The 53,489-nt window shown below is 66.7% G+C and carries 48 protein-coding genes, 1 pseudogene and 1 riboswitch; of the genes and pseudogenes, 21 read left to right on the top strand and 28 right to left on the bottom strand.

What is annotated here, in order from left to right; translation table 11 throughout:
• Positions 1-922: collagen-like triple helix repeat-containing protein (locus FOZ70_RS20260; RefSeq protein WP_258025678.1), on the top strand; the 922-nt coding region annotated here is incomplete at its 5' end.
• 120 nt (positions 923-1,042) lie between these two features.
• On the opposite strand, the gene FOZ70_RS20255 is transcribed toward FOZ70_RS20260, so the two are convergent.
• Positions 1,043-1,504, bottom strand: coding sequence for an Lrp/AsnC family transcriptional regulator (locus FOZ70_RS20255; RefSeq protein ID WP_027791696.1), 462 nt, complete (start codon positions 1,502-1,504; stop codon positions 1,043-1,045).
• A gap of 116 nt (positions 1,505-1,620) precedes the next feature.
• Here FOZ70_RS20255 and FOZ70_RS20250 point away from each other — a divergent pair, with 116 nt between their 5' ends.
• Positions 1,621-2,253 carry a LysE family transporter gene (locus FOZ70_RS20250; protein ID WP_219706585.1) on the top strand — a complete coding sequence of 211 codons (633 nt, stop codon included), beginning with the start codon at positions 1,621-1,623 and terminating at the stop codon, positions 2,251-2,253.
• Here FOZ70_RS20250 and FOZ70_RS20245 read toward each other — a convergent pair.
• The 7 genes from FOZ70_RS20245 to FOZ70_RS20215 all read right to left on the bottom strand — a co-directional run bounded on the left by FOZ70_RS20245 (position 2,250) and on the right by FOZ70_RS20215 (position 10,151).
• The gene (locus FOZ70_RS20245; protein ID WP_048025135.1) at positions 2,250-2,675 is read right to left on the bottom strand and encodes a DUF6331 family protein; all 426 of its coding nucleotides are present in this window, start codon (positions 2,673-2,675) and stop codon (positions 2,250-2,252) included. The genes FOZ70_RS20250 and FOZ70_RS20245 overlap by 4 nt on opposite strands.
• 19 nt (positions 2,676-2,694) lie before the next feature.
• Positions 2,695-3,690, bottom strand: coding sequence for an alpha/beta hydrolase (locus tag FOZ70_RS20240; RefSeq protein WP_219706584.1), 996 nt, complete (start codon positions 3,688-3,690; stop codon positions 2,695-2,697).
• Between the two features lie 22 nt (positions 3,691-3,712).
• Complete coding sequence (locus tag FOZ70_RS20235) at positions 3,713-4,285, bottom strand: TetR-like C-terminal domain-containing protein (protein ID WP_219706583.1); 573 nt, start codon at positions 4,283-4,285, stop codon at positions 3,713-3,715.
• Between the two features lie 402 nt (positions 4,286-4,687).
• Positions 4,688-5,533, bottom strand: a complete 846-nt coding sequence (locus FOZ70_RS20230) for a GNAT family N-acetyltransferase (RefSeq protein ID WP_219706582.1) — start codon at positions 5,531-5,533, stop codon at positions 4,688-4,690.
• 204 nt (positions 5,534-5,737) lie between these two features.
• A complete protein-coding gene (locus FOZ70_RS20225; protein WP_219706581.1) occupies positions 5,738-6,307 on the bottom strand; it encodes a YdeI/OmpD-associated family protein in 570 nt (189 codons plus the stop codon).
• Between the two features lie 235 nt (positions 6,308-6,542).
• Positions 6,543-8,471: a TonB-dependent receptor gene (locus tag FOZ70_RS20220; protein ID WP_059707721.1), complete on the bottom strand. Its 1,929-nt coding sequence runs from the start codon at positions 8,469-8,471 to the stop codon at positions 6,543-6,545.
• Between the two features lie 338 nt (positions 8,472-8,809).
• Positions 8,810-9,003: riboswitch (cobalamin riboswitch) on the bottom strand.
• An 89-nt stretch (positions 9,004-9,092) separates the two neighbouring features.
• A complete protein-coding gene (locus FOZ70_RS20215) occupies positions 9,093-10,151 on the bottom strand; it encodes an AraC family transcriptional regulator ligand-binding domain-containing protein (RefSeq protein ID WP_059707444.1) in 1,059 nt (352 codons plus the stop codon).
• A 167-nt stretch (positions 10,152-10,318) separates the two neighbouring features.
• On the opposite strand from FOZ70_RS20215, the gene FOZ70_RS20210 reads away from it, so the two are divergent.
• Genes FOZ70_RS20210 through FOZ70_RS20190 form a run of 5 tightly spaced genes read left to right on the top strand, consistent with a single transcriptional unit; the run spans position 10,319 to position 14,095 of the window.
• A complete protein-coding gene (locus FOZ70_RS20210; protein ID WP_059707446.1) occupies positions 10,319-10,663 on the top strand; it encodes a hypothetical protein in 345 nt (114 codons plus the stop codon).
• On the top strand, positions 10,653-11,321 hold the full coding sequence (locus FOZ70_RS20205) for a Dabb family protein (protein ID WP_059707449.1): 669 nt from the start codon (positions 10,653-10,655) through the stop codon (positions 11,319-11,321). Before FOZ70_RS20210 ends, FOZ70_RS20205 begins: the two co-directional genes overlap by 11 nt.
• Before the next feature lie 44 nt (positions 11,322-11,365).
• Positions 11,366-12,358, top strand: a complete 993-nt coding sequence (locus FOZ70_RS20200) for an NADP-dependent oxidoreductase (protein WP_059707451.1) — start codon at positions 11,366-11,368, stop codon at positions 12,356-12,358.
• A gap of 31 nt (positions 12,359-12,389) precedes the next feature.
• Entirely contained in the window at positions 12,390-13,274 is an 885-nt protein-coding gene (locus tag FOZ70_RS20195) for an SDR family NAD(P)-dependent oxidoreductase (protein WP_059707453.1), read from the top strand.
• Entirely contained in the window at positions 13,271-14,095 is an 825-nt protein-coding gene (locus FOZ70_RS20190) for an SDR family NAD(P)-dependent oxidoreductase (RefSeq protein WP_048025154.1), read from the top strand. The genes FOZ70_RS20195 and FOZ70_RS20190 overlap by 4 nt, the downstream gene beginning before the upstream one ends.
• A 33-nt stretch (positions 14,096-14,128) precedes the next feature.
• Here FOZ70_RS20190 and FOZ70_RS20185 read toward each other — a convergent pair whose 3' ends face one another.
• The 6 genes from FOZ70_RS20185 to FOZ70_RS20160 all read right to left on the bottom strand — a co-directional run bounded on the left by FOZ70_RS20185 (position 14,129) and on the right by FOZ70_RS20160 (position 19,072).
• A complete protein-coding gene (locus FOZ70_RS20185) occupies positions 14,129-14,377 on the bottom strand; it encodes a hypothetical protein (RefSeq protein WP_059707455.1) in 249 nt (82 codons plus the stop codon).
• A 163-nt stretch (positions 14,378-14,540) separates the two neighbouring features.
• Entirely contained in the window at positions 14,541-15,515 is a 975-nt protein-coding gene (locus FOZ70_RS20180; protein WP_059484867.1) for a threo-3-hydroxy-L-aspartate ammonia-lyase, read from the bottom strand.
• Positions 15,516-15,581: 66 nt separating this feature from the next.
• Positions 15,582-16,220 (bottom strand): PAS domain-containing protein, encoded by a 639-nt coding sequence (locus tag FOZ70_RS20175; RefSeq protein ID WP_021162168.1) that lies wholly within the window; start codon positions 16,218-16,220, stop codon positions 15,582-15,584.
• A gap of 69 nt (positions 16,221-16,289) precedes the next feature.
• Positions 16,290-16,793 carry a YbaK/prolyl-tRNA synthetase associated domain-containing protein gene (locus tag FOZ70_RS20170; protein WP_175891920.1) on the bottom strand — a complete coding sequence of 168 codons (504 nt, stop codon included), beginning with the start codon at positions 16,791-16,793 and terminating at the stop codon, positions 16,290-16,292.
• A gap of 315 nt (positions 16,794-17,108) precedes the next feature.
• Positions 17,109-18,470, bottom strand: a complete 1,362-nt coding sequence (locus FOZ70_RS20165) for an FAD-binding oxidoreductase (protein ID WP_059484868.1) — start codon at positions 18,468-18,470, stop codon at positions 17,109-17,111.
• A gap of 86 nt (positions 18,471-18,556) precedes the next feature.
• Complete coding sequence (locus FOZ70_RS20160) at positions 18,557-19,072, bottom strand: hypothetical protein (RefSeq protein ID WP_059814040.1); 516 nt, start codon at positions 19,070-19,072, stop codon at positions 18,557-18,559.
• A gap of 299 nt (positions 19,073-19,371) precedes the next feature.
• Here FOZ70_RS20160 and FOZ70_RS20155 point away from each other — a divergent pair, with 299 nt between their 5' ends.
• The 4 genes from FOZ70_RS20155 (at position 19,372) to FOZ70_RS20140 (ending at position 22,739) form a co-directional block, all read left to right on the top strand.
• Positions 19,372-19,650 carry a hypothetical protein gene (locus FOZ70_RS20155; protein WP_219706580.1) on the top strand — a complete coding sequence of 93 codons (279 nt, stop codon included), beginning with the start codon at positions 19,372-19,374 and terminating at the stop codon, positions 19,648-19,650.
• Positions 19,651-19,740: 90 nt separating this feature from the next.
• Positions 19,741-20,487 carry a TetR/AcrR family transcriptional regulator gene (locus FOZ70_RS20150; RefSeq protein ID WP_124922721.1) on the top strand — a complete coding sequence of 249 codons (747 nt, stop codon included), beginning with the start codon at positions 19,741-19,743 and terminating at the stop codon, positions 20,485-20,487.
• Position 20,488: 1 nt separating this feature from the next.
• A complete protein-coding gene (locus FOZ70_RS20145) occupies positions 20,489-21,598 on the top strand; it encodes a hypothetical protein (protein ID WP_219706579.1) in 1,110 nt (369 codons plus the stop codon).
• 175 nt (positions 21,599-21,773) lie between these two features.
• A complete protein-coding gene (locus tag FOZ70_RS20140; RefSeq protein WP_258025677.1) occupies positions 21,774-22,739 on the top strand; it encodes an alpha/beta hydrolase in 966 nt (321 codons plus the stop codon).
• Positions 22,740-22,829: 90 nt separating this feature from the next.
• On the opposite strand, the gene FOZ70_RS20135 is transcribed toward FOZ70_RS20140, so the two are convergent.
• The 4 genes from FOZ70_RS20135 to FOZ70_RS20120 form a co-directional block, all read right to left on the bottom strand.
• Complete coding sequence (locus FOZ70_RS20135; RefSeq protein WP_162175301.1) at positions 22,830-24,221, bottom strand: trypsin-like serine protease; 1,392 nt, start codon at positions 24,219-24,221, stop codon at positions 22,830-22,832.
• Positions 24,218-25,618: a hypothetical protein gene (locus tag FOZ70_RS20130; protein WP_219706578.1), complete on the bottom strand. Its 1,401-nt coding sequence runs from the start codon at positions 25,616-25,618 to the stop codon at positions 24,218-24,220. Before FOZ70_RS20130 ends, FOZ70_RS20135 begins: the two co-directional genes overlap by 4 nt.
• Positions 25,619-26,113: 495 nt before the next feature.
• Positions 26,114-26,830 (bottom strand): EthD domain-containing protein, encoded by a 717-nt coding sequence (locus FOZ70_RS20125; RefSeq protein WP_193093907.1) that lies wholly within the window; start codon positions 26,828-26,830, stop codon positions 26,114-26,116.
• A 51-nt stretch (positions 26,831-26,881) separates the two neighbouring features.
• Positions 26,882-27,394 carry a nuclear transport factor 2 family protein gene (locus tag FOZ70_RS20120; protein WP_193093906.1) on the bottom strand — a complete coding sequence of 171 codons (513 nt, stop codon included), beginning with the start codon at positions 27,392-27,394 and terminating at the stop codon, positions 26,882-26,884.
• Between the two features lie 212 nt (positions 27,395-27,606).
• Between FOZ70_RS20120 and FOZ70_RS20115 the strand changes: the two genes are divergently transcribed.
• The 5 genes from FOZ70_RS20115 to FOZ70_RS20095 all read left to right on the top strand — a co-directional run bounded on the left by FOZ70_RS20115 (position 27,607) and on the right by FOZ70_RS20095 (position 33,072).
• A complete protein-coding gene (locus FOZ70_RS20115) occupies positions 27,607-28,107 on the top strand; it encodes a nuclear transport factor 2 family protein (protein ID WP_111997366.1) in 501 nt (166 codons plus the stop codon).
• Between the two features lie 50 nt (positions 28,108-28,157).
• Entirely contained in the window at positions 28,158-29,024 is an 867-nt protein-coding gene (locus FOZ70_RS20110; protein WP_111997367.1) for an SDR family NAD(P)-dependent oxidoreductase, read from the top strand.
• A 9-nt stretch (positions 29,025-29,033) separates the two neighbouring features.
• Positions 29,034-29,789, top strand: a complete 756-nt coding sequence (locus FOZ70_RS20105) for an SDR family oxidoreductase (RefSeq protein ID WP_059650614.1) — start codon at positions 29,034-29,036, stop codon at positions 29,787-29,789.
• Between the two features lie 115 nt (positions 29,790-29,904).
• The gene (locus tag FOZ70_RS20100) at positions 29,905-30,681 is read left to right on the top strand and encodes a glucose 1-dehydrogenase (RefSeq protein ID WP_048025179.1); all 777 of its coding nucleotides are present in this window, start codon (positions 29,905-29,907) and stop codon (positions 30,679-30,681) included.
• Positions 30,682-31,206: 525 nt separating this feature from the next.
• On the top strand, positions 31,207-33,072 hold the full coding sequence (locus FOZ70_RS20095) for a phosphoenolpyruvate carboxykinase (GTP) (RefSeq protein WP_021162150.1): 1,866 nt from the start codon (positions 31,207-31,209) through the stop codon (positions 33,070-33,072).
• Positions 33,073-33,169: 97 nt separating this feature from the next.
• Here FOZ70_RS20095 and FOZ70_RS20090 read toward each other — a convergent pair whose 3' ends face one another.
• The 5 genes from FOZ70_RS20090 to FOZ70_RS20070 are packed head-to-tail and all read right to left on the bottom strand — an operon-like array spanning position 33,170 to position 37,087.
• Positions 33,170-34,078, bottom strand: a complete 909-nt coding sequence (locus tag FOZ70_RS20090; RefSeq protein WP_219706577.1) for an NAD-dependent epimerase/dehydratase family protein — start codon at positions 34,076-34,078, stop codon at positions 33,170-33,172.
• A 58-nt stretch (positions 34,079-34,136) separates the two neighbouring features.
• Complete coding sequence (locus tag FOZ70_RS20085; RefSeq protein WP_346656406.1) at positions 34,137-35,057, bottom strand: SDR family NAD(P)-dependent oxidoreductase; 921 nt, start codon at positions 35,055-35,057, stop codon at positions 34,137-34,139.
• The gene (locus FOZ70_RS20080; protein ID WP_219706575.1) at positions 35,011-35,769 is read right to left on the bottom strand and encodes an SDR family oxidoreductase; all 759 of its coding nucleotides are present in this window, start codon (positions 35,767-35,769) and stop codon (positions 35,011-35,013) included. Before FOZ70_RS20080 ends, FOZ70_RS20085 begins: the two co-directional genes overlap by 47 nt.
• Before the next feature lie 40 nt (positions 35,770-35,809).
• Entirely contained in the window at positions 35,810-36,667 is an 858-nt protein-coding gene (locus FOZ70_RS20075) for an SDR family oxidoreductase (protein ID WP_219706574.1), read from the bottom strand.
• 3 nt (positions 36,668-36,670) lie between these two features.
• The gene (locus tag FOZ70_RS20070) at positions 36,671-37,087 is read right to left on the bottom strand and encodes a nuclear transport factor 2 family protein (protein ID WP_059552194.1); all 417 of its coding nucleotides are present in this window, start codon (positions 37,085-37,087) and stop codon (positions 36,671-36,673) included.
• A 460-nt stretch (positions 37,088-37,547) separates the two neighbouring features.
• On the opposite strand from FOZ70_RS20070, the gene FOZ70_RS20065 reads away from it, so the two are divergent.
• Positions 37,548-37,757, top strand: a complete 210-nt coding sequence (locus tag FOZ70_RS20065) for a hypothetical protein (protein ID WP_027791660.1) — start codon at positions 37,548-37,550, stop codon at positions 37,755-37,757.
• Positions 37,758-38,057: 300 nt separating this feature from the next.
• Complete coding sequence (locus tag FOZ70_RS20060; RefSeq protein WP_059622920.1) at positions 38,058-39,554, top strand: FAD-dependent oxidoreductase; 1,497 nt, start codon at positions 38,058-38,060, stop codon at positions 39,552-39,554.
• 145 nt (positions 39,555-39,699) lie between these two features.
• Here the strand turns inward: FOZ70_RS20060 and FOZ70_RS20055 are convergent, their stop codons facing one another.
• Positions 39,700-41,358, bottom strand: a complete 1,659-nt coding sequence (locus tag FOZ70_RS20055) for an acid phosphatase (protein ID WP_059588828.1) — start codon at positions 41,356-41,358, stop codon at positions 39,700-39,702.
• 472 nt (positions 41,359-41,830) lie between these two features.
• Here FOZ70_RS20055 and ftsH point away from each other — a divergent pair, with 472 nt between their 5' ends.
• Together ftsH and FOZ70_RS20045 are read left to right on the top strand one after the other, a co-directional pair.
• Positions 41,831-43,813: an ATP-dependent zinc metalloprotease FtsH gene (gene ftsH, locus FOZ70_RS20050; protein ID WP_059588827.1), complete on the top strand. Its 1,983-nt coding sequence runs from the start codon at positions 41,831-41,833 to the stop codon at positions 43,811-43,813.
• Positions 43,814-43,896: 83 nt separating this feature from the next.
• A complete protein-coding gene (locus FOZ70_RS20045) occupies positions 43,897-44,364 on the top strand; it encodes an OsmC family protein (RefSeq protein WP_048024606.1) in 468 nt (155 codons plus the stop codon).
• A 7-nt stretch (positions 44,365-44,371) separates the two neighbouring features.
• Here the strand turns inward: FOZ70_RS20045 and otsA are convergent, their stop codons facing one another.
• From otsA to FOZ70_RS20030, 3 genes are all read right to left on the bottom strand, one after another.
• A complete protein-coding gene (gene otsA, locus FOZ70_RS20040; RefSeq protein ID WP_021162139.1) occupies positions 44,372-45,778 on the bottom strand; it encodes an alpha,alpha-trehalose-phosphate synthase (UDP-forming) in 1,407 nt (468 codons plus the stop codon).
• 598 nt (positions 45,779-46,376) lie between these two features.
• A complete protein-coding gene (locus FOZ70_RS20035; protein WP_021162137.1) occupies positions 46,377-47,996 on the bottom strand; it encodes a methyl-accepting chemotaxis protein in 1,620 nt (539 codons plus the stop codon).
• A gap of 468 nt (positions 47,997-48,464) precedes the next feature.
• A complete protein-coding gene (locus FOZ70_RS20030; RefSeq protein ID WP_225723323.1) occupies positions 48,465-50,543 on the bottom strand; it encodes a TonB-dependent receptor in 2,079 nt (692 codons plus the stop codon).
• Between the two features lie 421 nt (positions 50,544-50,964).
• Here FOZ70_RS20030 and adhP point away from each other — a divergent pair.
• Positions 50,965-51,993, top strand: a pseudogene (adhP, locus tag FOZ70_RS20025) (alcohol dehydrogenase AdhP).
• 64 nt (positions 51,994-52,057) lie between these two features.
• On the opposite strand, the gene FOZ70_RS20020 reads toward adhP, so the two are convergent.
• On the bottom strand, positions 52,058-53,470 hold the full coding sequence (locus FOZ70_RS20020) for a sialidase family protein (RefSeq protein ID WP_258025682.1): 1,413 nt from the start codon (positions 53,468-53,470) through the stop codon (positions 52,058-52,060).
• Positions 53,471-53,489 lie beyond the last annotated feature (19 nt).

Below are 53,489 nucleotides of genomic sequence, written 5' to 3'. Positions count from 1 at the left end.
CGGCACGAGCGGAACCAGCGGCACGAGCGGAACCGGCGGCACAAGCGGCACCAGCGGAACCCCCGGCACGAACGGCATCATCAGTTCCGTCGGGGCGGTCGTCATGGCCGCCGGCGCCACGATCAGTGAAGCGAATCCGCCGGGAGTGGGCAACGGCGTGACCACCGGCCTCGGCAACACGGTCACGGGCGTGGGCACGATCATCCGCGACACGTCGAACGCCGTGAGCAACGGCATCGGCCAGACCGGTTTCACGGCGAACCCCGTCGGCACGACGGTCGCCGGGCTCGGCTCCATCGTCGGCTCGGTCAGCAATCCGGTCGCCGGCCTCGGCGACACGGTGAAGGCGCTCGGCACCGGCCCGCTGTCGCCATTGGCGCCGCTCACGACCCCGGTCGGCGGCCTGCTCGACACCGTGTCCGGCGGCATCAAGACGGGCGGCACCATGCTCGGCTCGGCCCTGTCGTCGGCCCCGGTCCAGCAGACGACGCAGGCGATCAGCACCGCGATCACGCCGCTCGTCACGACCGTCGGCCAGGTCACGCAGCAGGTCGGCACGGCGACCGGCCTCGGGCAGCCGGTCGCGGGCCTGCTCGGACAGATCGGCGGCGCGATCACGTCGGCGGGATGGAAGGTGACGTCCACGTCGCCCCAGCCGCTGGTCGGCGGCGTCGGCGGGCTCGTTCGCGCGGTCGGCAACACCGTGACCAACGTGGGCGGCCTCGTGAACCCGAGCGGCGCGAACGGCGCGGTGCCGGTGGCGGGCCTGGTGACGAGCGTGGTCGGCGGCATGCCGGCGACCGTTCACAACGGTTCCGCGACCGGCGCGGATGGCGGCTCGCCGCTGGGTGCGCTCGCCAATCCGCTCGCGCCCATTACGGGGCTGGTGGGCGGCCTGCTTGGCGGCGTGGCCGGCAAGTAGCCGATCGGTCCGGATCGTCACGGCGGTAACCGGCCAGATGAAGTCTGGCCTCCGGTTACCGCCGGCGGGTTTCCTGATGGTCTCCCGCGGAAAGCGGATCGGGCGGGGCCGCTCGATGCGTCAATCGCGAACGATGTCGCGCGGCGACGGCGGACGCGCCAATCCGCGTGCGGGCAGCGGCGTCGACATCACGATCGACGTGCGTGTTTCGCCGTACAGGTTGATGCGTTCGATCAGTTGTTCGAGATGGGTCATGCTGATCGCGACGAGTCGCATCACATACGAGTCCGCGCCCGTCACGTGATGGCATTCGACGACTTCGGGAATCGTCTCCAGCAACCGGAGGAATTTCGCTTTCGCCGGTTGCGGCACCGTGATGCCGATCAGCGCGCTGACCGGATAGCCGGCGGCGGCAGGATTGATCCGCGCGGTGTAGCCCTCGACGACGCCGGCCGCTTCAAGGCGCTTCACGCGCTCCGTCACAGCCGGCACCGACAGATGCACCTGGCGCGCCAGCTCCGTGTAGCTGATGCGGCCGTTGGCTTGCAACAGCGCCAGTACCTTCCAGTCCAGATCGTCCATCGCGGTGGAATTTTTTAAGGTGGAGCCGTCAATTTTCCTTAAAAACCGCATTCAGCGATGACCGGACTTTCCCTACGATGCCTGTTCAACGCGTCACATGTCGCAAGGAGCAGGCAATGCTGTTCATCAAGTCCGTCGTAATGGGGCTGTCGATCGCGGTGCCGGTCGGCCCGATCGGCATGCTGTGCATCCAGCGCAGCCTGAGCCGCGGTTTTCAGGCGGGATTCGCGACGGGCGTCGGCGCCGCGTGCGCCGATGCGATCTATGGCCTGCTCGGTGCGCTCGGCATCGCGGGTATCGTCACGGCGTTCCCGATGCTGACCGTCGGGTTGAAAATCGCCGGCGGCGCATTTCTCGTGTGGCTGGCGTGGACCATCGCGCGCCAGGCGCCGGCCGCGCCGACGGCGCAACGCGACCTGCCGCGCACGACCGTCCTGCGCGACTTCCTGACGACGTTCGGCCTGACGCTGTCGAACCCGATGACGATCCTGTCGTTCGTCGGGATCTTCGCGGCGCTCGGCCCGCTGTCGGGAGCGCGGGAAGGCGCGATGTGGCCGGCCGTGGCGCTGATGGTCGCCGGTGTGTTCATCGGCTCCGCGACGTGGTGGCTGTGCCTGAGCGGTACGACCGCCGCGCTGCGCACGCGGATGTCGTTCGCGTTCATGCACGTGCTGTCGCGCGTGTCGGCCGCGGTCGTCGCGGTGTTCGGCGTGATTCAGGTGGTCGCGGGCGTGCGCGCCGTCATTTAGGCCGATGCGTCGCGCGCATCGCGCTGCGACCGGATCGCGTCGAGAGTCGTCCGGATATGCGCGAGCAACTCGACTAACACCGCCTTCCTGAAAAACTGGTTCATCCGCGTGCTGACGACGAGATCGGCCGGCAACGCGTCGATCGCACGCTGAACCGACAGCAGATCGTCGGCGAGCCGTGCCAGCGCGGCGCGATCGAGCGTACTCACGGCAACCGCGATCTCGTCCGGCCAGAAACCGAATGCGTCGATGCCGCAGCATTCGGCGACACAGTCCGTCTCCAGTGCATCGATCAACGACATGACCCCGGCCAGACAGGGATCGATCGCGACCGCCTGCGCCTGCCCGCCCGACAGATCGCCGAATTCGATCCAGCGATCCGGGCCGATGCCGATGTCGTCCTTGTGGGGTTTGCCGTTCATCGTCCGACGCTCGACGGATTCAATTCAATGCAGGCAGATGCGCACGCACGAAGCGCGCGATTTCCTGGCCCAGTTCCATGTCTTCGGGCGCGCCCATGAACCCGCCATGCGGCATGCCTTCGAACAGGTGAAGCTCGGTCGGCACCTGCGCGCGCCGCAATGCGCGGTGCAGGCGGACCGCGTTCGACAGGAACAGGTCGCGCGTGCCGCTCTGGATGAAGGTCGGCGGGAAACCGGCAGCGAAATCGCCGAACAGCGGCGACAGATACGGATGCGCGAGATCGGCGCCGTTCGCGTAGAGCAGGTTGTTCGGCATCAGCGACGTCGGCAACACCACGTCGACGAGGCGGTTGGTCTCGAAGCTGTCGCCGGATTCGGTCAGGTCGACTTCCGGCGACAGCAGCACCAGCGCGGCCGGCAGCGGCAGCCCTTCGTCGCGGGCGCGCAGCACCATCGCGGCGGCGAGGTTGCCGCCCGCCGAGCGCCCGCCGATGACGACGTTTTCCGGTGCGTAGCGCTCCAGCACGTACGCATACGCGGCGATGCAATCGTCGAGTGCGGCCGGATACGGATGTTCGGGCGGCAGGCGATAGTCGACGCCGTAGCATCGAATGCCGAGCCGGTCGGCTTGCATCTGCGCGCCGGCGCGGCATGCGGCGCCGCCGCCGAGAACCAGCGCACCGCCATGCAGGTCGATGTACGCGCATTCGCCGGAAGCCACTGCCTCGGGCGTGGCGACGTGCACGTCCGCGGCGCCGGCCCGGATCGTCTCCACGCTTGAACGCAGATGACCGCCGAGCTGCTCGATGGCCGCCGCGTAGTGCGCGTCGGCGGCCGTCTTCACGCGCATCCATGCGTCGAAATCGTCCGGGGCAGGCATCACGTGCAGCGCGTTCAGCGGCACGCCGTCGCTGCCGACCAGCCGTTGCAACGCGGCTCGCGCCTCTTCGCTGATCGAGGCCGGGAAGGGGACGACACGGCTCGGCAGGACCACGCCGTCGGGTTGGTCTTTCATCGATTCGGCTCCGTTGGGCGAGTCATGCGGCGCAAGGCCAGTGACGCAGCATCACGTCCAGCGCATCGAGACTGCGCAACCACGACGCGTCGGAAGCCGGTGCGCTGTGCGAGAACCCGCCGGCCCTTTCGAGTGTGACGTAGCCCATGAAAAAGCCGCCGAGCAGGCGGATCGCATGCGGCTGCTCGGCTTCCGGCATGTCGTAGCTGCGCAGCACGGCCGAGGTCATCCTGACGAGCCGGCCGCCGGCGCTTTCAGTGGCGCGCTCGACGCTCAGCGGGTGGCGCGCGGCTGCAAAACGGCCGGGGTGCTCGCGCGCGTAGTCGCGATAGACGTTGGCGAGCGCTGTCAGCGCGTCCTTGTCGGTACGGCCGGCCAGTGCTTCGGTTGCGCGATCGGCGAGTTCCCGCAGCGCGAAGAGTGCGATCCGGCTCTTGAGATCGTCGAAACTCGGGACATGGGAGTACAGGCTGGCGAGCTTGACGTCGAAGTGACGCGCGAGCGCTGCGCCGGTCAGGTGCTCGAAGCCGGTCTCATCGGCGAGCTGTGCGCCGGCTTCGACGAGTTTGTCCAGGGTGATGCCGGCGCGTGCCATGACGGATGCTATTCAAATTAATCAAAAGGCTAATTGTATTAGGTTCGGTGGGGATGTCAATTTTCCGGGCGTGCCAGTTCTGCCTGTGCGTCATTGGGATGACGTGTTCCGCTGCGTCGAAGCGCTATGGCTTCATGTGATCGGGGATGGCCGCTTTGGTCGCGTGCCGTGCGTCAGGAAGCGGAGACAAACATGCGTCGAACATGTAAGCCATATCCACCCGGCTGTCGCGGCGATCGGGATCTGCGTCGTCTGCGCATCACCCGTTCCGACGGGCGGCCCGTTGATGCCCGCACGATACCCGTACCTGCGGTACAAGGGCCGTAGAGGACGGAATTACCCAGCCACGCTTGCTGACGTTGCATCGCGTAGCGACTTGGGCGTCCGCCCCGTTCGGGACGATTACCCCAGCTCGAACGACGTCACCCCGAACACGCGTTCGATTGCAATCGGCGGCGCGTCTTGCGTGTACATCCTCGCGGTTTCGAAGACGCTCGTCATGCCGTGCCGTTCCGCCAGCGCGACGGCTGCGGGGTTCGTTTCCGGCACGTCGAGCACGATGACCTCGCCGGGCATGCGCGCGGCCAGCGCGCGAAACAGCTCGGTGGCAACGCCTGCGTCGTCGGCGAACAGCGGGCCGACCTTGCAGCCCGCCTTGCAGCGTCGCACGACACCGTATCCGGCGATCCGGCCGGCGTCGACGGCCACGAGCGCCACGGCATCCGGCTGCGCGATCCACGCGGAGACGAAACGCGCGCGTGCCGCTGGAAAGCACTGGCGGTCGTAGGCGAGCAACTGCTCGAACGGCACGTCGGCCGCGGCGGTCACCTGCGCGCACCCGATGCCGTCCACGCGCCCCTGATAGCGGATGTTGCGGTACGCGAGCGCGAATCCGGACTTCCGGTAGTTCGCCTGCTGGGCCACGACACCATCGAGCCCGATGTTGCGATCGGCGAGGTAACGCATGCCGTGCTGCCAGATTCGGATGCCGAAGCCCTTGCCGCGAAACCCGGGTTTCACGATGTAGAGGCCGATGAAACCAAAGCGTTCGTCGTAGGCGACGGCGGCAAGGCACGCGACCGGCTCGCCACGCCACACGCCGACGAAGAACCCGGCCGGGTCCGCTTCCCGGAAACAGGAAGGATCATGCAGGCCGGGGTTCCAGCCTTCCGCCGCCGCCCATTCGATCGACATGGCTACCTCGTCGGCCGACATGGTGCGCACGATGAAGTCTTCGTGTTGATCCATGATTCACCCCGGTCGCTGCGCTAGGGAATGCGCGTTGCGTTACGTGAAATGTATCGAGGACGCGTGAGCCGGCAGCCCCGTGGCTGCCGGCCGGATCATCATAGTCCGAAGAATGGAACGAGTGTGTGATGACGGATGCCGAGCCGAAGCGGCCACGACGGGTTGTATCCCCCACGTTCGGGAAAATCTCCGTCGGCGAAAAACTCATGGATGGAACGTTTCGCCACGCATCAGCATGTCGATGAACTCCCCGATTTTGCGCGCCCTTGTTTCGGGCTTTTTGGCATTCTGTATGCGATACAGGATCGCATAGCGGTTACGGCTGTTCAGGGTTGCGAAGAATTTTTTGGCTCCGGGATTGGCGTCCAGGGCCGCCTGCAGGTCGTCCGGCACGGTCGAGTTGCTGGCCGACGTATAAGCAGCGTTCCAGCGGCCGTCCTTCCTGGCCTTCTCGATTTCGCACATGCCGGGCGGGCGCATTCTGCCTGCGGCGATCAGTGCTTCGGCCCGGTCCTTGTTGAGTTGCGACCACAGGCTTTTGGCGGTGCGTGGGGTGAAGCGTTGTAACCAGTATTGGTCGTTCCCGGCCCGCTTTTGACCATCGATCCAGCCATGGCAGAGGGCGCTTTCCAGCGCCTGTTCGTAGGTGACGGTTCGCTGCCCGGTGCCTTTTTTCGCGAGACGCAGCCATGCGCCGGTTGACGTGCTGCCGTTTTCCCCTAACCAGCTTTCCCATTCGATCTGACTGGAAAACGTGAGCGTGCATACGGTCATGTCGATGTCCTGAATGGTGAGTACATCTACGGGGAAGGCGTCCGCAGTCTAACAGTGTTGATACGGACATTGACGCCCGTGGCGCGACCGAAAGACCGGCAGATCCGCAGTCATCAGCCCGTCGACGGGCTTGGGGCGGAATACCGTTTCCCATACCCGGTGACGGAAGCATCGAACACCGCTTCCGGACGGGAGACCTCGCCGCCCACCGCGCCAAGGCCTCCCCATCCGCCCGTCAGAACGTGTAGGTCACCTTCCCGAACGCCGTCCGGCCAAGCGTGTTGTATCCATACGCGGTCATGTACTGCCGGTCGAACAGGTTCGACACCGTCGCCGACACCGTCAGGTGCGAATTGATCCGGTACGACGCGCGCAGGCCCACCGTCAGGTACGACGGCAGATAGGTCGAGTTGGCCGGATCGTCGAACGTCGTGCCGCCGTAAAGCAGCGACGCCCCCGTGCTCAACGCATGCAGGTGGAGTTCATCCCATGTGTGATCGATGTTGATGCTGACCGTCTGGCGCGGACGGCGGCTGAGCCAGGAGTCGTTGGTCTCGTCCTGCGGATTGAGGATCCCGACCGCGACGCTCACCGGCGTCGAGCGGCCGATCGTCCCCTTGTACGACAGGTCGATCCCGCGAATATGCGCGCGACCGATGTTCATCGGCGAGAACGTCGCCGGGTTGTACGCGATCAGGTTGGTGACCCGCGTGTCGTAGATCGCGGCCGTGAACGTACCGTACGACGTGTTCGCATCGACCGCGGCCTCGACCGACGTGTTGCGTTCCGGGCTGAGATCCGGATTGCCGTAGCCGGGGTAGTAGAGGTCGTTGAACGTCGGCAGCTTGAACGCATTGCCGTACGACACGCGCGCCGTATACACCGGCGTGATCGCCCACGACAGCGCCGCGTTACCCGTATTCACCGACTGCCCGGCGATGATTTCATGTCGCCCGGCGAGGAACATCGTCACGCTGCCGAGCGTCGCCGACTGATGCAGCGAGAACGCGGAATCGTTGCGCGTCGGTATGCCGCCCGGCATATCGACCGGCAGGAACGCCTGCTCGCGCGTGAAGTCGTACGCGAGCTTGGTCTCACCCGACAGCGGCAGCCCGAACAGGTGGAACCCGCGTTCCTGATGCGTCAACGACGTCGACGTGCTGATGCGCTGCGAATTGATCTGGTCGGTCGGGATGGCCGGATCGCTCGCGTAGAGGAACTGGCGATCGTTCGCATAACCGAACGACTGGTCGAACTGCGTGTCAGGCGTGATGTCGAGATGGAACGCGATACCGGTCGTCAGCTGATGATCGAGCTGGCGGTTCGCATAACCGCTGTTGTCGTAGGACAGATCCGACCGGTGATACAGCGCGAACGTCGAGATCGACCAGTTGTCGCGCGCGTAGCCGAGGCGCGCATCGAGATCCTGCGCGTGGTACGGGTTGCGGCCGGCCTCATGGTACGGCAGCACGGGCCGCGTCGAGTCGATGCCGGCCGTGTTGTACGAGCGCAGGCCGAGCGAGTAGGTGAGCCCGCCGAGCGCGGCGAGCGGCCCGGTCGACGGCACCGTGCCCGACGTGCGGAGCTGCGTGTCGAACGTCTTGTTCGACCCGCCGCCGAACGACACGGTCGTCTGGTTCGGCTGGTTGGCGGCGCGGCGCGTGAAGAGCTGCACGACGCCGCCCATCGCATTGGCGCCGAACGACGCGGCAGCCGGCCCCGAAATCACTTCCACACGTTCGAACGCTTCGGTCGGCAAGTCGGCCCACGGTGCGATGCCGGTGGTCGGCGAGCCGATCCGGATGCCGTCGATGAACACGGCGACCTGGTTGGCCGACGAGCCGCGGATGCTGACCGACGCGGACGAACCGGGGCCGCCGTTCTGCGAGACGGTCACGCCGGGCAGCGTCGCAAGCGCCTGCGTGATGCTCGGGTCGCTCGGCGACAGCCGGTCGAGATCGGTGCGCGTGAGCACCTGGGTCGTCGCATAACGCTGGTCGAACGACTCGGGCAGGCGCCGCGTGTCGGTCACGTTGATCGTCGGCAGGTCGGTGCCTTCGGCGGCCGGGGCCGGTTGCGAAACAGCGGTGTCGCCGGCGGCGTGGGCGAGGGGCGAGAGGAGAGCGGTCGCGGCGGACGTGGCAAGGAGGTGTCGAATCTTCATGAGGCTGTCGTTGTCGTCGGGCTGCGCTGGCGTCAATCGGGAACGGGCGGGCAGCACCGGTCTTGTTATCGGTGATCGGGTTATCGCGCGACCGGGCCGGGCAGGCCGGTTTCACGGGCGTCGGCGCGGCGCACGCCGGCGGACGCAGTCGATGGGGGACGGTACGCGCGTGCGGGCGGGCCGTGCAGGCCGGCGGCGTGCCGGCGCGGCGCTTCCGGTGCGGAAGCGGATGCGGTAACGATGGACATCGGGCGGATCCTGAGGTCGGGCCGTCCATGCAGCGGGCGACCGCCAACGGCGGTGCCTGGCGCGCCGGGACACCCCGCCCGGTGCGGCTGCCTGGACCTCGGGTCGATGGCAGGTCTCCTGGCTCGCGGGTCGTCATTCGTGCGGGCCTTCCCGGTTTCCCAGTGGCACGCAGTGGCACGAATTCACCGCTCACAGTTGCGGGGGCAGCCGCAGATTCGAGGCATGGCCTCTCCTGCGTTCCCTTTTGATCCCGTCTCCGGGCACCATCAGCGCGCAAGGGTAATGGCGTGCGCGCCGCTACGTCAAATATCCGGCGACGCAGGGATGCGAAAAAACGTCATTACCGGGCAAGTCCTTTCGAAATCCTTTCTTTCATGCGTCGGCGTCGCGTTTCATGTCTGACGAAACAAGGTGGTTCGAAGCCGTCCGATCGCGCCTGAACCGGCTCGGCGCGACTCCTGTCCACCGGACGAACGCGCGGCGAAACGCCTCCTCGCCGCCGAACCCGAGATGCGCGGCAATCCGCGCGACCGGCCAGTCCGATTCACGCAGGCAGCGTTGCGCGGCTTCGGCGAGACATTGCTCCTTCAGCGCGTGATAACCGGTGTGCTCGGCCGTCAGCCGCCGCCGCAACGTCGCCTCGCTGACGCCGAGCCATGCGGCCAGTTCGGCGAGCGCCGGCAACGCCTGTTCATGCGCGAGCGCCGCATCGAGGAAACCGCGCACCTGCTGCGTCCACGACACGACGGCCGGTGCCGCATCGATCAGGCGAAACGGAAAATCGACGAGAAACGCGTCGAGCTCGGCCGGCTGCCGGATCACGCGGCACGCGAGCTGCGCCGCATCGAACGCGAAACCGTAGGTCTTGCGGCCCACTTCAACCGGCGCATTGAACAGTCCGAGCAGTGGCATCGCGTCGTCGCGGCGCGGATGGCCGAGCCACACGCCGGTCGGCCGCAACGGCTGCCCGATCAGCCAGCCGAACAGCTGCAGGTAGCAGAACAGCCCGGTCAGGTCGACCAGGCACGCGGCCGGGCTGCGCGTACGCCGCAGCGAATCCATCCGGAACAGCGCACGCCCGTCGCGCACCGCAAGCGTCAGGTGACCGGCGCGCGGCTGCAGCATTTCGCAGAACTCGGCCGCACAGCGGATCGCGTCGGCGAGTGTCGCGCAACTCAGCAGGCAGCGGCACATCAGGTCGACTTCGCGCTTGCGCATCGGCGGGTGGCCGTCGCCGCGCGCGACCCGCGCCTCGAGCCGCTCGATCGCGTCGCGGTACAGCGCGACGAAATCGCCCGGTGTCGTCGCCGGGCGAGGTGGCTGCGCATCGCGGTAGGCCGGCGGCGCGCCGCTGCGCATGAGTTCGCTCAGCAGGCGCGCGCCGAGGCCCGGCAGGATGCGGCCGCGGGCCGGCATGGCGCGCTGTTTCATGAGTTTCCCGATCTGATCGTTGCGACAGGGGCCGGTGAGCGGGCCGGTAGGGGCCCGTTCATCGCCGCCACGCAAGAATGCTATCCACGCCGGCCTCGCCGGAACGGCGTAGGCCGGCCGCCGATCCCCGTCACGAACGACCACGAACGACCACGAACGACACGCGAATGATCCAGATCGTAGACGAAATCACGCTCGCGCCCGAGCGCATTCCCGACGTGCTTGCGCTGCTGCGCGACCGCTACCTGCCGGGCCACGCGGCACGCGGGCTGACGGCGGCCGGCCACTGGGTGTCGCCGCCCGTCGCGGTGCCCGGGCAGCCGAGCACGCTGTGGCTGACCTGGCACGTGGCCGATGCGCCGGCCTACTACCGGATGCGCGCGCTGACGGATGCCGGCGTGGTGAGTTTCTGGATGGCGGTCGACGCGCGGTGCGACGTGCGCCGCCGCCATGTGATGACGGACGCCGATGCGCCGCTGCCCGCGCTGACGGAGGTCGATCATGCGGCATGACACGGCACAGGTGTTCGTGTCGGCGGATTGCGACGCCGGTGGCATCGAACGCGCGTTGCGTGAAGCCGCGCACGCGCTGGCCGGCGCGAAACGCGTGGCGCTGGCGCGCAACCAGGACGGCAGTTGGGGCGCGGGCGACTACACGCTCGACGTGCTGCGCGACGATTCGGCGGCCAATGGCACAGCCAACGGCACGGTCAACTGTGCGGCCGACGGCACGGCGGATTTCGCCGCGCTCGCGCAACTGCCGGGCATCGTACGCATCGACGGCGCCGTGTGCCGCGCGATCGGCGGCGGCCTGCGCGAACCCGCGCTGCGCGACGGCGTGTGGCGCACGCTGATGCTGCGCGTGCGGCCGCAGGCCGGCGCCGAGCAGGTCGCCGCGCTCGAACGCGAACTGCTGCGCATGCCCGCGTTCATGCCCGGCATCCGCAACTGGCGCCTGAGCCGGATCGCGCCCCCCGGCGCATGGACACACGTGTGGCAGCAGGAATTCGCGCACGTCGGCGATCTGCTCGGCGAATACCTGATGCATCCGTATCACTGGGGCTGGGTCGACCGCCGGTTCGATGCCGAAAGCCCCGACTGGACCGTCGATGCGATCTCGCATGCGTTCTGTCCGCTCGCGTCGAGCCTGCTGGCCGAGACGGCGGCGTGACGCGTCGCGCCCGTCAAGCTGACAACACCCCTGGAGACACGAAGATGCGAGCCCTGTTGATCGACCGCGCCGGTCATTCCGACGCGTTGCGGATGGCCGACGTGCCGGCACCGACGCCGGGCCCCGGCGACGTGCTGATCCGCGTTGCCTTTGCGGGCGTCAATCCCGCCGACTGGAAATGCCGCGAAGGCTACCTCGGCGCATTCATGCAGTACAGGTTTCCGTTCGTGATCGGCTTCGACGCGGCGGGCGTGGTCGAAGCGGTCGGCGACGGCGTCGACGGTTTCGCGCCCGGCATGCGGGTGTTCGCGCAGACCGACGTCGGCGCGGGGCGCTGGGGCGCGTATGCGGAATACGTGGCGGTGCGCCACGACTCGGTCGTGCGCGTGCCCGACGCGGTGAGCCTCGCGGAAGCCGCCACGGTGCCGACCCCCGCGCTTGCCGCGTGGGCCGGCCTGTTCGACGACGGCGGGCTGAAGGCCGGACAGACCGTGCTCGTGCACGGCGGCGCGGGCGCGGTCGGCACGTTCGCGATCCAGCTCGCGGTGCAGGCCGGCGCGCGGGTCGCGGCGACGTGTTCCGCGCGCAACCGCGAGACGGTCGAATCGCTGGGCGCCGCGGCAAGCATCGACTATCGCGCGCGGGACATCGCGGCGGCGCTGCGCACATGGGCGCCCGGCGGGGCCGACCTCGTGCTCGACGCGGTCGGCGGCGACACGCTGCCCGACGCGCTCGACCTGCTGGCACCGGGCGGCACGTTGGTGAACATCATGACGCTCGCACCGGGCGATGCGCAGCGGCTGGCCGCGACGGCCGCCGAAGCCGCCCGGCGCGGCCTGCGCACCGCGATGACCTACAGCCGGATGCCGAGCGGCGCCACGCTCGGCCGGATCGCGGCGCAACTCGAGCGGCGCGCACTGCGCGTGCCGCGCTTCGACCGATTTCCGCTCGAACAGGCGGCCCATGCCCTCGATCTCGTTCAAACGGGCGAGGCGAAAACGAAGCTGGTGCTTCATGTTGCGGATATCGCCGGTTGAGCGGCCCGCACGCCCATCACAGGAGACAACGATGACCGATATTCGAACCGGCGTACTGGCCGGCAAGTGCGCGCTCGTGACCGGCGCAAGCCGCGGCATTGGCCGTGCGATCGCGCAGCGCCTGGCATCCGAAGGCGCGACCGTCGTCGTGACGGCGCGCAGCCTCGCGCAATCGGCCACGACCGCCGGCACGCTCGCCGAAACGGTCGCGCTGATCGAGCAGGCGGGCGGTCGCGCGATCGCGCTCGCGGCCGACCTGTCGAACGTGGCCGAGCGCGACGCGCTCGTCGGGCGCGCCGCGCAGGCGGCCGGCGGCCTCGACATCCTCGTCAACAACGCGGGCGTGGCGGACTATGCGTGCGTCGACGCGATGCCGATGACGATGTTCGACACGACGATCGAACACTATCTGCGGATTCCGTTCGCGCTGGCGCAGGCCGCGATCCCGCTGATGCGTGCGCGCGGCGCTGGCTGGATCGTGAACGTCGGCTCGGTGACGGCGCTGCCGCCGCTGCGCCCGTTCGACGATTTCTCGCGTGCGGGCGGCGCGACCGTCTACGCGGCGGCGAAGGCGGCGCTGTCGCGCTTCACGCAGGGGCTCGCGGCCGAACTCGAAGCCGACGGCATCGCGGTGAATCTCGTCGCGCCGAGCACGGCGATCCGCACGCCGGGCGCCGCGCGCTACATCCCCGAAGGCTATCCGACCGAGGATGTCGCGTATCTCGCCGAAACCGCGCTCGCGCTGTGCAGCCTGCCGGCGCGCGAACGCACCGGCCTCGTCACGCACAGCCTGCATTTCCCGCTCGCGCAGCAGCTCGCGGTGCATTCGCTCGACGGCCGCACGGTACTGCCGCCGCCGGTGATTCCCGCGTATGCGCATCCCCACATCGACCCCACAGGACTCAGATCGACATGACGAACCCGATTCGCTTCGACGGCGGCACCGCCGTGATCACCGGCGCGGCCAGCGGCATCGGCAGCGGGCTTGCACGCCATGCTGCCGGGCTCGGCATGCGTGTCGTGCTGGCCGATCTCGACCCGGCGAAGCTCGACGCATTCGCCGCGACGCTCGACACCGACGTGCTGTGCGTGCCGACCGACGTCAGCCGGCCGGAAGCCGTCGATGCGCTGGCGGAAGCCGCGTGGCAGCGCTTCGGCGGCGTCGACCTGCTGTTCAACAACGCGGGCGTGATGGCGACCGGCTTCAGCTGGGAAATCACGCCGGAGCGCTTCGAGCGCAGCTTCGCGATCAACGTGCACGGCGTGCTGAACGGCATCCGCAGCTTCGTGCCGCGGATGCTCGAACGCAACGTGCCGGCGCGCATCGTGAATACCGCGTCGGTGGGCGGGTTCCTGCCGAGCCCGCTGATGTCGCCTTATTCGGCGACGAAATTCGCGGTGGTCGCGCTGACCGAATCGCTGTACGGAGAACTGAAGATGCTCGGTGCGCCGGTCGGCGTGTCGTTGCTTGCGCCTGGCCCCGTGCAATCGGGCATCTTCAACGACCCGTTCGGCGCGGTGCACGACCGGCCCGAAGTGCGCGGCTTCGTCGACACGATGCGCTCGATGCTGAACGCGCACGGGCTCACGCCCGACGCGTTCGCCGAGCGGGTGTTCGACGGCATCCGAGCCGGGCGGTACTGGCTGGTTCCGCAACCGGAGACGATCGACGGCGCGCTGCAGCGGCGCACCGACGACATTCTGGCCGCGCGCGATCCGTCGTTGCCGTCGTTCTGAGGGCCGGGCGGTAGCGGCGCCCGGCGCGGGCCGTCACATGTGCATGCCGGAATGCGTGCGGCCGCTCGGGTCGCCGCCGCGATCGGGGGGCGTATTGTTCTGATCGATCTTCGCGAGGATGAAGCCGGCGTGCGGCAACGCGGCGGGCGAGCGGTGCGTCGCTTGCGCGACGGCGTCGTGCGGCGACGTGGCGGGAAAACCGGATGACGTGACGCCCGGTTGAGCGAACGCCGAAAGGGAAGCGGCCGCCAGGGCGGCGGCGACGATCGCGTGCGTTTTCATGGTGACTCCTTCACGACTGACTGCGCGACGGATTGCGCGACGGATTGCGCGACTGACTGCGGGACAACGTAATCAGTCTAGGGCGCGAAACTTAACGTGGCGTGAAGGAGCGATGCGGCGGGATGCGGCGCGGATCCCGGAATGGTCATGCGCGCCGCGATGGTCAGGCCGACGCCGACACCAGCGTGCAGAAGTTCTCGAGATCGACGTTGCCGCCGCTGATCACCACGCCGACGCGCTTGCCCTGCAGCGCGTCCTTCATCCGTCGCACGGCGGCGAACGACAGGCAGCCGGTCGGCTCGACCACAATCTTCATACGCGTGGCGAAGAAACGCATGCAGTCGACCAGTTCCGCGTCGGTCGCGGTGAGGATGTCGTCGACGTCGCGGCGGATGATCGGGAACGTCAGGTTGCCGAGGTGCTGCGTCTGCGCGCCGTCGGCGATCGTGCGCGGCGTGTCGATATGCACGATCGCGCCGGAGCGGAACGATTGCTGGCCGTCGTTGCCGGCTTCCGGCTCGACGCCGTACAGCGTCGCGTTCGGCGACAGCGCGCGCGTGGCGAGCGCGGTACCCGACAGCAACCCGCCGCCGCCGAGCGGCGTGAATACCGCGTCGAGCGGGCCGACTTCGTCGAACAGTTCCTTGGCCGCCGTGCCCTGGCCGGCGATCACGTCCGGGTGGTCGTAGGGCGGGATCAGTGTGAGCCCGTGCCGCGCCGCGAGATCGCGCCCGATCTGCTCGCGATCCTCGGTGTAGCGGTCGTAGGTCACGACCTTGCCGCCGTAGCCGCGCGTCGCGGCGATCTTCGCGGCCGGCGCGTCCTGCGGCATCACGATCGTCGCGGGAATGCCGAGGATGCGCGCCGACAGCGCGATCGCCTGCGCATGGTTGCCGGACGAGAACGCGACGACGCCGTTGCGGCGCTGCTCCGCGTCGAAGCGCGACAGCGCGTTGAACGCGCCGCGGAACTTGAACGCGCCCATGCGCTGCAGGTTCTCGCACTTGAAGAACACCTGCGCGCCGAGCGCTTCGTCGATCGTCCGCGACGTCATCACCGGCGTGCGGTGCGCATGGCCTTCGAGCCGGGCCGCGGCGGCGGCAACGTCGTCGTACGTGGGGAGAGTCGGAGCGTTCATGGTCGTTTGGGGTCGGAAAGGTCAGTCAACAGGGACGCCGCGCGCACGGCGCGCCGGAATCCGGAATCATTTCGCATCGTTGTAGACGGTCGCGCGCGAGACGCCGAGATGCTGCGACACGATTTCCATCGCGCGGCGCACTTCGAGAAAACCGTCGGCCTTCAGCGCCTGCATCAGCTCGCGGCGCTGGTCGGTCTTCAGTTCGCGCGGCGTCGTCGCGAGGCGCATCGCGAATGCGTCGATGCGTTGCCGGATCGCGTCCGCGCCGGCCGGGTCGAGCGTTTCGGCGACGGCTTCGCCGTCCGTGCTGCAGAACTGGTTCAGCATGCCCTGGAAGCCGCGGAACAGCGTGGTGTCGGCGTTCAGGCACAGCGCGGCCACGTAGCGGCCGGTCGAATCCTTGATGCCGATCGACGTGCTTTTCGCGGTGCGGCCGTCGGCGAAGCGGTTCGGGTAGTTCGCGAGCACTTGCGGGAAATCGTCGTCCGCGATGCGGGCGAGGCCGAGCTCGGTCGCGGGATCGCCGACTGCGCGTCCCGACAGGTTGTTGTGGATCGCGAGAATCGCGTGCTTCGGCGTGCGCAGGTCGTGAACCACGACCTCGGTGAACGGCGCGAACATCGCGCCGAGCCCTTCGGCAATGCGCTGCACCTGTTCGATCAGCGATGCCTGCTCGGACGGCGCCTTGTTCCGGGTGGTAGTCATGGTGGTTTCGCGTTCGGGGTTCGGATCGATGCGACGGCGTCGGGAGATGGGTGACCGGCGGCGGGCGGGTTACTCGCCGTCCGCCGCTTGCGGCCGCGTGATGTCGGCGAGCAGCGGCTGCGCGATCCGCACGTAGTCGGCCGCGTCGAGTACGACAGAGCGGTCGAGGCGGCCCGCGTTGAATGCAATCTCGGTGTTCTGTTCGACCAGTGCGGGATCGACGACGAGCGTCACGCCGGTGTCGAACACGAACGGCGGCACGGCGCCCATCACGCAGCGCGTGACGGCGGCCGCGAGATCGGGCGATGCGAGTGTCGCCTTGCGACGGCCGACCGCATCGGCGACCTTGCGGAAATCGATCTTCAGGTGGCCGGGAATCACCGCGAGCGCAGTGGCGTCGCCGCCGTCCTTGAACGTGCACAGCATCGCCTTCGCGCCCTGTTCGGGGCGTGTGCCGCGCAGTGCGGCGATCGCGTCGGATTTTCCCTCGGCCGGATGTTCCAGCACGCGGAATCGTGCGCCGGACGTGTTCAGCAGATCGCAAAGCGTGTCGAAAACGGGGTAGTCGCTCATGTCGCTCAGGGCAGGCGGGGCCGGGGAATCGAGGCGCGCCAGGGCGAATGCTGCAGCGAGCCAGTCGATGGATTGTCCAATTATAGACGTTTTGTCATGGTCGTGGCAAAGGTGCGCGCGAGCGGGGCGTGGAGGGCGCGGCGGGTGGAAAGGGGATCGACAAACAGTTGCGTTGCGCAATGTTGATGAGCGCCGGGGAATTGCCGGCGCGCGGCCCGTTGAAGAATGAGGATTTCGGGCGAGGGGAATCGCGACGGGGGTCCGGCGCCAGCGTCATGCCGCCGGCCAGGGCGGGAACGCGCGGATCCTCCGCCGTTACTTCGTCAATCCTCGCTCCTCCCATCGGTCCCAGGTCTTCAGCGCTTGACGGGCCGCCCTGCCGAACAGGAACGACAGCGTGTCGCTCTTCATCGACATCGATTTGCGGTTCACGATCCAGAAGTCCGTCAAGGCCGTTTGCTTCCCGCTCAGCATGTCCGCGATCGTCCGGCCGTTGAGGTGCGTCAGGGCGACGCCGTGACCGAAACATCCACCCGAGTAGATGATGCGTTCGTCGTCGATGAAACCGATCTCCGGAACCATGTCCATCGTCACGGAAACCGGGCCGCCCCATCGATAGTCGATGCGCGTATTCCGCAGCTGCGGGTAGATCCATTTCAGGTGTGCCTCGCAATGCCGCCAGGCGGCGGGCGCGGGAACCTCTTCCATCGCGTCCGTCCGGTAGCTGATCGCGTCGCCGCCTCCCATGAGAATGCGTCCATCGGCCGTGGGCCTGAAATAGTGCAGCATCTGCCGGTTGTCCCCGAAGGACTGCCGCTCCTTCCAGCCGATGCTGTCCCATTGAGCCGCGCTCAAGGGTTCGGTGACGACCTGATATGTCCAGAGCGGATATTGACGCGCTTTCAGGTTCGGCGGGCCGGGAACGTCGCGAGAATAGGCATTCGTCGCAACGACGATCCTGTCTGCCTCGATCCGGCCGTGCGGCGTCGCGATGCGTACCGACCGCGGTGTTCTTTCCAGATTCGTGACGGGTGTCAGCTCGTGGATCGAGACCCCGCTCGACATCGCCAGCGTCTTCAGCGACCGGACCTGCTTGCAGGGGTTGAGGTATCCGGTGTCCGACTCGTAGATGCCGCCCGCGAAACGTTCCGAATGGAAGTCCTGCCGGAACTGGTGCGCGCTGCGCCACGTCATGTCCGTGTCGATGCCCAGCTTCTGGAACAATTCGAACGTCTTCTGCATGCGGCCCAGTTGCTGTTTCGTGTAGCTCGCGCGAACCAGGCCGCCATGGCAGTAGTCGGACTGAAAACCGTGTTCGTCGATGAGCTGCCGGGTATGCGCGACGGCGAGCTGCAGGTAGCGATGAGCATCGATCATCTTTTGCTTGCCCCAGCGCAGCAGTACCAGTTCCGGCTCCAGACCGAACATCTTCGTGCTGAACCCGGCGTTGCGACCGCTGGCACCGAATCCCACGATGGCGGCCTCCAGCACGACGACTCGAGCGTTGGGATTGTCCCGCTTGAATTGAAACGCGGTGTTCAGCCCGGTGAAGCCGCCGCCGATGATGGCGACATCGACCTTGAGATCCCCGATCAGCGCTGGATTGGGCGAATATTCTCCGTAGGCTTGCTGCCAGAATGACCTGGCCTGAAGCAGGGGTGTTTGATCGACTGCCATCGCGATGCTCGCATGTGGGGAGATCCGGCCGCTGCCCGATGAATGACTGCGAGGGCGAAGCGGCCGATTTCACGGGTGACAGAGGCTCACGCCTGCTGACGCCGGCTATTGATTTCGGAATCCGTAGCTATTCTCTTGTGCTGCTGAATGAACGTGTCGATGCGGCTTGCCAGCACGGCATCGTCACCATTCAACGAGCGCCTCATCATGTCGATCTGGAACTCCTCCTGATCGACCATGTAGTCGAGAAAGTCGCGCGCGTCGGAGGGGCCGATGTCTCGAAGGCGGCGCAACGCTTCGCAGTAGGCGATAGTCTCCGCGTACACGTACTTCAGGAAGGGCTTCAGCAGACACGTCGGGACTGAACTCACTACCCATGCCTTCAGCCGAGTCGCCAGCGTGGGCGAAGCATCCATCCCCCAGCGGGTCGCCACAGCGCGGTAAATCGGCGCATTGAACGCTTCCAGCTTCAGATAGGCTGCCCAAAGACGCTGGCGGGGATCGCCGTCGAGGCGCCCCGCCAGTCTTCCAATGGCACACAGGGCGAACGCGCGGTTCTGGATCTCGTGACGAAATCCGGCGATAAAGGCGTCAGTCGGCATCGAAATTTTCCGCTTGTGTATGGCCGGAGCCCGGCAGGGAAAATCGGTTCCCGGCCATGCAGGCATGTCGATCGCTTCTGGAAAGCATGCAGTAATCCTGATAATCAAGGGCCGGCTGACATCGACGGCCGGGACAAAAGGGGTTACGTACTCAATCGCTGAACACGCCAGCAGTCCCGCACGCGAAAACGTCCGTGCGGCTTCCCGAGAGGAAGCGATTCTCTGAAGCCCGTTTTAAGCGATGCCGGGCAATCTGCGACGTATGCCGTCGCCGGTGCGTGCAGACGATAATATGTCACATGACCTATTTGCGCAACATCGGCGATGAACGCGCGAGGTGGGCGGCGGATCGCGGCTGCCGCCATCCGGTTCAGCGCTGTGAGGCCGGGGGCGTGGATCGGCAGTTTCGCGAACAACGTGAGGAAGCGCGCTCGTTGCCACAGTGGGCTGTTTTGCAGGAGAGGCTAGACAAGTGGAAGATGAGCAATGATTTCGCTCGTATACGGACATCGGGCAGGGAACAGGCCCGCTTGCCGATGGATACCCTTTCGTCTGCCCGGATTCCCAAACCTGCGTAGAATGTCGCCGTCAGGTTCGGTGTCTCGGCCCCCGCCGCAGAGCGGGCGCCAGGAAGCCGGCGGCAAATTCGAGTCGATCGGCGCGATCCGGTGTCGGGTATCGATGCTTTGCAAAATCAGGTCGGCCAACCTAAATATCCGCTTCCGGTGTATCGAGCGGGGGCGGCGCGGTTGGTATGCGGCCGGCATTCGCTCATGGGGCAGCAGGAGGATTTCTTGAAGAGGGCGGCTCTCGATAACGAACGCGTGTTGACCGAACGCGGCAAGAACACGGTGAATAAAATCATGGCCAGCGCGATCGAGATCTTCGTCGTCGAAGGCTATGGTGGGCTGACCATGCGGAAGGTCGCGGCGAAGGCGGGCCTGGCGCTGTCGAACCTGCAACACTACTTCCCCACTCGCGAAGACATCTTCGAGGCCATCCTTTCCGCGACGATGGAGGCCTACGCCAATACGTACGACAGTGTCAGCGCGGACACGTCGCTGACCGCCGAGGGCCGCCTGGAGAAAGTGGTCAGGTTGTTGCTCGAGGACGGCAAGCAGCCCCGGACGCAAAGCCTGTTCGTGAACTTCTGGGCACTGGCACAGACTCAGGAGTTTGCGCGGAAAATGCTCGAAGAGGGATACGGGTTTCAACGGCGCGTGATCGCCGGATTCATCGAGGCCGTGAACCCGGCGCTGTCACACGCCGCGCTCGCGAGGCGAGCCGCGCTGGTTACCGCACAGATCGAGGGGCTCATCGTGTTGATACCGCAAAGAAACCGGTTCCCGTCGGATATCAAGGGAATCGAGGACGATGCGGTGATGGCCGTTCTGGCTTTGGCCAAGGCGCCATGAGTTGAATCGCTGCGGCGGCGCGGCGTCGGCGTCGATCGGGGCAACTTCAGAAAGCGGAAAACGCTGCACGGCGACGCTGGTCGACGCGCGGCGCGATCTCGCGTCGATCGCTGCGATGCGGTTCGACGTCTCCGCCATCGGCTCGAATGGTCGAAGCCCGTCGAGTCAGGCGCAGAGACGTCGACGCGCCGAAATTTGCTTGCAACTGGCTGGAAACAGGATCTACGAGGAGAAACGGGCAATGTTGATCGGCATGCAGGAAGCGCGCGGAGATGCTTCATCGTTTGGGCGGCGATACTCACGCGCCCGACGAAGCAGGAGACTCGGCTTTTCCATCCAGACGGTGCTGACGCTCGTCCTGGCGCTGGTTGCGCACTGCGCGTTTGCGTCGAGCAACGTGACCGACGACGAGCAGCAACAAGCGGCGTTGCGTACCCTGATGGGCACGGACCCGGCCCCGGCAGACAGTGTCAAGGGTGTCGCGCTGTCACCATGGGCGCATGGTCCATCGGCTTCCGGGCCGCTTTGGGTCGTGGCCGCATTGGTCCAGCGCCCGACCGAGACCGTCGACGCGGAGTTGTGGACAGGTGTGCTGACCCGCGACAGGCAAGGGTTCCGCCTGCTCGCGAGCGATCGGAGCGAGCGCGTCGATACGTCACCGATGTTATGGAGTCCATTCCTGGCCATGGACGTCATTCCCTACCGCATCAGCTCGCAGGAAACTGCCTTCGGCGTGCTCTTTGGCAATAACTACACGTCGACCGCACATAGCGATTCGACAGGGATACTGAACCTGTACCGTTATCGCGATGGTCGCGTGACGCCCGTCTTCTCCGCGCTTACCGACTGGTCGACCTATGACAAGGACGGGGCGGCGGAATGTGAGGAGAAGAATGACGGAAAACGCGGGAAACCGGGCGATGCCCAGCAGGATTCCTGTGATGCGGAAAATACGACGGAGACGCATTACGTGCTGTCGTTCAGTCCTCACATGACGAACGGGCACTACGACCTCCTTGTGCGCCCCAAGGGAAAGGCCGGGGCGGGCAAGTCCGCGCGTTTTACCTGGAACGGGAATACGTATCAGCCGCGCCGGTTCACGGGTGACTGACGGGCAAGAACGGGGCGGCCTCGGTCAATTGCATCGGACAGGCGTCGGTCAGGCACGACGGCTTGAACGAGCTGCTTCCGTCGTTGGCAATTGATCGCCGTGTTGCCAGGACGTCGTGGCCATCCCCGGCAGACTTCGAGGGCTTCATGCGCGGCCGGGGCCGATGGCGACGGCGATGTTCGCAAGCATCACCATGGCTTGCGCCCTTCATTCGAGAGATCCTTTACAAGCCATGCAGACGGAAATCGAAGCGCGGGGCCCGGCCGGCCCGTTGAAAGGCACGCTGTTATCCCCGGGTTCCGGCGATGCCCCGGTGGTGCTGATCGTGCCGGGCTCGGGCCCGACCGACAGGAACGGTAACGCGCCGAACGGGATTCAGGCGTCGACGTACCGATTGCTCGCGGAAGGATTGCGCGATGAAGGAATCGCGTCGGTTCGAATCGACAAGCGCGGCCTGTACGGCAGCGCGTCGGCGATACCGGATGCCGATGACGTCACGATCGACGAGTACGCGGCCGACGTCCGTTCGTGGGTCGCCGCCATTCGCGCGCGGACGGGAGCTTCCCGCGTGTGGCTGTTGGGGCATAGCGAGGGCGGATGGGTGGCGTTGTCGGCTGCCCGGCAAATGGACGACATCGACGGCCTGATCCTGGTATCGACGGCAGGGCGCCCGCTAGGGCCCGTGTTGAGGCAACAACTGCAATCGAACCCGGCAAATGCGCCGATTCTTGCCAATGCAATGTCGATCCTCGAATCCCTGGAGGCAGGTGAACGGGTAGACGCGGCCAGGATCGACCCGGCACTCATGCCGTTGTTCAGGCCGCAAGTCCAGCGCTTCCTGATGAGCGAGTTGACCCTCGATCCGGCAGCGCTGGCGGCCGGTTACGTGAAGCCCGTGCTTATCGTGCAGGGGGCGCGGGATATCCAGGTCGGCGTACAGGACGCGGAACTTCTGAAGCAGGCCAATCCGCGGGCCGAAATGGCGCTGATCGCCGACGCCAATCATGTGCTCAAGACGGTTCGCACGTCGGCGCTGCAGGAAAACCTCGCCGCTTATTCGAACCCGGATCTGCCGCTGGCGGATGGCGTGGTGGCGGCAATTTCGGCGTTCGTGCATGCGGCGACGGCGAGTCGGGGATAGTCGTGGTCGAATCCGGTTCGCTCGTCGCTGCCGGGCGGCAACGCGAATATCAGCAAGTGCCTCCGAACATTTCCCGACGAAATACTGGCATCAACATCCGTGAATGTCATTGTGTGCCGCGTCGCATAGAAACTGTCTCGATTCCTCTGTAATGAGAGAGTTGATGCTTGCCTGACCAACGCAATTCGCGGCGCTACCTTGCTGCGCAGGTCCGTCGAACGCACCGGCATAGACCATCCGGCTCACGATGGCGACGAGTTCATGCGTCTCGTTCTGAGCGCCATTGAGATGCCCGGAGAATATTGCGCCTCCTGAATCTCCAATGCAATTGGTGCCGACGCCCGCTGGCTGTAGATATATCCATCCGCCGCTGCCCGGATTCCGTGTCGACTCCGACAAGGAATTCCATCCCAACTGAGGGTTGTCGCCGGGAACATCGTTGATCGAACCGGTGAATCCATAACCTATGATCGAAATCGGTGTGTTGACCGGGGGTGACTTTCGAGTCAGCGACACGATGTGTTCAGTCGGCGCTCCGTCATAATCGACCGCCAGAATCGCCTGGTCCGCGACCGCATCGGGTGTAGCTTTCGCCGGCGTGGCGGCCCAACGTGGACTGACGAAGATCTGTGTGATGCCGCGCGCCTTTCGTCCCTTGATAGAGACCGTCGAACCGTCCAGCGCCGTCGTGGAGAACCCGTCCTTCCCGGTCTCGCCGTACTTGTAGAACCGGAGGCGATCGGGCGCAAGCTTCTGATTGTTGGCCTCATCCGTCACGCAATGCGCTGCGGTAATGATCCATTTGCGGGTCGCCAACGTTCCCGAGCATTGGTATTTTCCGTCCAGGCTGATCGCCACGACGTCATCGAAGCCCGAAAACTCGTAAGGCGTTGCCACGTGGCTGTTGGCTGGATGTATATCGTGTTTGCCGACAAGTGGCGGGACGTACTTCGGGTCTTTGCCGGTGTTCGGGCAAATCACCTGAATCTCCGGCCCCCCGAGGTGAAGGGCGGCCAGCGCCGGAATGCTGTACTGCTGCGTCATGCGACGCTTGAGATCCGGATCTACCTCGACGCTTGCCGCTGCAAGGGCCAACGTCGATCGTGAAGAGGCCAGGAGCGTGCCGCAATTACCCGCAGCGTTCGCCAACGTCAGCAGTGCGGCTCGGGTTTTGACTTCATCATCGAAGTCGAGCTTGACATCGCGTGGTATGGTGCCGTTCGCGATCTGTTCGACGTTGACTCGTGTCCGAAGAAACGCAGTCAACGTATTCATCACGGGAGCGGGCAGTGCGGCAGATGCGGGCAGTGCCGCGCCCGTTGCATCAGGTTTGCCGAGTGCTCTTGCGACAAGCGGTATGACGGCGTGCGTCACCCGCGCATTCTCATCCGCGGCCTGACCGTGCGCGTTCAGCGATACGGCCGCGAGCAGCGTTGCCGCTGTTGTTAATCTTCTGGGACGCGGCGCGCTTTCCGCCATCATTGACATTTCCCCACGACGGTTCCGTTTGCATCGCGGACAGCCTTTTGCGCGCTCAGGCACTCGGAGATGGCCTTGTTGTCATTGGTGACCTTCTTGGCCGCATCCTGCGCAGCGTTCGCCTCGGCGGCGGCTGCATCCGTGCGGGCTTTCGCGCGAGCATCACGCGCCTTCTGGAGCGCATCGAGATCGGTGTTGGCGGTGCTGGCAGCATCCGGTACGGTCGCGTTCGACTTCAGTCCAAGCTTGTTGATGGCGCCATCCGACGACAGTGCGATCGTCGCGGTTTGAGTCTCGAACATTCTGTTTCGGAGCGGGAGGATCACATAGGAGCCGAGTTGAGGCACCGTTTCTTCGCTCACGTGAAATACACCGTGGGTGCTGTACCCGGACGATTCGGAACCACCGGGCATGGGATTGGGGCAGGCCTCGTCGCATGCTTGCAGGAGGCCGTAGGCAGGCTCGCGAAGGATGATTCCTTGGGTGGACGCGCTATCGATGTTCACTTTTTTCTGCGCCACGACCGGGTCGACGCGAAGTTCGGTCCGCAGTGATTTGACGATCACGTCATCCTGTCCGGCCGGAATCTCGATCGTGTCCTCATTCTGGTCTCTATTATTCAGTGCCTTATAACCCCGTGGGGTAAGCCATCTATCCAGGATCCGCCTGGGGTAGAAGTGCCCGGAAATTTCGGGATGTTTAGGATCGGGCGTATCGCTCAGTTGAGGCCGCCACACGAACACCGTGCTGAAGGTCGTGGGGGAATTGCTGTCTGGCGCGCTGGCTGCCTGCGTTGCGGAAGCAGTATCGGTGGCACTGGCAGTTGCGGGTTTCGCGGCACCCTTGGTTTTTCCAGAGCCTTGAGCTTGCGATTTGGCTTGCGCGTTCAAAGCCTTGAGCACGTCGGCCTTGCACATGTCCTGGGTGGTCGGGGGCGCCCCGGCGTTGGTCAGCGTCACACCGCCAGCCAGCGATGCGACCCGTAGTGCGGTTCCAACCAAAGCTGTGATTGTGGGGCCGGTCTTGTCCGCGATCGTGGCATTTATCGACTTCAGCGTCGAATTGTCGAAATTCTCTACCGTCAGATCCGTATCTTTGAAGAAATTTCTGAGCGATGAATAGGGGATGTAGTAACGCTCCGAGGGATCGGGCTGTGTCTCGGATGTGATGGTGATTTGTTTATTTACCTGGATATGGAGCGACCCATTTTTCAGTAATTCACATTGAGTGATCGTGTACTTGGCCGAGACGATATATATTTTCTGCGGAAGGGAATAGGGGATGCCGTAAATCGGTGAGGAGTCGTCCGGACGTTTGACTGAATAAACGGAAGTGCAGGACGAAAGAACGAAGGGGACGCTCGAAACAAAAATGAGCCAGGCAGCAAGTTTCTTCGCCATTTTTGACTTCCCCCTTCTTTTTTGGTTTTCTTCAGGACGAAATGTCGTCCGACATTTGACTGATTGTTAAGGCCGGAGCGAGCAAAAAATGCCGATGTTGAGAGGGAGAATAGGAAACGATTCAGGCTTTGTCTAGAGGAATGGCGATGCGATATGCGTGCTGTCTGGATCGCACGTCTCGATTGTTCTCAGGACGACCTGATAACAAGGGTAAGCCGCGAAGCGAAACGTTGTCGGCGGGCATTCGCACGGGTGACGAAGCGCCTTGGCCGATCATCCCCGGTTCAGGATAACGGGGCTGGCATGTAATCGATATCGTATCGATTGGAACCGTATCCATCTCTGACGCTTCAGGGCGATCGCATAACGCGGGTATAGACATTGGACATTTGGGATCGAAGTAGGCCGGTGCCACGCAATTGCATGCCGCCGGCCCGCAAAGGGACACCACACCGAATTTCACCGAAATGGATCGCCCCCCACGCCCTCCCGAACTCACCCCCGCACTGCCTTCACCACATACTGGCTCGTCGGCACCACATCGATCTTGTCGAAGTCGATGAAGCGCCCACAGCTGTCCATCATCTCGGCCACATTGCGCTGGAATTTTTCGTCATCGCCGACCGCATCGAAAAACGCATGCGGATCGGTCATCGCCGCGGCGGGAAAGCACTCCTCGACGATCGCGTCATAACCGGGCGCCGCATGCGTGAGCGCGCGCACGACGACGTTCTGCACATACAGGAAATTGTCCTGCGTATCGATCGCGACGCGCGTGTGATGTCCGTGCCACACGTCGAGCCATGCTTCGTGCGTGAGGCGCGGCGGCCGCTTCAGGAACGCGAGCTGCGAGAAGCCCGTGGTGCGCTCGCCCGGCCGTGCAGGAAAGCGCGTATTCGGAATCGGTTGCGACTCCGTGACGAGATACGCAGCCATGTGCGGGACGACCGCACGCACCGCGTCGTCGAACGGCTGCCGAAACATCGCGTTCGCGCTATCGACCCACACCGCGACGATCCCGTCGATGCCCGGGTGCGTGTTGGTCTGCTTCAGGCCGGCGGCCGGCGCGACGTCCGCATCCGCGACGTTCACCTGCACGCCGTGCGCACCGAGCGACAGCAACTTGTCGGCGAGTGGCACGCGCACCGTGCGGCTCCACTGATCGGGCGCAGCCTGCGCGTCGCGCCACAACACGTAAATGACTTTCTCCATTGCTCCGGCTCCAGAGGGTAATGACGGGATCGGCGGCGTTGCCGCCGGGGTTCAGGAAGCGATTTCAGGCGATCCGGCCGACGGGGGGGCGTCCGGCGCGAACCGGTTCGCGGTCAGCGTGAACGACGGCGGAATCGGCGACGTGACGGTTTCGAACAGGCGTTCGTGGCGCGTCGCGTGAATGCGCCACGCGCCATCGCGTTTCACGTACTGGTCGTCGTAGAACGCAGTGCCGTGCAGCAGGTAGTTGTCCTCGAGATTGATCGCGTGGTCCTCGAGAAACCACACGCCGCATGCATGATCGGCCGAGACCAGCGTGAGCTCGGGGTGATGGCCGTGATGCATCGTCAGGAAGGTCGGCTTGCCGATCAGCTCGCGCAGGCTCGACACGAACGCGTCGCGGCCGTCGTACACGTAGCGGCCGCCGTACAGGCAGGCCTCGCAGTCTTCGGTCAGGCAATCCGCGAGCAGCGCCCAGTCGTGCGTGTCGACCGCGCGGAAATACCGGTACTTCAACTGTCGGATCTGCTCGTATTCATGGAGCGTGCGGGTCGTGTCGTCCATCGCCGGGTCTCGTGGTGGTGTCGTTCGATGGTAGGAACGAAGCCGCCTGCATCACATCGTCTGTTCGGACGAACGCGCCGTCCGCGTGCGCTCCGCGCTGCGAAGACGAATCGCCGGTTTCATCCGAACGGGTGATGGCCGACGCATCGCGCGGCGGTAACGTGGCATCGACGCGGCCATCGAACCGCGCCTGCACCGAACTAGGAGACAGGATGACCCTCATCGAATCGCTGGAAGCGCGTGTGCGCCGGCTCGAGGATGCCGACGCGATCCGCCGGCTGAAGGCGCGCTACTTCACGTGCTGCGACCGCAAGGATCCGCAAGGGATGCGCGACTGCTTCGTGCCCGGCCAAGTGCGCATCGACTACGGCCGCATCGGCACGTTCGACACGCGCGACGCGCTCGTCGACGTATTCGCGCAACTCGGCTGCCATCCGCACATCGTCGAGATGCATCACGGCGTGAATCCCGAGATCGACGTGCTCGACGACGCGCATGCGCGCGGCACGTGGGGCCTGCACTACCAGCTGATCGACACGAACGCGCGAACGCTCACGCAGCTCGGCGCGTACTACGACGACGAATACCGGAAGGTCGACGGCGAATGGAAGATCGCGGGCACGCGCTGCGTCGTCACGTCGACGCTGTCGGTCCGTTACGAAGGCGATGCGCCGGGCGTGCTGTTCGCCGGTGCGCAGCCGCCGGCCGCCTGACGCACGTCAGCGCTTTACTCATGGCGCACATTCCACAGGAGACATCGAACATGACACAGAACCACGATGCGCCGGTCGCCGTCGTGACGGGCGCGTCGCGCGGCGCGGGCAAGGGCATCGCGCGCGCGCTCGGTGCGGCCGGCATGACCGTCTACGTCACGGGCCGCTCGCAGAACGAAGGCGATGCGCCGCTGCCCGGCACCATCCACGAGACCGCACGTGAGATCGATGCGCTCGGCGGCCGCGGAGTCGCGGTGGCATGCGACCACGCGGACGACGCGCAGGTGAAGGCGCTGTTCGAGCGCGTCGAACGCGAAAGCGGGCGGCTCGACATTCTCGTCAACAACGCGACCTATCTGCACGATCAACTGATCCAGCCGGGCCCGTTCTGGGAGAAGTCGCTCGACCTCGTCAACATCCTCGATGTCGGCCTGCGCTCGGCCTATGTCGCGAGCTGGCACGCGGCGGCGCTGATGGTGAAGCGTCGCAGCGGCCTGATCGCGTTCACGTCGTCGTTCGGCGCGAGCTGTTACATGCATGGGGCGGCCTACGGCGCGCAGAAATCCGGTGTCGACAAGTTCGCGAAGGACATGGCCGTCGACCTGAAGCCGTTCGACGTCGCGGCCGTGTCGATCTGGATGGGCCCGCTGCGCACCGAGCGCACGACGCGCGTGTGGGAAGAACACCCGGATCTGTACAAGGAATTCTCGCTCGTCGCGGAAAGTCCGGAATTCACGGGCCGCGTGATTCACGCGATCCACGGCGATCCGCAGCGCATGGGGTTATCGGGGCAGGTGCTCGTCGGCGCGGAAGCCGCGCTGCAATACGGCATCGCCGATCTCGACGGCAAGCAGCCGCCGTCGTACCGCGAACTGCTCGGCGGGCCTGTGCAGGCCCATCCGGCGATCGTCGCCTGAGGAGCGCACATGGGCATCCTGAAAGGCAAGGTCGCGCTCGTGACGGGCGCGGGGCAGGGCGTCGGCCAGGGCGTCGCGCAGGCGCTCGCGTCGGAAGGCGCGCACGTTGCGGTGGTCGGTCGTACCCGCGACAAGCTGCTCGCGACCTGCGAGGCGATTCGCGCGCGTGGCGGCGTGGCCGAGCCGTTCGTGTGCGACGTGATGAACGCCGCGCAGATCGTGACGTGCGTCGACAGCGTCGTTGCGCGCTTCGGCGGCGTGCAGATCCTGATCAACAACGCGCAGGTCGTGCCGCTCGGCCGCCTGCTCGACGTCACCGATGCGGATTTCCTCGCGGGGCTCGAGTCGGGGCCGATCGCGACGCTGCGCATGATGCGCGCGTGCCATCCGCATCTGAAGGGCGACGGCGTGATCGTCAATTTCGCTTCGTCGGCCGCGGTGCGCTGGGATGCGTCCGGCTACGGCGCGTACGCGGCGACCAAGGAGGCGATTCGTGCGCTGACGCGCGCGGCTGCATGCGAGTGGGGCGTGGACGGGATCCGCGTGAATGCGGTCGCACCACATGCGTTGTCGCCGGGCCTGAAAGGCTGGGTCGACGCGAACCCGCAGGAAGCCGCCGCGTTTTTCCGCACGATTCCGCTCGGCCGCGTAGGCGATTGCGAGCAGGACATCGGGCGCGCGATCGTGTTTCTGGCGAGCCGCGACGCGGCGTACCTGACGGGCGCGACGCTGCCGCTCGACGGCGGGCAGGCGTACTGGGGCTGACGACGCGGGCTGACGGCACAGGCGCGCGGCACCGGCCGCGTGCCGATCATGATCCGGCACGCGCGTGCACGCCTGCGCGCGGCGGCCGGCAAACCGGAATCGAAGAGAGGACGACATGGGTCGACTGGAAGGAAAGGTAGCGATCGTCACGGGCGGTGCGCGTGGCATGGGCGCGGCGACGTGCCGGCTGTTCGTCGCGGAGGGCGCGCGCGTCGTGATCGGCGACGTGCTCGATGCGGAAGGCGAAGCGCTCGCGCGCGAGCTCGGCGACGCGGCACGCTTCATGCGGCTCGACGTCGCCGACGAAGCGAGCTGGGTGCGCGTGACCGAAGCGACGGTCGAGCAGTTCGGCCGTATCGACGTCCTGGTCAACAATGCGGCCGTGCTGACGTTCGGCGGCATCACCGAGCTGTCGAAACGCGATTTCGAGCGTGCGGTGTCGATCAACCTCGTCGGCACGTTCGTCGGGATCCGGACGATCGCGCCGCGCATGATCGCGCAGAAAAGCGGGTCGATCGTCAACATCTCGTCGGTGGACGGGCTGCGCGGCGTGAACGCACTGGCCGCGTACGTGTCGAGCAAGTGGGGCGTGCGCGGGCTGACGAAGGTCGCGGCGCTCGAACTCGGCCATCAGGGCGTGCGCGTGAATTCGATCCATCCGGGCGGCGTGAACACCGCGATGTCGAACCCGACCGGCGCGCCGCTCGAGGAAATCAACAAGCACTATGCGAACGTGCCGCTGCAACGCGTCGGCCTGCCCGATGAAATCGCGCGCGCGACGCTGTTCCTCGCGAGCGACGAAGCATCCTACTGCAACGGCGCCGAACTGGCCGTCGACGGCGGGATGGCGGCAGGCGCGTATTACCCCGGATTGCCGGGCGCGCCGTTTTGAGCAGGTGGGCCTGCCGCACGTTCTCGTCGGATGTTTGTGTACGCAACCTAATTCAGGGTTTGCCTGACTAGCGAAAACGTGAATTCGCACGGCCCGCGCGCTCGCTGGCCAAACGCGGGCGCGGCGGGCCGGAATTGCCGCTTCCGCGAAACCCTTGTTGGACGGCCGTCCTGGCCGTTTCACCGCCGAAACGCGCGCAATGGCGTTGTAAAAATAATTCACAGGCAACTGGCGTGCCGGATCGCCGACATAGTTGTTTCTTGTTGCAACGCAACGTTTGCCGAATAACGGCGATGGTATGCTGGTCGCCATGGAGTTGTACGGCAGGTTGCTTGCATGGCGAAACTCGCGTTCGCACCTTCTAACGAGACGTCACCTTCTCTCGCACGCATCGCGGCATCGACACGCGCTCCGCTCGCGTGTCCCGTCCTGCGCGCCGCCGCACCCTGCGCTCCAATCGCATCCCCCATCTCGCGGGCTCGCCCCGCATCCCCCATCCTCGCCCAATAATCTGGAGACACCCTCATGTCGCAAAACAATCTGGCCGAAGCAACACACGGCCCGCTGATCGCTCCGCCGGCTTTCGTCAAACATCGCAAGCTGATCGACTGGGTGTCGCGCATCGCGGCGCTCACGGAGCCCGAGCGTGTCGTGTGGTGTGACGGTTCGCAGGAAGAAAACGACGCGCTGTGCCAGGCGATGGTCGACCAGGGCACGCTCAAGCGGCTGAACCCGGCGAAGCGCCCGAACTCGTATCTCGCGCAATCCGATCCGTCCGACGTCGCGCGCGTCGAGGATCGCACGTTCATCTGCGCGGCATCGCGCGACGACGTCGGCCCGACCAACAACTGGATCGCGCCCGCCGAAATGCGCGAGACGCTCAACGGCCTGTTCCGCGGCTCGATGCGCGGCCGCACGCTGTACGTCGTGCCGTTCTCGATGGGCCCGCTCGGCTCGCCGATCGCGCACGTCGGCGTCGAGCTGTCCGACAGCCCGTACGTCGCCGTGAACATGCGGATCATGACGCGCATGGGCCGCGAGGTATATGACGTGCTGGGCGAGGACGGCGATTTCGTGCCGTGCGTGCACAGCGTCGGCCATCCGCTCGAAGCCGGCCAGCAGGACGTGCCGTGGCCGTGCAACCCGGTCAAGTACATCGTGCATTTCCCCGAGACGCGCGAGATCTGGAGTTTCGGTTCGGGCTACGGCGGCAACGCGCTGCTCGGCAAGAAGTGTTTCGCGCTGCGTATCGCATCGACGATGGGGCGCGACCAGGGCTGGCTCGCCGAACACATGCTGATCCTCGGCGTGACGTCGCCGGCCGGCAAGAAGTATCACGTCGCGGCCGCATTCCCGTCCGCGTGCGGCAAGACGAACTTCGCGATGCTGATTCCGCCGCAGGGCTTCGATGGCTGGAAGGTCACGACGATCGGCGACGACATCGCGTGGCTGAAGCCGGGCCGCGACGGCCGACTGTATGCGATCAACCCGGAAGCCGGCTTCTTCGGTGTCGCGCCGGGCACGGGCGTGAAGACCAACCCGAACGCAATCTCGACGCTCACGAAAAACGTGATCTTCACGAACGTCGCGCTGACGGAAGACGGCGACGTGTGGTGGGAAGGGCTGACCGACACGCCGCCCGCGAAGCTGACCGACTGGCAGGGCAACCCGTGGACGCCGGAGATCGGCAAGGAGACGGGCCGCAAGGCGGCGCATCCGAATTCGCGCTTCACGGCGCCGGCCGCGCAGTGCCCGTCGATCGACGACGACTGGGAAAACCCGGCCGGCGTGCCGATCGACGCGTTCATCTTCGGTGGCCGCCGTTCGACGACCGTGCCGCTGGTGACCGAGGCGCGCGACTGGGTCGAAGGCGTGTACATGGCCGCGACGATGGGCTCGGAGACGACCGCCGCGGCGGTCGGCCAGCAGGGCATCGTGCGCCGCGATCCGTTTGCGATGCTGCCGTTCTGTGGTTACAACGTCAGCGATTATTTCGCGCACTGGCTGAAGCTCGGCAAGCAGCTCGAAGGCGCCGGCGCGAAACTGCCGAAGATCTACTGCGTGAACTGGTTCCGCAAGGATGCGAACGGCAAGTTCGTGTGGCCGGGCTTCGGCGAGAACATGCGCGTGCTGAAGTGGATGCTCGACCGTCTCGAAGGCACGGGCGGCGGCGGTGAGCATGCGTTCGGCGTGTCGCCGGCGTATGAGGACCTGCACTGGGACGGCCTCGATTTCACGCGCGAGCAGTTCGACGCGGTGACGTCGATGAACGCCGACGAATGGCGTGAGGAACTGAAGCTGCATGCGGCGCTGTTCGACATGCTGAAGCTGCGCCTGCCGGCCGAAATGACCGACACGATGAAGAAGATCGAGCAGCGTATCGGCGCCTGACGGCCCGCATCGACGTTGTCGCTCCGACGTCCCGCCGCCGGCATTCGTTGCCGGCGGCGGGACGTTTTTGCATTCGCGCCGCACACGCGCCGTTTGCCTACTGCGCGCGGCAATGCGCAACGACTTCATCGACCGCACGCTGCACATCGCCGCGCCGGTAGCGCAGCAGCGCGCTGTCGGCGGAATCGGGCTCGTACGACACGACGTTGCCGCGCCCCGTGTAGATCGCGATGTCGGGCAACAGCGGATGCTCCTGGTCGAGCGACGGGACGTCGCGCGGATTGCCGGCCGCACGGAAGAAGGCCGCGAAGTAGTCGGCGAAGCTGAGGTTCTCGTCGCCGACGAGGTAGGCCTTGCCTGCTTCGCCGCGCTGCAGCGCGCCCCAGATCGCTTCCGACAGCGATTGCGTCGAGATGAAGTTGCTGCCGCCGGCCGGCCCGAACACGGGCAGCCCCGCGAACTGGCCTTGCGCATAGCCCGTGTAGGCAGCGAACATCTCGTTGCGCAGCCCCGGCACCGACCCGACGACGAACGGCGCGTTGACGCTGCAGACGGCGAACGACTGCGTCGCGAGCGCGCGGACACGTTCGTCGGCGAGATGGCGCGAGCGCACGTACGGCACCGTGTCGACGAGCGCCGGCGCGACCTGCGGATAGAAGCTGCCGACCAGCACCGCGCGCTTCACGCCCGCGTCGCGCGCGAGCGCGAAAAAGCGCGGCACCGCGTCGACGTTCGCGCGCTCCCAGTGCGCGGCTTCGTCGGTGCCGGGCGGCAGGTGGCGGATATCGTTGCCGGCCGCGAACACCACCGCGTCGAACGGCGCGAGATCGTCGCGCGTGAAGTTGCCGGCCACGTAGTCGCGCAGCAGCACGTCGAACTGCGCGAGTGCGCTGCCGGGGGCGGGTGGCTTGCGTGCGGCGAGTGTCACGTGGTTGCCCTGCGCGTGCAGGTGCAGCGCGGCATGGCCGCCAATGAGGCCGGTGCCGCCGACGATCAGGATCTTCATGGTGTCTCCGGTAGCGGCGCTTTCGTGCCGCGTGAAATGAACAGGCGGGCAGTGCCGCTCAGAAATTGAAGCCGTTGCCCGTGACGACGGGCATGTTGGTCCAGAAGCCGTTCGGGTCGCGATACCAGCCGGCCGCCGCGAGCGCGCCGCCGTCGACGTGCAGCGTCGTGCCGGTGACCCACGCGGCGAGCGGGCTCGCGAGGAACAGCGCGGCACCCGCGATATCGCCGGCCGTGCCGAAGCGCCCGAGCGGGATCCAGCGCGGGATGTGCTCGCGATGCTCGGCCGCGACCATCGCGCCGACGGGCACCTGCGGCGTCTCGGTGGTTTCGGGGGCGATCTGGTTCACGCGAATGCCGGCCGGCCCGAGTTCGAGCGCGAGGCTTTTCGTGAAGCCGGTCAGCGCGGCCTTGAACGACGCGTACACGGTGCAGTTCGGAATGGCGCGAAAGCCTTCGATCGACGACACGCCGACGATGCTGCCGCCCGCGCCGCGCTTGCGCAGCAACGGCAGCATCGCGCGCGTGACGACGAACACCTGGCGCAGGTTCGCGTCGAACAGCCGCGCGATGTCGTCGTCGGTGCAGTCGTCGAACGGTTTCGCGATCTGCAGGAAGTCGCCCACATTGTTGACGAGCACGTCGAGGCCGCCGAAGCGCGCGTCGACGGTTCGTGCGAACGCATCGACCTGGTCGCGGCGCGTGACGTCGACGGTGCCGACGAGCGCGTCGACGCCCGCCGCCTCGAGCGTCTGGCGCACGTCCTGTGCGCGGGCCGGGTCGATCTCGGCTACCGCGACGCGCGCGCCGGCCGTGCCGAACGCTTCTGCACACGCACGGCCGATGCCTGCGCCGCCGCCGGTGACCAGCACGGTCTTGCCGTTGAATGAAATCATCGATGAACTCCTTTGAACGGGGGGGCAGTGCGTCGCGTCACAGCGACGACACCAGTTGCGCGTTGTCGATCCGCAGTTCCGCACCGTTCACGAAACGCGATTCGTCGGACGCGAGGAACAGCACGAGATTCGCGACGTCCCGCGGGTCGCACATGCGTGCCATCGGATCGCTGCCGATGCCGAGCGCGGCCGGGTCGAGATCGGGCATCAGCGCCTGCGTCATCGGCGTCCAGATCCCGTCCGGATGGATCGAGTTGCAGCGGATGCGGTAACCGTTGCGCTTGCAGTGCACGGCGACGCTGCGCGCGAGCGCCGTCACCGCGCCTTTCGACCCGGTGTATGCGCACATCATCGGCAGCCCGCCGAGCGCGGCGACCGACGACATCATCACGATCGAGCCCGGCGTGTCGTTGTCCTTCATCGCGCCGATCGCATATTTGCAGCCGAGGAAATAGCCGTCGGCGTTGGTGCGCATCACGCGGCGCCACGTGTCGAGGCTCGTGTCCTCGATCGAGCCGACCGGGCAGATCGCCGCGTTGTTGACGAGCACGTCGAGGCGGCCGAAGCGGTCGAGCGTCGATGCGATCGCCTGTCGCCAGCCGTCCTCGTCGGCGATGTCGTGGCGGACGAACAGTGCGGCGTCGCCGATCTCGCGTGCGAGCGCGCGGCCGGCATCCTCGTCGATGTCGGTCAGCACGACACGCGCGCCTTCGGCGGCGAGCAGCAGCGCATCCGCGCGGCCGACGCCGCTTGCCGCACCGGTGACCAGTGCGACCTTGTTTGCGACTCGATTCATGGTCGGTCGTTTTCCCTTGACGTTGAAAGTAGGCGGGCGCTCATGCGTCGCCCGGTGCGCGGCCGGCCTTGATCGCGTCGAGCGCGGCCGTGCCGTAGATCTGCGCGATCGTGTCGTCGACGCGCGGGTTGGTGCGCAGTTCGTGGCCGCCGTCGACCGCGAAACTCTGGCCGGTCACCCAGCCCGACTCGGGGCCCGCGAGATAGCGCACCGCATGCGCGATCGCTTCCGGTTCGCCGAGCGTGTCGAGCGGGATCTGCTCGAGAAAGCTGTCGACGAGCGCGCGGTTGTCGAACATCGGCGCCGTTGCTTCGGAGCGCGTGAGGCCCGGGCGCACCGCGTTCACGCGGATCTTCGCGCCGGCCAGTTCCTCGGCCGCGCCGCGCACGAGCGCTTCGAGCGCAGCTTTCGCGGTGCAGTACGCGGACAGCCAGCGGAAATTGATCCGCGCGGCCGTCGACGAGATGCAGACGATCGCGCCGCCGCCGCTATCGGCGAGCCGCGGCGCGGCGTGACGGATCGCGGCGAACGCGCTGTGCAGGTTCAGGTCGATTTCGGCGCGGAAGGTGTCGGCGTCGTGCAGCAGCAGCGGCCGGAAACCCGCACCGCCAACCGTCGGCACGACGATGTCGAGGCGACGGTCGAGCGCCCACGCGCAGTCGAGCGCGGCCTGCAGGTCGCCTTCGTCGCAGGCGTCGCCCGCGTGGATCGCGACGCGGCTGCCGGGCACCGCGTCGGTCAGTTGCCGTTGCGTGCGTTCGAGCGCGTCGCGGCGGCGGCCCATCAGCACGACGGCCGCGCCGTCGGCGACGAGCGCGTGCGCGCAGGCCGCGCCGATGCCGCCGGCGCCGCCCGTGACGAGTGCGGTGCGGCCGTCGAGGGGAGCAGCGGTGCGCATCGTTCAGCCCTCCAGCGGCAGGTCTTGCGACCAGTCGACGTGCAGCGTGCGCGCGGCGAAACGCCACGTGCCGCCGTCGAACACGCAGCGGTCGCGATAGCGCAGCCCCCAGTCGAGCTTGCGCTTCACGCCGTCGCGCACGTAGACGTGGCAGGCGACGCCATAGGTCTCGACGTCGGCCGCGCCGCCGTCGAGCGTCACGAGCTGGTTGTGCACGTGATGCTGGGTCGCTTCGTAGCGCTCGATCACGCGCATGCCCGTCACGATCGCGTCGCGGTCGTCGAAGCGGAAGCCGGGGCCGGCGAGCTGTGCATCGGGCGTGAAGAGGGCGGTGAGTCGCGGCCAGTCGCGCCGGTCGACGGCTTGCGCGTAGCGGCACGCCAGTTCGTACAGCGCGTGGCGGGGATTCGAATCGGTCATGCAGGGCTCCCGTGGAAGAACGGAAAGAGTCGGCCGCGCCGCGAGTGCGGACGCGGCGGCATTGCGACGTCGAGGCGAAGGTTCGCATCGGACTGGTGGCGGCTCATCATCCATACGGAGCAGGGCGAGGGTCGGGGAAAACACCGGGGCCGGGCGCCGCGTGCCGCACGATCGCGCCAGGTTGGTGCGGCGCAGCGACCGGCGTGCGACAGGCGTCTGACGATTGGCGCGGCCGGCCGCGACTGGCGCGCAACGCGCCGCGTCTCCTCCGCGTGTGCGAAGCGGTTGCGCGCGATGCTGCGATGCGACACGCCGTGCGCCCGCCGCTCAGCGTTTGCCCCTAGTCGAAATGGACGATGGCCGGCGGCCGGGCGCTGGCTACCGTGCAGTCATCCGGTGCCGCATGCGATGCACGCCGGACACGAACCGCACCAGCGGACAACCGGAGGGGACGACGATCATGAGACTGACGACTCGCAAGCTATGCGTACTGGCGATGGGCACGTTCGCTGCCATGGCGATGGCGCGATACGGCGCCGATCAGGTTCCGTCGCCGCCGTATGCGGCCGGCATCCTGCAATGCCGCTCGGTCGACGCGAACGGGCTGCCGGCCGGCTGCGTGCCGATCGATCCGTCGCACTTCGGTTTCGCCGCGCTGCGCGGCATGTGACGTCCGCGCGGCCGCGCACAGCGCAGGCCGGCAGCCGTGGCGGCGCGATGGCGTGATGGCGTACCAACGCTCTTCGCCACGGCCACGTCGCAATCATCGCGCGGGCCGATCCCGTTTGATGCGGGTCGCGGCTTCAACCGGGCACGGGACGCGTGCGTCGTGCACGCGCACCGTCGCACGCCCGATCCGGCATTCAGGCATTGCGGCGGCAACGTCGGCAACGGGCCGCCTGTCGGCCCTCACCGCGTCCGCGGCTTTCCATCGCTTCCCTCAGGTTTCCTACACGCTGACCCATTCCTCATGTCATCCGACTATTCCCTGACTCACCCCCTGAACATTCGCGACGTGCATCGCTGGGATGCCGAACACGATGTCGTGATCGTCGGCTTCGGCGCGGCCGGCGCCTGTGCGGCGATCGAAGCCGCGCGCGCCGGCGCCGACACGCTGATCGTCGAGCGCGCGTCGAGCTACGGCGGCACGAGCGCGCTGTCGGGCGGCGAGATCTACCTCGGCGGCAGCGGCGGCACGCCCGCCCAGCGGCAGGCCGGCTTTACCGACGACACCGAGGATCTGTACCGCTACCTGATGCTGGCCGGCGGGCGCGACGCCGACGAGGCGAAGGTGCGGCTCTACGCGAACGAAAGCCTGGCGCACCACGACTGGCTCGTCGCGCAGGGCCTCACGTACAAAAACACGTTCATTGCCGAGCGGATCGTCGAACCGGAGACCGACGATTGCCTGATCTGGTCGGGCAGCGAGGAAGCCTGGCCGTTCAGCGAGGCCGCGAAGCCGTGCCCGCGCGGGCACACGCCGCAATGGCCGGGCTGGGGCGGCGGGCAGATGCTGATGCGCGTGCTGGCCGAACGCGTGGCGGCGCTCGGCGTCGCGACGCGTTACGACACGCGCGCGCTCGCATTGATCGTCGACGACGACGGCGCGGTGTGCGGCGTCGTGCTGCGCGCGTATGGCGAGACGGCATGCGTGCGTGCGCGTCGCGCGGTGATCCTGTGCGCGGGCGGTTTCGCGATGAATCGCGACATGGTGCGCCGGCATGCGCCGCAGTTCCTGCGCTCGGATGAACCGATCGGCAGCCCCGGCGACGACGGCTCGGGCATCCTGCTCGGCCAGAGCGCGGGCGGCGCGGCGATCCATATGGACCAGGGTTTCGTCAGCCTGCCGTTTTACGCGCCCGAATCGCTGATCCGGGGAATCTTCGTGAACGCGCGCGGCCAGCGCTTCATCAACGAGGACGGTTATCACGGCCGCACGGGCCATCACGCGTTCCACCAGGCCGGCGACCGCATCTACCTGCTCGTCGACCAGGCGACGTACCGCGAGCCGCCCGCGATTGCGCGGATCGGCATCGCGGCGGCCGGCGAAACGTGGGAGGAAGTCGAACGCGACCTGCAGATGCCGGCCGGCACGCTGACGGCGACTGTCGACGTCTACAACCGCCATGCTGCCGAAGGCGCCGATCCGCTGTTCCACAAGGCCGGGAAATGGCTGCAGCCGCTGATCGAGCCGCCGTTCGTCGCGCTCGATTGCCGGATCGACTACGCGTTCTATCCGCACTTCACGCTCGGCGGGCTCGACACGCTGCCGACCGGGCAGGTGGTCGACGCGGCACGCGCGCCGGTGGCGGGGCTCTATGCGGCCGGCCGCACGACCTGCGGGCTGCCGCGCTGGGGCGCCGGGTACAGCTCGGGGTTGTCGCTGGCCGACGCGACGTTCTTCGGCCGGCAGGCCGGCCGTCACGCCGCGCAGGCCGGGTGCGACGCGCTGCGCAACGCCGCGTAGCGTTGGCAGGGTGGAAATGAACGACGCCCCGGGCAATCGTCTTGCCCGGGGCGTCGTCGTTTCGGGCACCCAAGTGCCCAGGTGCTTGAGCGGTTCAGCGGCTCAGCCGCTAAGCCGCTAAGCCGCCAATCAGGCCAACCCGCCGTCAGCCGAGGTCGAGCGCGTTCGTGAGGTCGCCCGGCGGCGTCGCGCCGCGCGCGGCGAAGGCCTTGTTGCGCGCGACCACGCCGTCGAGCGGCGCGAGCCCGTGCACGCGGCTGATGAAGCGCAGGATCGAGTTCGTGTCGTACAGCGTGTGATCGACGAAACCCTTCTTCGCGAACGGCGAGATCACGAGCGCCGGAATCCGTGAACCGGGGCCCCAGCGGTCGCCCACCGGCGGCGCGACGTGATCCCACCAGCCGCCGTTCTCGTCGTGCGTCATCACGATCACGGTGTTGTCCCATTGCGGTCCGCGCCGGATATGGTCGATCACCGTCGCGATGTGACGGTCGCCGGATTCGATGTCCGCATAACCCGCATGCATGTTCAGGTTGCCCTGCGGCTTGTAGAACGTGACGGCCGGCAGTCGGCCCGCGTCGATGTCGGCGATGAAGTGGTTGGTCGACGGCTCGTCGCCGAGCCCGGCGTCGCGCAGGTGCTTGCTGCGCGCCTCGGTGCCGGGCGCGTAGTTCGCGAAATAGTTGAACGGCTGGTGGTGGTACTGGAAATCGGGCACGGTGCCCGTGTCGCGATGCTCGAGCGCGTACTGCCACGCGCCGCTGTACCACGCCCAGTCGATGTTCTTTTCCGACAGGCGGTCGCCGATCGTCGCATAACCCTGCGGCGGCATCACGCGATGGTCGGCCGGGTCCGCGTACGCGGCATTGCCCGGGTCCGGCGGCGGCACGTAGCTCGGCTGATACGGCGGCGCCATCGTGTTCACGCCATAACCGTCCGGCGTCAGCGGGCCGTCGCCCGCGAACTTCGGCGGGCCGTCGAGCGCGGACGCGGGCGAATCGTCGGCGAGCTTCAGGCGCGTACCGGCCGGATCGTCGCCTTCGACCTTCGACAGCAGTTTCGCCGCATGCGGATGCTTGTGCGCGTCCGGATACAGCGGCGGCTGCGCGGAGATCAGGAACATGTGGTTCATCCACGAACCGCCGAAGGCCGCCATGAAGAAGTTGTCGCACAGCGTGTATTGCCGCGCGAGGTTCCACAGCCGCAGCGTGTCGGCCGAATTGCGGTAATGGCCCATCACGAGGCCGCCCGAATCGGCCCACGCGGCGAACTGGTCGTTGCGGCCGCCCGCGATCTGCATCTGGTTCTGGTAGAAGCGGTGCCACAGGTCGCGCGTGATCACGCCGTTCGGCAGCGGCTTGCCCTGCGCGTCCGTGATCCGGAACGGCGCGTTCGGCAGCTTGTCGATGTCGCGCTCGGCGATCGCGTAGCGCTTGCCGTCCACTTCCTGCGCCTGCGGCACGAGCCCGCCCCAGATCTTCGGCAGCACGGGCAACGGCGTCTTGCCGTCGCGATCGAGCTGCTGCGCGTGCTCGGGCCGCACCTCGCTCAGCGGATGGCTTACGCCCGGGAAATCGCCGTACAGGTTCGCGAAGCTGCGGTTTTCCGCGTAGATCACGACGATGTGCCGCACACGCTGGCGCAACGCTTCGTCGACGCGCAGGTCGGCGGCGGAACGCGGCGCGCCGGTGGTTTCGCAGCCGCTGAGCGCGACACCCGCACCGAGCGCGGCAAGGCCGCCGAGCACGCGGCGGCGGTCGGGATCGGCGGGAAGGTCGTCGGGGCGATCGGGGGTGTCGTTCACGTCGTGGGTTCCTCGAATGGGCGGGTGGACGGGGCGTGATGCACGGCGGTGCCGCACAGGCTGCCGTGCCGAACGATGGAAGGCAACGGCCCGTATGGCGTATCGGCGCGTGCGATGCATCTGTCACAAAAATGTCACGAACGCGACTATAACGCGGCAACGGGGGCGGATGAAAGGTGTTTGTCGGACGATTCCCGTCGCGCCGCGAGCGATGCGCGACGCACTCGCGCGAACTAGACTTGAATCAGGGGCGGCGCGTCGCGGCGTGCCGCCCGGGCGAGGATTGCCCGGCGATGCCGGCCGACGGCGTTGTCGCGGCATCGTTGATGCGCAGGAGCGAGGCGAGATGGCACGCATGACTACCGCTGCCGCATGGCCGCCGATGCCGCGCGCGGGCTGCGCGCGCAGCCACGCACGTCCGCCGTGCCGCGGCAGCGCAGCGTAGCGTAGCGCGCACGTCCGGCCGGATGCCATGGACAGGAAATTCGACTACCCGGGATTGCTGATCGCGGCGGGCTTCTTCGTGCTGTTCGCCGCGCAGTTGCTGATGCTGCGTCCGTCGTCGGCGTCGATCGCGTACAGCGATTTCCACCGGCTCGTCGCCGCACGGCTCGTCGACGATCTCGAAGTCGGCCCCGCGTCGATCTCGGGCACGCTGAAGATGCCGCAGGCCGGCGCGATGCTGCCGGCGTCCGACGCCTCGGCCGTGCAGCAGGCCGGCGCGCCGTGGCGGTTCACGACCAACCGCGTGAGCGACGAACACCTGACCGACACGCTGACCGCGGCCGGCATCCGCTATCACGGCACGCCCGACACGAGCTGGATGGCATCGCTTGCCTCGTGGCTGCTGCCACTCGTGCTGTTCGTGTTCATCTGGAACATGATGCTGCGCAAGCGCGGCGGGCTGCAGGATTTCACCGGGATGGGCAAGAGCCGCGCGCGCGTGTACGTGCAGCAGGAAACCGGCATCACGTTCGACGATATCGCGGGCATCGACGAAGCCAAGGCCGAACTGCAGCAGCTCGTCGCGTTCCTGCGCAACCCCGACCGCTACCAGCGGCTCGGCGGCAAGATTCCGAAGGGCGTGCTCGTCGTCGGCGCGCCGGGCACCGGCAAGACGCTGCTCGCGCGCGCGGTGGCCGGCGAGGCGGCCGTGCCGTTCTTCTCGATCAGCGGCTCGGCGTTCGTCGAGATGTTCGTCGGCGTCGGCGCGGCGCGCGTGCGCGACCTGTTCGAGCAGGCGCAGCAGAAGGCGCCGTGCATCGTGTTCGTCGACGAGCTCGACGCGCTCGGCAAGGTGCGCGGCGTCGGCCCGATGTCGGGCAACGACGAACGCGAGCAGACGCTCAACCAGTTGCTCGTCGAGATGGACGGATTCCAGGCCGGCTCCGGCGTGATCATCATGGCCGCGACGAACCGGCCGGAGATCCTCGATCCCGCGCTGCTGCGGCCGGGCCGCTTCGATCGCCACATCGCGATCGACCGGCCCGACGTGAACGGCCGCCGGCAGATTCTCGGCGTGCATGTGAAGCGCGTGAAGCTCGCGGCCGACGTCGATCTCGGCGAGCTGGCATCGCGCACGCCGGGCTTCGTCGGCGCCGATCTCGCGAACGTCGTCAACGAGGCCGCGCTGCATGCGGCCGAACTCGGCAAGCCGGCGATCGGGATGGCCGACTTCGACGAGGCGATCGATCGCGCGCTGACGGGCCTCGAACGCAAGAGCCGCGTGATGAACGCGCAGGAGAAGCTGACCATCGCGTATCACGAGGCCGGCCATGCGCTTGTCGCGGAAAGCCGCGCGCATTGCGACCCGGTGAAGAAGGTGTCGATCATTCCGCGCGGCGTGGCGGCGCTCGGTTATACGCAGCAGGTGCCGACCGAGGATCGCTACGTGTTGCGCCGGAGCGAACTGCTCGACCGGATCGATGCGTTGCTCGGCGGGCGCGTTGCCGAGGAGCTCGTGTTCGGCGACGTGTCGACGGGCGCGCAGAACGATCTCGAACGCGCGACCGCGATGGCGCGGCACATGGTCATGCAGTACGGGATGAGCGAAAAGATCGGCCTTGCGACGTTCGACGACGGCGATGTACGCCAGGGCATGCCCGGCGCGTGGCATGCGGGCGACGGGCGCTGCAGCGAGCACACCGCGCGGATGATCGACGACGAGGTGCGCACGCTGCTCGCCGATGCGCATGCGCGGGTCGCGATGACGCTCGGCGAGCGTCGCGATGCGCTCGAACGCATCGCGCGACGGCTGCTGCAATCCGAGGTGCTCGAGCGCGAAGCGCTGCAGGCGCTGATCGACGGGCGCGTCGAACCGTCGTCCGCGACGCCGGCTGCACCGGCTCCGGACGATGAAGCCGGCGCACGCGGTGGCGCGATCGAAACGGAGCACGCGTCCGCGGTCGAGCGCGATTTCGTCGCATACGGGCCGCCACGCGAACCCGAGCGCTGAAGGTGCCGCGAACCTGCGGGCGGCGCGCATCGATGCGACTGCGTGCCGGCATTCCTTTCCCGGTTGATCCGCGCGGAGTCGCCATGAGCGAGGCGCACATATCGGTCGATGTCGCGCAGCAGGCGCGCTTCTGTTTCGAAGTGGTGTTTGCCGGCACGACGCTGTCGCCGGTGCTCACCGACGAACCGCCGCCGCTCGGCGAAGGACGCGGGCCGAACCCGATCCGGTTGCTGGCCGCGGCGGTCGCGACCTGCCTCGCGGCGAGCCTGCTGTTCGCGCTGGAAAAGCAGCATGTCGATCCGCAGCCGATTGCCGCACACATCGATGTCGACATGGTGCGGAACGAAGCGGGCAGGGTGCGCGTGGGCGCGATGTCGGTACGGCTGTCGATCGGCAGGACATGGGCCGATCTCGCGGCGGCGACGCGCGTGCTCGATCAGTTCGATGCGTACTGCGTGCTGACGGATAGCCTGCGAGAAGGCATACCGGTGTCGGTCGACCTGTGCGATGCGAGCGGCGCGGCGCTCGAATTCGCGGCGACGGACGCGTGAGCGCGCGTCAGGATTCGGCCGCGGCCGCGACTTCGGCCGCTTCGGCGAGCGCGTCGAGAAAGCGCGTGCGCCACCAGTGCACGTCGGTCTTGCGCACGATCGCCATCAGCGCCGCATGACGCTGGCGGCGTTCCTCGAGCGGCATCGCGAGCGCACGCTGGATCGCCTGCGCGGTGCCTTGCGTGTCGTACGGGTTGACGAGCAGCGCCGACTTCAGCTGCTCGGCCGCGCCGGCAAAACGCGACAGCACGAGCACGCCCGGATCGGCCGCGTCCTGCGCGGCGAGAAATTCTTTCGCGACGAGGTTCATCCCGTCGCGCAGCGGCGTGACGAGCGCGACGCGGCTCGCGCGATAGAGGCCCGGCAGGCGCTTGCGCGCGACGGTGCGGTGAATGTAGCGCATCGGCATCCATTCGAGCTCGCCGTAGTCGCCGTTGATCGCGCCGCACAGGCTGTCCATCTCGCGCCGCAGGTCGTCGTACGCGCCGAGATCCTCGCGGCTCGGCGCGGCGATCTGGATCAGCGTCGCACGGTCGCGGTTCTCCGGATACTGTTCGAGCAACTCGCGGAACGCATGCACGCGCTGTGGCAGCCCTTTCGTGTAATCGAGCCGGTCGACCCCGACCAGCAACTGGCGGCGCGAGTATTCGTCGCGCATGCGTTCGAACATGTCGAGGCCGTCGCGGTCGCGCGCGAGCGACTCGAACTCGTCGACGTTGATGCCGATCGGGAACGCGCCGGCCGACAGCGTGCGGCCGAATGCACGCAGCCGGCCGTCGGGCAGCCGCGCGGCGCCGGCTTCCGCTTCGACGTAATGCTCGAAGTGGAGCAGATCCGACTCGGTCTGGAAGCCGACGAGATCGTAGGCGAACAGCGAGCGCATCAGCCATTCGTGTTCCGGGATCGCGGCCATGATCGGCGGCGGGGGCATCGGGATGTGCAGGAAGAAACCGATCGGATTCGTACAGCCCATCGCGCGCAGCTCGGCGGCGAGCGGAATCAGCTGGTAGTCGTGGACCCAGATGGTGTCGTCGGGACGCAGCAGCGTGCGCAGCTTGCGCGCGAACAACTGGTTCACGCGCCGGTAGCCGTCGGCGAAGCGGCGGTCGAACTGCGCGAGATCGAGCCGGTAGTGAAACACCGGCCACAGCACGTTGTTCGAATAACCGAGGTAGTAGGCGTCGTAGTCCTGCGGGTCGAGATCGATCGTCGCGAGCTGGATGCCGCCGACGTTCTGGATCTGCACGTCGTCGCCATGCGCGGGCTGGTCGTCGCTGCCGCGCAGCTTTCCGCTCCAGCCGAACCAGACGCCGCCGGATTCCTGCAGGCTGTCTTTCACGGCAACGGCGAGCCCGCCGGCTGCGGCTTTACGGGGATCTGCAATGCGATTGGATACGACGACGAGTCGGCTCACCAGCTCTCCTGACGATTATTGGGGGAAGGTTCGTGCGGCCGTGGCGCGAGAAGCTGACGCCGCCATCGGCTCGCGGTGCGCGAAGCGATGAGGCCGCAATACGATCGGACGGGAGTCAGGGCACGCGATTCGCCGTCCGAACGCGGAGTGCTTTTTTAAGCATACTCGTCATTCGTTCGTTTTAAAAGTCTGCGTCGGCGAGCGATGTGCGTGCGAACGCGGCGTTATCTCCATGTCGCCGGTGTGGCAACGCGCGATACAGGGCCGGGATCGAAACTTGCGCAACGCTGCAAACGCGGCGTGCGCGAAGGCATGCGGACGACGGGCATCGCGCGCGATCGTCCGTGACGATGCGCGTTCCCGGATAGGCGCACGATGCCGTGCCGGTCGGTAGAAACGACCGGCGACGACGCGGCTGCGCCGATGCGCGAGCTACACGCGCGCGTGCAGCGAACCGGAAAAGGAGACGTGCGACGCGCGCGTGCGAACGGATCGAGCCGGACGTTGACGATGCACGGCCCATCGCGCGGTATGCGCAAGCGTGACGCAGGCAGACCGGCGAATCAGCGTGCGCATCGCCGTCTCCTTGCGGTAGCCGCTACGCGGCAGCCGGTTGCCAGTGATGCGCGGCGGGTTCTTGCGCGTGCGTGCCCGACGACGTCACGTGCGTGCCGGACGGCATCCGGAACGCGGCAACCGTTTCGGACAGCTCGCGACCTTGCGCCTCGAGCGACTTCGATGCGGCCGCGGCCTGCTCGACGAGCGCCGCGTTCTGCTGGGTCGTCTCGTCCATCTGCGTGATCGTCAGGTTCACCTGGTCGATGCCGCGGCTCTGCTCGGCCGACGCGGCCGCGATCTCGCCCATGATGTCCGTCACGCGCGCGACGGCCTGCGTGACGTCCGACATCGTCTTGCCGGCTTCGCCGGCGAGCGCCGAGCCGTCGCGGATCGTCTGCACCGACGCGGTGATCAGTTCCTTGATCTCCTTTGCCGCCGTCGACGAACGTTGCGCGAGACTGCGCACCTCGCTCGCCACGACCGCGAAGCCGCGGCCCTGTTCGCCCGCACGCGCCGCTTCGACCGCCGCATTCAGCGCGAGGATGTTGGTCTGGAACGCGATGCCTTCGATGATGCCCGTGATGTCGGCGATCTTCGACGAGCTCTGGCCGATTTCCGTCATCGTGTCGACCACGCGGCCGACCACCGAGCTGCCGCGATGCGCGACATCCGACGCATTCGCGGCGAGCGCGCTCGCCTGTTGCGCGTTCTCGGCATTCAGCCGCACCGTCGACGTGAATTCCTCCATCGTCGCGGCGGTTTCCTGCAGCGACGCGGCCTGTTCCTCGGTGCGCTGGCTCAGGTCGAGGTTGCCCGACGCGATCTCGCTCACGGCATGCGCGATGCTGTTCGATGAATCGCGCACGCGGCCGACGATGCCGATCAACCGCTCGTTCATCGTCCGCAGCGCTTCGAGCAGGTCGCGGGTTTCGTCATTGCCGCTGACGTGGATGCGACTGCCGAGATCGCCGTTCGCGACCGTGCGCGCGACGTCCACGGCCGAGCCGATCGGCACCGTGATCTTGCGCGTCAGCCACAGGCTGCCGCAGGCCGCGAGCGCGACCGCGATCAGGCAGATGCCGGCCAGCAGGTTGCGTTCCATCGCATAACGATCCGCGAATTGCTGGGCGATCGCGAGTTCGCGTTCATGCGTATAGGTCGCGTAGGCATCGGTCGCACGCACGAGCTGCGCGAGCAGCGGGCGGCAGTTGTCGTCGATGTCGGCGGTCGCCTCTTCTTTCTTGCCGGCCTGCGCGAGCCCGACGATACGCAGCGCGACGGGCCCGTAGCTGGATTCGATGCGGGCGATGTTGTCCACCAGTTCGCGCGCGCGATCGGAGGTGTCGGTCGCGTTCGCCATCATCTCCTTGAGCTTCGCGAGATGTTCCTGCACGTCCTTGTGCGCCTGGTTCACCTCGGCCAGTTCGAACTCGAGATCGGACGGTTTGGTCACGAGCACGATGTTGCGCGCGGCGATCGCGCGCCGGTCGACCGCGGTTCGGATTTGCGCGGACTGGTTCGCCCGCGCGTTGATGCCGTTCATGTAGCGGGAAAACTCGGCGTTCGTATCGGATAGCGCCTTGAGTGCCACGCCCGACACGATCACGACGACCGCGGCGAGCAGGCCGAAGCCGCCGAGGAGTTTTGTCTTGATGCTCATTCTGGCGATATTCACGTTGTGCCCCTGCGCGTGTGGTTGGTGAATTGAATTTATTGTTCGACCAGATACGGGCTCGTGCCGGCATTAACGGGTATACGGAATGATTCTTTACCCTTCGAAAACCCTGATATTAGTTTTTTTAGCGCTGGAATCCTTTTCGGGCGGGTTTGCTCGAACCCGGGCAGAAAGAACAGAGGCGCCCGTGATTCAAAGGTTTATACGTGGAATTTGAAACCGGTTTTATCGGGCGAGGCAAAAGAGATATTTTCGCTAATAATTGTCTGATGAATTTGTTTCTATTTATGGGTGAATAAAACGAAATTCCGTCGCGCTCTAATTGGGGAGGGAACCGGTGCGCGTCGTCGGTATGTATGCGCGATGGGCGGAATTGTCCGGAAAGCGGAAATTCGTGGCGGAGTGGAGGCGCCGCAACGCGGCCCGCGGCGGGCGCCGCGGGCCATGAGAGGGTCAGAACGTGGTGCGCAACCCGGCCATCACGCTGCGGCCGCCTTCCGGCGCGAGGCCGCGCACGACCGAGGTCGAATAGCGGATTTCCTGGTTCGTCAGGTTGTCGCCGCGCAGGTACGCGAGCCAGTGCGTCGCACCGACGCGGAACTTGTAGGTCAGCATCACGCCGAGCGACGTGTAGCCGTCCGTCGAAAAGTCGTTGTCGGGCACGCGATGCTGCGACCACGCATGCGTGACCTGCGCGCGCGCACCGAACGGGCCGTAGCCGTAGTCGGCCGCGAGTGTCGCGCGCAGCGGCGCGATGCGCGGCAGCGGCTGGCCTGTATCGACGTTGCGTGCGTGCGTGTAGTCGGCCGTCAGCTCCAGGTCGACCGTATGGCCGCGCCGCGCGAAGGCGCGCCACTTGCCGTCCAGCTCGATGCCGTAGAACTCGGCGCGCACGCCACGGTAGATCGCCTCGTTGAGCGAACCGTCGGTACCGGGCGCGACCGGTTCGCCGTCGTCGTTCACCACGCGGCCCGTGTTGTACTCGGTCAGGTAGTTCGAGAAGCGGTTGTAGAACACGCCGACGCTGCCGCGATTCGGCCCGCTCGCGTAGCGCAGCGACAGGTCGGTCGACACGGCCTTTTCCTTCGATGCGTTCGGGTTGCCGATCAGGAACTGGCCGGTCGCATCGTGCGGGCCGTTCGAATACAGCTCGTAGAAGGTCGGCGCGCGTTCGGTGTATGCGACGTTGGCCGCCACCGACCACACGGGCGTCAGCGAGAACAGCGCGCCGGCCGAGACGCTGCCGGCATTGAAGTCGCGCGGCTGCGCGCCCGCGAATTTCTCGACGCCGGCCGGATCGGGATCGACCTTCACGTGCTCGAAGCGCCCGCCGAGGCTCAGCTTGAGCGCCGGGACGACCTGCCATTCCTCGAGACCGAACAATGCGACGCTGTTCGTGCGCGTGGACGGCACGAGCAATTCGTCACCGAGCGCCGAGAACGTGTTCTGGCCGAACTGCACGCCGATCGCGCCTTCGAACGGGCCGATCCTGCGATGCCGCGCCTCGATGCGTGCCTCGTAGCCGCGGTTGCGGAAGGTGGTGGCCGTCTCGCCGTTGTCGACTTCCTTGTGGCGATAGTCGGTGTACGCGAAGTCGAATTTCAGCTTCGTGAACGGGCCGCTCAGGTTGCGTATCTCGGAGGCGAGCGCGAGCCGTTCCTGGCGCATTCGCAGGCGCACGTCGTCCTCGGCGACGGAGCCGTAGTTCGACTCGTAGCCGCTGTACGACAGGCCCGCGAAACCGTCGGCCCACGTGTACGACGCGCCGACCGCGCCGCCATGCACGCGGCCGTCGCTGTTCGGCACGTTGCCGTACGGTTGCGGCGTGTCGGGGCCGTCGATCGCGCGTTGCTGGCTGCTGCGCGCGTAGCCGGGAATCCGCAGCTTGCTCGTTTCGCGGTCGAACGCGTCGACATGGAACGCGAAGCGGCCGTTGCCGCCTTCGACCTGCGCGGCGCCCGCGCGCACCGAATTGGCGCCGCCGTAGCGCGCGTCGAGCGCGCCCGTCACGCCTTCGATCGCCTCGCGCGGAATCCGGTTGTCGATCGTGTTGACGACGCCGCCCACCGCATTGCCGCCGTACAGCAGCGCGGCCGGCCCGCGCACGATTTCGACGCGCTCGATCGACAGCGGATCCTGCGGCACCGCATGGTCGTATGACAGCGACGACGCGTCGTAGGCCGCGACGCCGTTCTGCAGCAGCCGGATCCGGTCACCGTCCATCCCGCGGATGATCGGGCGGCCGACCATCGGCCCGTAGGTGGTGGTCGATACGCCGGGCAGCCCGTTCAGCGTCTCGCCGAGCGAATCGGCCTGGCGGCGCGTCAGCGCGTCGCCGGACAGTTGCGCGGTCGGCGAGATCAGGTCGGTGTCGCCGAGCGGGTTCGCGGTCACGAAGATCGGCGCGAGCGCAGTGGTTTGCGTCGGTGTCGGCGACGCGGGCGCATCGGCCTGCGCGTGCGCGACGGCGGCGAACAGCATCAGCGAGACGGGCGAGAGCGGGCGAAGCGGTAGACGAGGGAGGTCGCGCATGGTCGGTGAATCAATTGGAATGGGTTGGAGTTCGATCGGAAGGCGAGCCATGCGGGTCACGGCTGGATACGATATATTGTTGCGTCTGTGGCGCGCAGTGACCCGTCTGGATATGACTCGGCGTAACCCGGCCACCCGGATGAAACGGTTTTCAGGTGGGCGAGATCACGAAATGATATGTTATATCATTTCAAACTCCAAGCGAAACGGCGGCCTGCCACAGGGTTTCCGACAAACGGCTGAAATGGCTGCGAAAGCAGAGGCGGGCCGTCGACCCGGCGGCGCAGCGGCGGTTTGCGCCACGCGTCCCACCATGAATCCGCCACCGGCGCGCACGATTCCCGCCCCGTTGACGCGTATCAATGCGTTCCGGTTTCGAGCCCGGATACTGGCGCGGTCATCGACCAGACAGGAGCGACGCATGACTCAAACCATGAAAGCGGCCGTGGTGCACGCGTTCGGCGAACCGTTGCGCATCGAGGAAGTGCCGATTCCGACGCCGGGCCCTGGCCAGATCCTCGTCAACATCAAGGCGACGGGCGTCTGACATACCGACCTGCACGCAGCCGACGGCGACTGGCCCGTGAAGCCGACGCTGCCGTTCATTCCCGGACACGAAGGCGTGGGTGTCGTCGCGGCGGTCGGCGCAGGCGTCACGCACGTGCGCGAGGGCGACCGCGTCGGCGTGCCCTGGCTCTACACCGCATGCGGCCACTGCGAGTACTGTCACACCGGCTGGGAAACCCTCTGCCACGAGCAGCAGAACACCGGTTATTCGGTCAACGGCAGCTATGCGGAATACGTGCTGGCCGATCCCGCTTACGTCGGCCATCTGCCGGCGCAGGTCGCGTTCGACGAGATCGCGCCGATCCTGTGCGCGGGCGTGACGGTCTACAAGGGCATTCGCGTCACCGATACGCGCCCGGGCCAGTGGCTCGCGATTTCCGGTATCGGCGGGCTCGGCCACGTGGCCGTGCAATACGCGCGTGCGATGGGCCTGCACGTCGCGGCCGTCGACATCTCGCCCGACAAGCTCGCACTCGCGCGCGAGCTGGGTGCCCAGCTGACGATCGATGCGTCGATCGACGATCCTGCGAAAGTGATCCAGAAGGAAATCGGCGGCGCGCACGGCGTGCTCGTCACGGCCGTGTCGCGCAGTGCGTTCGCGCAGGCGCTCGGGATGGTGCGGCGCGGCGGCACGGTGGCGCTCAACGGTTTGCCGCCGGGCGATTTCCCGTTGCCGATCTTCTCGAGCGTGCTGAACGGCATCACGGTGCGCGGGTCGATCGTCGGCACGCGGCGCGACCTGCAGGAGTCGCTCGATTTCGCGGCGGACGGGCTGGTGCGCGCGCATATCCATCGCGACCGGCTCGGCAACATCAACGACATATTCGCGCGGCTGCGCGAAGGGAAAGTCGACGGTCGCATCGTGCTCACCGACATGCACTGACGCGCATTCGGGCCCGCTGCCGCGACGCGACGGACGTCGCGGCAGCGCTGCGCTCACGCGTGCATCACGGCGCGAAGAACACGTCGGTGCGGTTCGTCAGGTTGCCCGCGTTGGTCTGCACGAAGAACGGGTGGAACGACGACGAAGGCATCACGTCGAGCCCCTGGTAGTCGCCGATGAAGAAGCCTTCCGCGTTCGGCGCGAGCTTCAGGTCGAACGGGCCGCCGACGCGCCGCTCGTCGGCGAACGTCGTGCCGCCGTCATGCGAGATCTTGCGCCAGAAACCGGTCGGCAGCGTCGTCGTGTTGCCGGCCTGCAGGTCGCGGAAGTCGTAGTAGGTGACCATCACGGCGCCCGTGTTGTCGACGCGCACCGACGGATTGAACGCAGGGCGCCCGGTCGGCGTGTTCAACTGCTGCGGCGTGCTCCACGTCGCGCCGCCGTCCTTCGACGTCGATACGGCGATCTCGTCATACGTGCCGCCGTTGAAGCGGCTGTCCTGCCACACCACGTAGAGCTGCCCCGAGGCCGGATCGATCGCGGGTTCCGGAATGATGTCGCCGGTGCGCACGGGCTCGCCGGTGTTCGGATCGGTGACGCCGACGGTCTGGAGCCCCGCGATCACCTGCGGTTTCGTCCACGTCGCGCCGTCGTCGGTCGACTTGATGAACGCGACCTTGCCTGCCGCCTTGCTGAACGGCGGCTGGATCAGGTCGAAGAAGTCGTAGAGCGTGCCGCTCTTCGGATCGACGACGATCTGGTTGCCGATCGTCTGCTGACGCGACGGCACGTTGACGATCACCTTCGGTGCGCTCCACGTCTTGCCGCCGTCGGTCGTCTTCGAGAACAGTGTCGGCCCGCGGTAGGCGTGCGTGTGCAGGTTCGCGTACGGGTTGCCGTTCGGCAGTTCGAGGCGGTCCCACACCGCGTAGGCCGTGCCGGCCTTCACCGGGTTCGCCGTCACCGATTCCTTGTCGTTGAAGAACTGCGTCGTCGGTTCGTCGTTCGCGATCAGCACGGCCGGGCTGCTCCAGGTCTGTCCGCCATCGGTCGACACCGACGCGGCCACCGCGTTGGCATTGTTCGACTGGTTGAACGAGATCGATACCGAATACGCGGTGCCGTCCGGCCCGAACGATACCCATGGATCGGACGCGCGCTCGTACTTCAGCCCGCCCGGCGCGCATGCGCTGAACGGCTGCGGCGTGCGGGCCCAGGTCGCGCCCGCGTCGAACGTGTAGCCGGCGACGAGCCCGTGGGCGCCGCCGTTCGACCAGCGGTCCTGCTGCCACACGCCGATCATGTTCATCGGGTTCGCCGGGTTGACCGCCAGCCACGGTTCGACCTCGGCGTTCACGTAGTTCGTGCCGGGGCCGCCGATGGTGCAGGCGGCGAACGGGCTCGGGCCGGACACGGCCACGGGGTCGGCATGCGCGGCCGCGGCGGCGACCATTGCCACGGCCGCCGCGGCGGACAGGCGGGTGAGGCGGGTGAGG

It is taken from the genome of Burkholderia sp. COPS (genome assembly GCF_019425585.1).
Classification (GTDB): Bacteria; Pseudomonadota; Gammaproteobacteria; order Burkholderiales; family Burkholderiaceae; genus Burkholderia; species Burkholderia cepacia.
The sequence above is the reverse complement of the archived record's forward strand: the minus strand, read 5'-3'. Positions and strand labels throughout refer to the sequence as shown.

Excerpts from the sequence above, each read along its gene's own strand:
- FOZ70_RS20255 (WP_027791696.1), bottom strand. The coding sequence starts at position 1,504 with ATGGACGATCTGGACTGGAAGGTACTGGCGCTGTTGCAAGCCAACGGC.
- FOZ70_RS20250 (WP_219706585.1), top strand. The coding sequence starts at position 1,621 with ATGCTGTTCATCAAGTCCGTCGTAATGGGGCTGTCGATCGCGGTGCCG.
- FOZ70_RS20245 (WP_048025135.1), bottom strand. The coding sequence starts at position 2,675 with ATGAACGGCAAACCCCACAAGGACGACATCGGCATCGGCCCGGATCGC.
- FOZ70_RS20240 (WP_219706584.1), bottom strand. The coding sequence starts at position 3,690 with ATGAAAGACCAACCCGACGGCGTGGTCCTGCCGAGCCGTGTCGTCCCC.
- FOZ70_RS20235 (WP_219706583.1), bottom strand. The coding sequence starts at position 4,285 with ATGGCACGCGCCGGCATCACCCTGGACAAACTCGTCGAAGCCGGCGCA.
- FOZ70_RS20230 (WP_219706582.1), bottom strand. The coding sequence starts at position 5,533 with ATGGATCAACACGAAGACTTCATCGTGCGCACCATGTCGGCCGACGAG.
- FOZ70_RS20225 (WP_219706581.1), bottom strand. The coding sequence starts at position 6,307 with ATGACCGTATGCACGCTCACGTTTTCCAGTCAGATCGAATGGGAAAGC.
- FOZ70_RS20220 (WP_059707721.1), bottom strand. The coding sequence starts at position 8,471 with ATGAAGATTCGACACCTCCTTGCCACGTCCGCCGCGACCGCTCTCCTC.
- FOZ70_RS20215 (WP_059707444.1), bottom strand. The coding sequence starts at position 10,151 with ATGAAACAGCGCGCCATGCCGGCCCGCGGCCGCATCCTGCCGGGCCTC.
- FOZ70_RS20210 (WP_059707446.1), top strand. The coding sequence starts at position 10,319 with ATGATCCAGATCGTAGACGAAATCACGCTCGCGCCCGAGCGCATTCCC.
- FOZ70_RS20205 (WP_059707449.1), top strand. The coding sequence starts at position 10,653 with ATGCGGCATGACACGGCACAGGTGTTCGTGTCGGCGGATTGCGACGCC.
- FOZ70_RS20200 (WP_059707451.1), top strand. The coding sequence starts at position 11,366 with ATGCGAGCCCTGTTGATCGACCGCGCCGGTCATTCCGACGCGTTGCGG.
- FOZ70_RS20195 (WP_059707453.1), top strand. The coding sequence starts at position 12,390 with ATGACCGATATTCGAACCGGCGTACTGGCCGGCAAGTGCGCGCTCGTG.
- FOZ70_RS20190 (WP_048025154.1), top strand. The coding sequence starts at position 13,271 with ATGACGAACCCGATTCGCTTCGACGGCGGCACCGCCGTGATCACCGGC.
- FOZ70_RS20185 (WP_059707455.1), bottom strand. The coding sequence starts at position 14,377 with ATGAAAACGCACGCGATCGTCGCCGCCGCCCTGGCGGCCGCTTCCCTT.
- FOZ70_RS20180 (WP_059484867.1), bottom strand. The coding sequence starts at position 15,515 with ATGAACGCTCCGACTCTCCCCACGTACGACGACGTTGCCGCCGCCGCG.
- FOZ70_RS20175 (WP_021162168.1), bottom strand. The coding sequence starts at position 16,220 with ATGACTACCACCCGGAACAAGGCGCCGTCCGAGCAGGCATCGCTGATC.
- FOZ70_RS20170 (WP_175891920.1), bottom strand. The coding sequence starts at position 16,793 with ATGAGCGACTACCCCGTTTTCGACACGCTTTGCGATCTGCTGAACACG.
- FOZ70_RS20165 (WP_059484868.1), bottom strand. The coding sequence starts at position 18,470 with ATGGCAGTCGATCAAACACCCCTGCTTCAGGCCAGGTCATTCTGGCAG.
- FOZ70_RS20160 (WP_059814040.1), bottom strand. The coding sequence starts at position 19,072 with ATGCCGACTGACGCCTTTATCGCCGGATTTCGTCACGAGATCCAGAAC.
- FOZ70_RS20155 (WP_219706580.1), top strand. The coding sequence starts at position 19,372 with ATGACCTATTTGCGCAACATCGGCGATGAACGCGCGAGGTGGGCGGCG.
- FOZ70_RS20140 (WP_258025677.1), top strand. The coding sequence starts at position 21,774 with ATGTTCGCAAGCATCACCATGGCTTGCGCCCTTCATTCGAGAGATCCT.
- FOZ70_RS20135 (WP_162175301.1), bottom strand. The coding sequence starts at position 24,221 with ATGATGGCGGAAAGCGCGCCGCGTCCCAGAAGATTAACAACAGCGGCA.
- FOZ70_RS20130 (WP_219706578.1), bottom strand. The coding sequence starts at position 25,618 with ATGGCGAAGAAACTTGCTGCCTGGCTCATTTTTGTTTCGAGCGTCCCC.
- FOZ70_RS20125 (WP_193093907.1), bottom strand. The coding sequence starts at position 26,830 with ATGGAGAAAGTCATTTACGTGTTGTGGCGCGACGCGCAGGCTGCGCCC.
- FOZ70_RS20120 (WP_193093906.1), bottom strand. The coding sequence starts at position 27,394 with ATGGACGACACGACCCGCACGCTCCATGAATACGAGCAGATCCGACAG.
- FOZ70_RS20115 (WP_111997366.1), top strand. The coding sequence starts at position 27,607 with ATGACCCTCATCGAATCGCTGGAAGCGCGTGTGCGCCGGCTCGAGGAT.
- FOZ70_RS20110 (WP_111997367.1), top strand. The coding sequence starts at position 28,158 with ATGACACAGAACCACGATGCGCCGGTCGCCGTCGTGACGGGCGCGTCG.
- FOZ70_RS20105 (WP_059650614.1), top strand. The coding sequence starts at position 29,034 with ATGGGCATCCTGAAAGGCAAGGTCGCGCTCGTGACGGGCGCGGGGCAG.
- FOZ70_RS20100 (WP_048025179.1), top strand. The coding sequence starts at position 29,905 with ATGGGTCGACTGGAAGGAAAGGTAGCGATCGTCACGGGCGGTGCGCGT.
- FOZ70_RS20095 (WP_021162150.1), top strand. The coding sequence starts at position 31,207 with ATGTCGCAAAACAATCTGGCCGAAGCAACACACGGCCCGCTGATCGCT.
- FOZ70_RS20090 (WP_219706577.1), bottom strand. The coding sequence starts at position 34,078 with ATGAAGATCCTGATCGTCGGCGGCACCGGCCTCATTGGCGGCCATGCC.
- FOZ70_RS20080 (WP_219706575.1), bottom strand. The coding sequence starts at position 35,769 with ATGAATCGAGTCGCAAACAAGGTCGCACTGGTCACCGGTGCGGCAAGC.
- FOZ70_RS20075 (WP_219706574.1), bottom strand. The coding sequence starts at position 36,667 with ATGCGCACCGCTGCTCCCCTCGACGGCCGCACCGCACTCGTCACGGGC.
- FOZ70_RS20070 (WP_059552194.1), bottom strand. The coding sequence starts at position 37,087 with ATGACCGATTCGAATCCCCGCCACGCGCTGTACGAACTGGCGTGCCGC.
- FOZ70_RS20065 (WP_027791660.1), top strand. The coding sequence starts at position 37,548 with ATGAGACTGACGACTCGCAAGCTATGCGTACTGGCGATGGGCACGTTC.
- FOZ70_RS20060 (WP_059622920.1), top strand. The coding sequence starts at position 38,058 with ATGTCATCCGACTATTCCCTGACTCACCCCCTGAACATTCGCGACGTG.
- ftsH (WP_059588827.1), top strand. The coding sequence starts at position 41,831 with ATGGACAGGAAATTCGACTACCCGGGATTGCTGATCGCGGCGGGCTTC.
- FOZ70_RS20045 (WP_048024606.1), top strand. The coding sequence starts at position 43,897 with ATGAGCGAGGCGCACATATCGGTCGATGTCGCGCAGCAGGCGCGCTTC.
- FOZ70_RS20035 (WP_021162137.1), bottom strand. The coding sequence starts at position 47,996 with ATGAGCATCAAGACAAAACTCCTCGGCGGCTTCGGCCTGCTCGCCGCG.
- FOZ70_RS20030 (WP_225723323.1), bottom strand. The coding sequence starts at position 50,543 with ATGCGCGACCTCCCTCGTCTACCGCTTCGCCCGCTCTCGCCCGTCTCG.